Below are 57671 nucleotides of genomic sequence, written 5' to 3'. Positions count from 1 at the left end.
GGCGCCGATAAAGGCAATACGAGTCTTGCTCATGTCGGGTCCTTGTGGGGGAAGAGTGAGTTAAGCATGGAATCAGGCCTGGCCGTAGTCGCGGGCGCCGAACAAGGCGGTACCGATGCGGACCCAGGTCGCGCCTTGGGCGATGGCGGCTTCCAGGTCATGGCTCATGCCCATGGACAGGGTGTCCAGGCCGAGGCCGAGCTGGGCCTGCAGTTCACGCAGCGTGGCGAAAGCGGCCTCTTGCTCGGCGCGGTCCTCGGTAGGTTCCGGGATCGCCATCAACCCGCGCAGGCGAAGGCCGGGCAGGACGTTCACGGCCTGGGCCAGGGCTGGCAGTTCGGCGGGCGAGCAACCGGACTTGCTGGCCTCGCCGCTGACATTCACCTGCAGGCAGATGTTCAGCGGTGGCAGCTCGGCGGGGCGCTGCTCCGAGAGGCGTTGGGCAATCTTCAGGCGATCCACGGAATGTACCCAGTCGAAGTGCTCGGCGATGGCCTTGGTCTTGTTCGACTGAATGGGGCCGATGAAGTGCCAGATCAAGGGCAGGTCGGAAAGCGCCTGTTGTTTTGTCAGGGCTTCCTGAAGGTAGTTCTCACCCATGTGGCACAGGCCAGCGGCATGAGCCTCGCGGATGGCGCTGGCGGGCTTGGTCTTGCTCACCGCCAGCAGCTGCACGCTGGCCGGGTCACGCCCGGCGGCCCGGGCCGCGCTGTCGATGCGGCGGGCAATGACGGAAATATTGTCTGCTAGGGTGGACATGGTTCGTCGCCGACGGCTTTGGGGTCTGCGGCATTCTACCTGCTTGATCGCCGTTGGGGAGTCTCATGGATGTGACCGACCTGCTGGGCCGGGCCGTGGCCGCGGGCGCCAGCGATCTGCACCTGGCCGTGGGCGAGCCGCCGTTGCTGCGCCTGGATGGCGAGCTGCAGCGCCTGGCGGTGCCGGTGCTGACCTGCGCAGCGCTGGAGCAGGGAATGGCCGGCCTGCTCGATGACCGGCAGCGGCAGCAATGGCTAAGCGGTGATGAACTGGACCTGGCGCTGAGCTTGCCCGGCGTGGGGCGGCTGCGCTTGAACCTGTTCCGCCAGCGCAATGGGCTGGGCGCAAGCGTGCGGCTGATCCCGGCGCGGGTTCCCAGCCTCGATGAACTTGAGCTGAACGATGTGTATCAAGTCGTTGCGCAATGCCGGGATGGCCTGGTGCTGGTGGGCGGGCCGACGGGTAGCGGCAAGTCCAGCACTCTGGCGGCGCTGCTCGATCAGATCAATCGCGAACGCGCGTTACAGGTCATCACCCTTGAAGACCCTATCGAATTTATCCACAGCGGCCAGGCTTGCCTGGTCAACCAGCGGGAGATCGGCGTGCACAGCCGTGACTTCGCCCAAGGGCTGCGCAGTGCCCTGCGCCAGGACCCGGATGTGATCATGGTGGGTGAGTTGCGTGATCTGGAGAGTATCCGTCTGGCGTTGCGCGCGGCAGAAACCGGGCACCTGGTGCTGGCAACGGTGCACACCCGCTCGGCGGTGAGCAGCATCGACCGGCTGGTGGAGGTGTTCGCGGCCGACGAGAAGCCGCTGGTGCGCATGATGCTGGCCGAATCACTGCGCCTGGTGGTGGCTCAGGTGCTGGTCAGGCGGGTGGGCGGCGGCAGGGTCGCGGCACGGGAGGTGCTGATGGCGACGCCGGCGGTGCGCAACCTGATTCGCGAGGGGCGCATGGCACAGCTGCAGTCGGTGATGCAGGCGGGTGCGGCGCTGGGAATGCGGACGATGGAAGGGGCGATGCAGGCGCTCAGGCAGAAAGGGCTGGTTGATTAGCACTGCTGCCTGCTGGGGGCAATCGCGGAGCAAGTCCGCGATTGACGGTCTAGCGCTTGGCCAGGGCCAGCGTCTGCTGGTTTTTGGGCAGGACGCGCTTGGCGACCACGTAGTGCTTTTGCCAATAGGGTTTTTCCAGGCTGTCGATACTCACCCGCTTGCCAGTGCGTGGCGCGTGGATGAAGCGATCGTTGCCCAGGTAGATGGCTACGTGATTGACCCGGCGACTCTTGATGTTGAAGAAGATCAGGTCGCCCGGCTTGAGATCGCTCTTGGCCACCTTGACGCCCTGGCCCTGAGCCATCGCGTTGGAGGTGCGCGGCAGGTCGACATCGGCCACATCGTTGAACGCGTACTTGACCAGGCCGCTGCAATCGAAGCCCTTCTTCGGGCTGCTGCCGCCCCAGCGATAGGGCGTACCCAGTACGTTCACGGCGCGGCTGAGCACTTCGCTGCTCTGTTTGGGTGACATGGCCACGGCCTGCATGCCCACAGCGTGTTGCTGCTTGGCGGCGTTGGCCGGGCGAGCGCGCACGGAACTGCTGCGATACTGGATCGGGGTGCGTTTCACCGTGGCATCGGCGTTGGTCGTATAGCCGGTGAATCCGCTGGGAAGTCGTTGCTCACGGTTGGTGGCGTGGGCGGCCAGGGGTAACAAAAGGCAGAGGGTCAGCCATGTCTTGATAAAAGGTGGCATAGATGAAGCTCTTATAAGTGTTGGCGCGCAACTTTATAACAGCTTTTTGATCAGATTCTGATCCGTTGGTCGCTCAAGCACGTACCATATGTCGGGTCAAAACGAAAAAGTCACATTTTTCCTTAGAAAATTTTCGGCTATCCCACGAGGGCTTCGAATGAATGGTTATCAACAGGGTGCCCCCTCGCACGACACCCATAGCAAAGTTCTCGGCTACCTGCTGTGGATCTTCGGCTTCACCGGCTCGCACCGCTTCTACTACGGCAAGCCGATCACCGGAACCCTCTGGTTCTTCACCCTAGGCCTGCTGGGCATCGGCTGGCTGATCGACCTGTTCCTGATCCCGTCGATGGACCGTGAGGCCGACATGCGTTTCGAGTCGGGCGGCGTGGACTACAACTTGGCGTGGATACTCCTGACCTTCCTCGGCATCTTCGGCGTGCATCGGCTGTATCAGGGCAAGTGGATCAGCGCGCTGATCTACCTGTTCACCGGCGGGTTGTTCCTGTTGGGCGTGCTGTATGACTTCTGGACGCTCAATAGCCAGATTTCCCAGGTTAACGCTGAGCGTCGACGGGTATGAAAAAAGGCCTTGTCGCTGAGCGGCAAGGCCTTTTTCGTTACTGACGCCGCTGTTGCAGCAGCAGGTTGCTGAAACCTGCCCCGGCCAGTTGTTTCTGCGCCACGGTCAACTGTTCGCGGTTGCTGAACGGGCCGACCATCACGCGGTACCAGGTCTCTTCCTTCACCGTGCCCGACTCAACCTTGACCGCCTGGCCAAGCAGGATGATCTGCGCACGGACCTTGTCGGCATCGGCCTGCTTGCGGAACGATCCGGCCTGCAGGAAGAACTGGGTCGTGGCCGCTGGCTTGATCACCGGTGGTGCCGGTGGCGGTGTCTGGCCCAGCAGGGCGGCCTGGGCGCGGGCGGTGTCGATCTTCGCCGCTTCCGCAGGGGTGACCGGCGTGCTTGGCACGGGCGGTTGCGCCGGCACCGGCGGGGTTTTCTCCGGCACGGCCTCGGGCGGCACGATCACTTCCGACTCCGGCAGCAGGGTGTAGAAGTCATACTTCGGCTTCACTGGTTGCTGGGGCGTCGGTGTGGTGGTCTTGCTCGCTTCGGCGACCTTCTCCTGCTTATGTTGCTCGGGCTTGGTGCGCTTGATATCAGCGCCACCGGGCTCGAGTTTCATCAGGAAGACGATGAACGCCCCCACGGTCAGGCCGACCGCCAGCCACACCCAGCCGGGGATCGGTTGCTTGGCGGGTGGCTGGTGGCGGCTGGCGCCGCGCTTGGGCGCGGGCTTTTTCTTTGCAGCCAACTTACATGCGCTCCAGGGTTTCCAGGCCAAGCAGCTCCAGGCCCTGTTTGAGGGTGCGACCGGTCAGGGCAGCCAGGCGCAGGCGGCTTTGCTGTTGTTCGGCGGTTTCGGCGGAAAGGATCGGGCAGTTCTCGTAGAAGCTGGAGAACAGGCCGGCGAGGTCGTACAGGTAGGTGCACAGCACGTGAGGCGTGCCTTTTTCAGCGACGTTATTGAGGATCTCGCCGAACTGCGCCAGGCGCGCGGCCAGGTCCTGCTCGTGCGCCGCCTGCAGGACGATGCTGCCCTCGACTTCGTCGAAGCCTTTGCCGAGCTTGCGGAACACGCCGGCCACGCGGGTGTAGGCGTACAGCAGGTACGGCGCAGTGTTGCCCTCGAAGTTCAACATCAGTTCGAAGTTGAAGCTGTAGTCGCTGGTGCGATGTTTGGACAGGTCGGCGTACTTGACTGCGCCGATGCCGACCACTTCACCGATGTGGCGCAGCTCGTCCTCGGCCAGCGACGGGTTCTTCTCCTTGACCAGGGCATAGGCGCGGTCCTTGGCCTCGGTGAGCAGGTCGATCAGCTTGACGGTACCGCCATCGCGGGTCTTGAACGGGCGGCCATCGGCGCCGTTCATGGTGCCGAAGCCCATGTGTTCCATCTTCATCGGGTGGCCGACAAAACCTGCGCGGCGGGCCACTTCGAACACCTGGTTGAAGTGCAGGGCCTGGCGCTGGTCGACGAAGTACAGGGCGCGGTCGGCCTGCAGCTTGTTGCTGCGGTAACGCACGGCGGCCAGGTCGGTGGTGGCGTACAGATAGCCGCCATCGGCCTTCTGCACGATCACCGGCAATGGCTCGCCCTCGGCGTTCTTGAATTCCTCGAGGAACACGCACTGGGCACCCTGGTCCTCGACCAGCAGACCCTTGGCCTTGAGGTCGGCGACCACGTTGGCCAGGTCGTCGTTGTAGGCGCTCTCACCCATCACGTCGGCCATGGTCAGCTTGACGTTGAGCAATTCGTAGGTCTTCTGGCAGTGCGACAGGGAGATGTCCTTGAAGCGCGTCCACAGCGCCAGGCACTCGGGATCACCGGCCTGCAGCTTGACCACCAGCCCGCGGGCGCGGGTGGCGAACTCTTCGGACTCGTCGAAGCGTTTCTTCGCCGCACGGTAGAAGTTCTCCAGATCCGACAGCTCGTCACTGGTGATCGGGTTTTCCTGGAGGTAGGCCATGAGCATGCCGAACTGGGTACCCCAGTCACCCACGTGGTTCTGGCGGATGACGTCGTCACCGAGGAACTCCAGTACCCGTGCAACGCTGTCGCCGATGATGGTCGAACGCAGGTGGCCGACGTGCATCTCCTTCGCCAGGTTCGGTGCCGACATGTCGATCACCACCTTTTCCGCCGGGCCGGCCTTGCGCACGCCCAGATGGCCATCGGCCAGGGCAGCGTCGAGGCGGCCTGCCAGCGCTTCGGTGTTCTGGAAGAAATTGAGGAAGCCGGGGCCGGCGATCTCGACTTTAGTGATATCGGCGCTGGCCGGCAGGGCGGCGATGATCTTCTCGGCCAGGTCGCGGGGCTTCATTCCGGCCGGCTTGGCCAGCATCATGGCGATGTTGCTGGCGAAATCACCGTGGGTCTTGTCCCGGGCGTTTTCCACCTGGATCGCCGGCGTCAGCCCTTCAGGCAGCACACCGTCGGCGACGAGTTGGGTGAGGGCTTGCTGGATCAGCTGGCGAATGGTGTCTTTCATGGGGTTCTCTTTTCGACCGCAAGCGCGGTGGAGCGCTTCGATGCGCAGGTGGAAAAACTGGGCATTATCCGTTGCCGGGGGCGGGTTGCCAACCTTTTGGGGCGAGCCCGCTCCTATGCCAAACCTCAAACAGTCAGTAAAGGTCGACCGGATCGACGTCCAGCGACCAGCGCACTTGCCGCCCCGATGGCATCTGCTCCAACACTAGCAACCAGGCACTGATCAGTCGATGCAGGGGGGCACGGGCATTGGCTTGGAGCAATAGTTGCGCACGGAATCTGCCCGCCCGTCGCTCCATGGGGGCCGGCACCGGGCCGAGCAACTCGATGCCGTGCAGGCCCTGCTCGGCAAGTATGCGCTCGGCAGCGGCGCAGGCTTCGTCAAGGAAGCCTTCCGCCTGGCCCGGCTTGTGCGCGTCGGCGCGCAGCAGTGCCAGGTGGGCGAACGGCGGCAGTCCGGCCGCACGGCGCTCGCTCAAGGCCTGTTCGGCAAAGGCGAAGTAGCCCTGTTCGGTCAACTGCACCAGTAACGGGTGGTCTGCCAGGTGGGTCTGCACGATGACTTTGCCCGGTTCCTCGGCGCGCCCGGCCCTGCCGGCCACCTGGACGATCAGCTGGGCCATGTGTTCGCCGGCGCGAAAGTCGCCGGAGAACAGCCCGCCGTCGGCATCGAGGATCGCGACCAGGGTGACGCGAGGGAAATGATGCCCCTTGGCGAGCATCTGGGTGCCGACCAGGATGCTCGGCTGACCACGCTGGATAGTGGCGAACAGGTTGTGCATGGCGTCCTTGCGCGAGGTGCTGTCGCGGTCCACACGCAGGATCGGGTAATCCGGGAACAGCACCTTCAGACGCTCCTCGGCACGCTCGGTACCGGCGCCCACGGGACGCAGGTCGACGTGGGCGCATTGCGGGCACTGCAGCGGCAGGCGCTCGTCGTAGCCGCAATGGTGGCAGCGCAGCACGGCGGAGCGCTGGTGCACGGTCATGCGCGCATCGCAACGTGGGCATTCGGAGAGCCAGCCGCAGTCGTGGCACAGCAATGTGGGGGCGAAGCCGCGGCGGTTGAGGAACACCAGCACCTGCTGGCCGGCCTCGAGTGTCTGGCGGATGGCCTGCTGCAACGGGCCGCTGATGCCGCTGTCCAGTGGCAGGCTGCGTACGTCCAGGCGCAGGAAGCGGGGCGCCTTGGCGCCGCCGGCGCGCTGGTTCATGCGCAGCAGGCCGTAGCGGCCACTGTGGGCGTTGTGCAGGCTTTCCAGCGACGGTGTGGCCGAGCCCAGCAGGATCGGGATGTTCTCCTGGTGCGCACGCACCACGGCCAGGTCGCGGGCGTGGTAGCGCAGGCCTTCCTGCTGTTTATAGGAGCCGTCGTGCTCTTCGTCGATGATGATCAGGCCTGGGTTCTTCATCGGGGTGAACAGCGCCGAACGGGTGCCGATGATGATGTCCGCATCGCCATCACGTGCCGCCAGCCAGGCGTCCAGGCGCTCGCGATCGCCCACCGCAGAATGCAGCAGGGCGATGCGCGCGTTGAAGCGCTGCTCGAAGCGTTGCAGGGTCTGCGGGCCGAGATTGATCTCGGGGATCAGGATCAGGGCCTGCTTGCCGGCCTCGAGCGTTTCGCGGATCAGCTGCAGGTAGACCTCGGTCTTGCCGCTACCGGTGACGCCGGCCAACAGGTAGGCATGGAAGGCACCGAAGCCCGAGCGCACAGCCTCGAAAGCAGCGCGCTGTTCTTCGTTGAGCGGTAGTTCCGGTTGGGCCAGCCAGTGCTCGTGGCGCGCGGCCGGCAGGTGGCGGCGTACTTCGACTTCCACCATCTCCTTGGCCAGCAGCAGGTCGAGGCTGTCTTTGTTCAGGCCAAGCTTGCTCAACAGGCTGTGGGCCACGCCGTGGGGGTGCTGCGACAGGGTCTTGAGGGCGTCGCGCTGGCGCGGGGCACGGGCGATGCGGGGGTCTTCCAGGCGCGCACCGGGCGCGACATGCCAGAAGCGTTCCTGGCGTGCCTCGGCCGGTTCGCCCTGGCGCAGCAGCGTCGGTAGGGCCCAGTTGAGGGTGTCGCCCAGGCTGTGCTGGTAGTACTGGGCCGTCCACAGGCACAGCTTGAACAATGCCGGCGGCAGGGGTGAGACAGGGTCGAGCAGGGCGCTGGCTGGCTTGAGCTTGTCGGCAGGCACTTCGCTGTGCTCGGCGACTTCTACCAGCACCCCGATCATCTCGCGGCGGCCGAACGGCACGCGGATGCGCATGCCGGGCGTCAATGCCTGGCGCGCCATGCTCGCGGGCGCCCGGTAGTCGAACAGGCGACGCAGGGGCGAGGGCAGGGCAAGGCGCAGAATGACGTCGGACACGCGGAAGGTCTCTGGAGGGCGTTTCACAAATCAGGCGAGCCTAGCAGACGACGGTCGGTGCAAGCGACAACTTGCGCTACGGCCGCTCTCTGGTATTATTCGCCGCCTAATTACGTGCGGTATTCAACAATAGGTGTTGGGTGGCGGCACGCAGCTCGAGGAAGTGACCATGAAAGCAGATATTCATCCGAACTACGAAGTAGTTGCAGTCACCTGCAGCTGCGGCAACAAGTTTGAAACTCGTTCGACCATGGGCAGCGTCCTGGCGATCGACGTTTGCAACCTGTGCCACCCGTTCTACACCGGTAAGCAGAAAGTCCTGGACACCGGCGGCCGCGTACAGAAGTTCGCCGATCGCTTCGGCATGTTCGGTGCCAAGAAGTAATCATGCACATGGCGAAGCCTTCGGGGTTCGCGCTGTTGCAAAAGAAGGCGCCCCTTGTGGGCGCCTTTTTTGTGGTCGCGATCTGGCATTTCCCGGCCCTGGCCTTCTGCCCGATGCCCGACAAGGTGCAAGCGGTGGCGGTACGTCACGTGGTCGATGGCGACACCTTGCGCCTGAGCGATGGGCGCAGCGTGCGGTTGATCGGTATCAATGCCCCCGAAATCGGCCGCAAGGGGCGCTCCAGCGAACCTTATGCCGAGGCTGCCAAAAAGCGCCTGCAGGCGCTGGTGAAGGCCAGCGATGGCCGTGTCGGGCTGGTTCCGGGCGTCGAACCCAAGGACAAGTACGGCCGTATCCTGGCGCATATCTATGGCCGCACTGGCAACAATCTGGAAGCACAACTGCTCAGCGAGGGCCTGGGCTATCAGGTGGCCATTGCACCCAACGTGCAACTGTCGGGCTGCCAGCAGCAGGCCGAGCATCAGGCACGCCACGCCAGGGCAGGGCTGTGGAGACAATCACCGGTCACGCCTGGGCGCGAGGTGCGGCAATCCGGATTCGCAGTGATCGGCGGCAGGATCAACGGGATCGAGCGTAATCGCAGCGGCATCTGGCTGGAGCTTGACGAGAACGTGGTCCTGCAGGTTCCCGCTCGTCTGCAGCGCCACTTCCCCGCCAGCTTCTTCGCTAACCTCAAGGGACGCCAGGTTGAGGCGCGTGGCTGGGTGCTGGATCGTTCCCGCAAGGGCGGGCTCAAGCCTGGGCAGCGACGCTGGCTGTTGCCATTGACCGATCCGAGCATGTTGGCGCTTGTTTTTGGCTAAATAGTTGTAGACATTTTGCTATTGGATTGTACACACTGGCTCCCGTAAGCCCCGTGGGTTATAGCGTAAAGTCGTAGGCCAAAGGCCTTGACACATAGTGACCGGGCAGTCTTGTCGCCCCCCGGCTCTTTGCGTATCCTCGGCGGTCCGTCAGAACAGTAAATAGCGGAATGCCCATCATGTCAGACCTGAAAACCGCCGCTCTCGAATACCACGCTCAGCCTCGTCCGGGGAAACTGAGCGTCGAGCTCTCCAAGCCAACCGCCACCGCCCGTGACCTCGCCCTGGCCTACAGCCCGGGTGTCGCCGAGCCTGTGCGCGAGATCGGCCGTGATCCTGAGCTGGCCTACAAGTACACCGGCAAGGGCAACCTGGTTGCGGTGATCTCCGATGGCACCGCCATCCTCGGTCTGGGTGATCTCGGCCCGCTGGCCTCCAAGCCGGTCATGGAAGGCAAGGGTGTTCTGTTCAAGCGTTTCGCCGGTATCGACGTGTTCGATATCGAAGTCGAGTCGGAGAGCCCGCAAGCCTTCATCGACACCGTTCGCCGCATCTCCATCACCTTCGGCGGCATCAACCTGGAAGACATCAAGGCACCTGAGTGCTTCGAGATCGAGCGCACGCTGATCGAGCAGTGCGACATTCCGGTCTTCCACGATGACCAGCACGGCACCGCGATCGTTACCGCGGCCGGCATGATCAACGCCCTGGAAATCGCCGGCAAGAAGCTCGAAGACGCCAAGATCGTCTGCCTGGGCGCCGGTGCCGCGGCCATCTCCTGCATGAAACTGCTGGTGAGCATGGGTGCCAAGGTCGAGAACATCTTCATGATCGACCGCAGCGGCGTGATCCACGCTGGCCGCGACGACCTGAACCAGTACAAGGCCCAGTTCGCCCACGCCACCGACAAGCGCACCCTGGCTGACGCCCTGGACGGCGCAGACGTGTTCGTCGGCTTGTCCGGCCCGAACCTGCTGAGCGCCGAAGGCCTGAAGTCGATGGCCGCCAACCCGATCGTGTTCGCCTGCTCGAACCCGGACCCGGAAATCGCCCCGGAGCTGGCTCACGCCACCCGCAGCGACGTGATCATGGCCACCGGTCGTTCCGACTATCCGAACCAGGTCAACAACGTACTGGGCTTCCCGTTCATCTTCCGTGGTGCCCTGGACGTTCGCGCCAAGCGCATCAACGAAGAGATGAAGATCGCTGCCGCCATCGCCCTGAAGGACCTGGCCAAGCTGCCGGTGCCGAAGGAAGTCTGCGAAGCCTATGGCGTGCAAGCCCTGGAGTTCGGCCGTGAGTACATCATTCCGAAGCCGCTGGACGCTCGCCTGATCACCGTGGTTTCCGATGCCGTGGCCAAGGCCGCCATCGAGTCGGGTGTGGCTACCCTGCCGTATCCGAAGCACTACCCGCTCAAGAGCGTGGATGACGTGTTCAACGGCTGATCCAGTCTTAGCGTCATGAAAAAGCCCCGGCTCGCAAGAGTCGGGGCTTTTTGTTGGGCGCGGAAAACATCGCGAGACCTGTCCGTTCCCACAAGCACCTGCCTACGTTCGTGCGTGTGGGCGGGCTTGCCCCGCGAAGGGTCGATGGATCAGAACAGATCCATCGGCGCTGCTTCATCTGCCGGCAGCGGGCTGCCCGGAGCTGCGCCGTTGCCCAGTTCGTCCGCCGATGGTGGCGAGTCCTCGGCCTTGAACAGTTCGAAGTAGGCGTTCGGCGTGCTCGGCGTGGCGGCGCGGCCGCTGATCGGGTCGACGCGCAGGCTGAGGATGCCTTCGGGCTCGGCTGGCGGGTGCTCGGGCATGCCCTTGAGCGCTGCGCCCATGAAGCTCATCCAGATCGGCAGGGCCACGGTGCCACCGTATTCGCGGCGCCCCAGGGTTTCCGGCTGGTCGAAGCCGACCCACACGGTAGTGACATAGTCAGCGTTGTAGCCGGAGAACCAGGCGTCCTTGGACTCGTTGGTGGTGCCGGTCTTGCCCGCCAGGTCCGAGCGGCCGAGGGCCAGGGCGCGGCGGCCGGTACCACGCTTGATCACGTCCTGCAGCATGGAGGTGAGAATGTACGAGGTGCGCCCGTCGATGATCTGCTCGGCAACGGCGGGCGTCTGGGGCATTTGGGGGGGCGGGGTGACCTGACCTGCGGCCGACGGCGCTTCGCCCGGCATCGGTGCTACGCTGATGGCTTGCTCGGGCGCCGCCAGACCGGCCTGGTCCTGGTCGCCTTGCGGCACGCGTGGCGGGTTGGCGGTGAACAGGGTTTCGCCGTTGCGGCTCTCGACACGCTCGATCAGGTACGGGCTGATCTTGTAGCCGCCGTTGGCGAAGGTGCTCCAGCCGGTGGCGATCTCCATCGGTGTTAGTGTCGCGGTGCCCAGTGCCAGTGACAGGTTGCGCGGCAGGTCCTGTTTGTTGAAGCCGAACTTGGCGATGTAGTCGATGGTGCGATCAACGCCCATCGCCTGCAACAGGCGGATCGATACGAGGTTGCGCGACTTGTACAGCGCTTCGCGCATGCGGATCGGGCCGAGGAAGGTGTTGGTGTCGTTCTTCGGGCGCCAGACCTTGTCCAGGTACTCGTCGACGAACACGATGGGAGCATCGTTGACCAGGCTGGCGGCGGTGTAGCCGTTGTCCAGGGCTGCGCTATAGACGAAAGGCTTGAAGCTCGAGCCTGGCTGGCGCTTGGCCTGCATGGCGCGGTTGTAGTTGCTCTGCTCGAAGGAGAAACCGCCGACCAGGGCACGGATGGCGCCGTTGTAAGGGTCGAGGGTGACCAGTGCGCTCTGGGCGGCAGGAACCTGGCTGAACTTGAGCTTGCCATCCTCCTGGCGTTGCAGGCGCACCAGGTCGCCGACCTGGGCCACGTCGGCTGCTGATTGCGGCGAGCGCCCCTGCGAGTTGCTGTTGAGGTAAGGGCGGGCCCATTTCATGGTGTCCCAGGCGACGTTTTCCTCCAGGCCGCCACGGGTCATCACCTTCAACCCGGTCTTCTCGACCTGGGTGACGATGGCGGGCTCCAGGCCGCCCAGGGTACGTTGCTTGCTCAGCTCCTGCAGCCAGGCCGCACGCGTCTTGCCAGGGAAGCGCGCCTCGGGGCCGCGGTAGCCGTGGCGTTCGTCGTACTCGCTGAGGCCGTTGAGGACCGCGCTGTTGGCCATCTGCTGCATGTCGCTCGGCACCGTGGTGGTGACCCGGAAGCCTTCGGTATAGGCGTCGCTGCCGTAGCGACCGACCATCTCGGCGCGGGCCATCTCGGCGACGTACGGCGCATTCACTTCCGGGGTCGGTACGTGGTAGCTGGCATTCAGCGGTTCAGCCAGGGCGGCCTGGTAGCTGGCTTCGTCGATCTTGCCGAGTTTGTACATGCGCCCGAGGATCCAGTCGCGGCGCTCCTTGGCGCGTACCGGGTTGGCCAGCGGGTTGAAGCGCGAAGGAGCCTTGGGCAGGCCGGCGATCATGGCCATCTGCGCCAGGCTGACGTCGCGAATCGACTTGCCGTAGTACACCTGTGCCGCGGCGTCGATGCCGTAGGCACGGTTGCCCAGGTAGATCTTGTTGACGTACAGCTCGAGAATTTCGTCCTTGGTCAATTCCCGCTCGATCTGCAGGGCCAGGAGAATCTCGTTGGTCTTGCGCGAGAAGCTGCGCTCGCTGGTGAGGAAGAAGTTCTTCGCCACCTGCATGGTGATGGTGCTGCCGCCGCTCTGGATATGCCCGGACTTGACCAGCTGCGAGGCCGCGCGCATCAGGCTGCTAGGGTCGACGCCATAGTGGTTGAGGAAATTGTCGTCCTCAGCGGACAGAAGCGCCTGGATGAACTGTGGGGGAATTTCCTGGAACTTGATCGGCGAGCGCCGCATCTCGCCGAACTCGGCGATCAGCTTGCCGTCGCTGCTGTAGACCCTCAGGGGGATTTGCAACTGGACGCTTCTGAGCGCGTCGACCGAGGGCAGGCTGGGACTAAGATACAGAAACGCACCGCTCACACCGAGTACGAGCGCGCAGATGACGGCGACGAGAGACCACCAGAAGAACTTCAGCAGGCGTATCAAGGCTTTTGGGTGTCCAGGTTGAGAGTGGATTGCGCACAGGGCCGGCGGGCAGGAAAAACGCTGGCCATTATAAGCATTTTTCGCCCCGCCGGGTGACCGCCCGGGGCGAGCGACGACCGCCTGCGCCGCAAGGGGGCGGGCAGCCAATGACCAGGAAGGAACAGCGATGCTTGGACGCTTTGGCAGGGACGCCGGTTCACTGCTGGGGGTGGAAATCGCCTCCGACGCCATACGAATGCTGCACCTGCGCCGCCAGCGTGGCGGTTGTCGGGTGGTGGGTTGGGCGCAAGAGCGCCTTGGTGGCGCGCCAGGCCGCTCACTGGGGCGCGACGAGGTGGAGTGCCTGGTCGCGGGGCTGCGACAGGCACATGCCAGGTGTCGGACTTCGCAGTCCCGGGTCGCCCTGGCGTTGCCTGCATCGCAGGTCATCTGCAAGGTTTGCCGCCTGCCTGCAGGGTTGCCCGGCCATGGCGTCGAAGCTGTCTTGCTTGCACAGGCCGAGCAGCTGTTTCCCTTTCCTGTGGAAGACCTTGCCCTGGATTTCCAGGTGTATGGCCCGTGCGCGGAGGATGCCGGGCAGGTCGAGGTGTTGGTGGTGGCCTGTAGGCAAAGTCAGCTCGACCCACTGGAGCGCTTGTTCGCGCAAGCCAGCCTGCAGTTGGTAGCTGTGGAGGTGGACAGCTTTGCGTTGCGACGGGCATTGGTGCCCGAGGCGCAGGCAAACGTCACGGCGCTGCTGCAGTTGGAGCCGGATGAGGTAGTCCTGCATCGTTGGCAGGGAGGCCACGTACCGCATCGGCAGCGCTGTGTCGTGCCCTCTGTGGCGCGTTGGGCCGAGGCTGTCGATGGGCTCTGGCAGTCGGGTGCCCAGGGTGCGTTGGAGCAAGTTGTGTTGTTCGGGTCCGCCGTCGATGAGGTTCGGGCGGCAGACCTGTCCGAGCGTCTGGGCGTGAAATGCCATGTCGGCCGCCCCGGCCCTCTGGCCGGCGAATTCGATGAAGCCATCGTGCCCGCTGCCGCCATGGCCTTGGCCTGTGGCTTGGCAATGGGAGGCCTGGCATGAAAGGACGACTGAATCTGATGCCCTGGCGCGAACAGCGCCGGGCAACCGTTGTGCGGCGATTCCAGATCGCCCTGGTCGCCACGTTGGTGGTGGCGCTGTGCGGGGTCATGTTGCTTGATCGAATGGCGCGGTCGCGTCTGGCCAGGCAGGCGCAGGTCGTCGCCACGCAGCAGGCGGCCGTTGAGCGGTTGGACGCTTCGCTGCGGCAGATCGATCAGTTGCGTGAAGCACGGGATGCGTTGTTGGCCCAGCAAGCAGCGGTGTCTGCGCTGGGCGCCGGGCGGACGCAGTTGCCCGGGCTGTTTCTCGCACTGGAGCAGGCAATGCCAGAAGGGGCGCGCTTGACCGAGGTGGGTGTGGAGGACGGACGTCTGCGCCTTGCCGGTTTGGCAGCCTCTGCTTCAGTGGTGGCCAGGCTTATGCGCGGCCTGGAGCAGGCAAAGATGGTGCGGGATCTGGAGCTTGTTCACCTGCGGCGTCATGGCCAGGGCGATGAATTCCTGCTGGCGGCGCGCTTGTTGGCGGGTGAGTCATGAACCGCCCGTGGACCCTGGATTGGCAGGGCCTGGCGGCTAGGTCTTGGTTGTTCCGGTGGATGGTGGCAGTAGGGCTGCTGTTTCTGGTGGCTTTTGCGGGTTATTTCGCCAGTCTGCGTGAGCCGCTCAATAGCCATGCCGAAGCAGTCCAGAGACAGTTGCAGCTACAGGGTGTTCTGGCGGATGGGGCGGGAAAACTTGTCGAACTGGAGCGAGCGCAGCAGGCTCTGGAACAAGCCAGGACTGGGCTGCAAGCGTTGCGCTGGCGACTGGCTGCGGGCGAGGGCATGAGTGAACTGCTCGACCAGTTGGCCTTGTCGGGCCATGAGCATGGCCTTTCGTTCGAACGCATCGAGGTAAACGAAGCGCTGCAGGCAGCAGGGTACCGTCTGCAGCCTCTGGATATCAGCGTGCACGGGCGCTACCCGGCGTTGCGCTTATGGCTTGAGCAGTGGCTACAGCAGTTGCGTTTGCTGAACGTGCCCCATCTCAGGTTGGCCTTGCAGGAAGAGGGCACAGGGGTGGTTGGCGCACGGTTGCTGATACATGCCTATCACCCAGGGGAAGAACTTCCCGTGCCGGCTGCCTTGGCGGATGAGCCTGCCCAGGCTGCTCAGTCGAAGGCCACGTTCGATCCATTTCAGGCCTGGTTGCCCGCCACACACGGTAAAGAGCTGCGGCATATTCCCTTGGCGCGATTGGAAATGGTCGGAAGCCTGTCCCAGTCAGGGCGCCGCCAGGCGTTGTTGCGTTCGGCGGGGCACGTGTATCGGGTCGGGCAAGGCGACCGGCTCGGGTTGGATGAGGGGGTCGTGGTGGCAATCGATGCCGATCGGCTCGAGGTCCGCGAGCAGATCTACCTTGGCGGGCGCTGGCAGGCGCGTCCCAGGTATCTGGTGCTTGTAGAACGTGAGCAAGGAGAGGTCAGGGATGAGGCCGAGACGATGGTTGAGCGGCGTGGTGTTGATGTTGAGCATCCTGGCGGTGCAGGCAGCGGAGCTTCAGGGTGAGCCGATGTCGCTCAACTTCCAGGATGTCGAGCTGCGCTCGGTGCTTAAGGTCATGGCCGAGCACGCCGGCGTCAACCTGGTTGCCAGTGATTCGGTGCAGGGACGGATAACCCTGCGCCTGGAGGACGTGCCCTGGGAGCAGGCGCTCGACCTGGTGCTGCGCAGCAAGGGGCTGGGTAGGCGCCAGGAGGGCAATGTGCTGCTGATCGCCCCCGTTGCGGAACTGGCCGGGCAGGCCCGGGGTATGAGCGAGGAGGTGTTGCTGGAGCCCTTGCGGCGTGAACTGATCCCGGTCTTTCATGCCAAGGCCGCCGAGTTGGCGGAGCTGTTGCTGGCGAGCCTGGCCGATGACGGCATTCTGACGGGGCGCGGCAGCCTCAGTGTGGATGCGCGGACCAACACGCTGGTGGTCACCCAGCCTGGCGAACGGCTTGCCGAGCTGCGCAGGCTGGTGACGCAACTGGATGTGCCGGTGCGCCAGGTCATGATCGAGGCGCGTATCGTCGAGGCCAGCGTCGATTACGAGAAGGTGCTGGGCGTGCGATGGGGTGGCCCGTTGTATGGGGGGGACAGTAGCCTGGGTAGCGACCTGTTCGTCGATCTCGGGGTCGAGCGGGCCAATGCCGGGCTCGGCGTGGGGTTGCTGCGCAGCGACATTCTGCTGGACTTGGAGCTCAGCGCCATGGAGAAGAGCGGCAATGGCGAGATCATCTCCCAGCCCAAGGTGGTCACGGCCGACAAGGAGACTGCGCGCATACTCAAGGGCACAGAAGTGCCGTACCAGGAGACCACGCGCAGTGGTGCCACCTCGATTTCCTTTCGCGAGGCCTCCCTGTCGCTGGAGGTGACGCCGCAGATCACCCCGGATGGCAAGGTAGTGATGGATGTGCGTGTGACCAAGGATGAGCCCGACTTCATCAATGCGCTGAACGATGTGCCGCCGATCCGCAGGAACGAGGTTACGGCGAAGGTCCGGGTGACCGATGGGCAGACCATTGTGATTGGCGGCGTGTACTCGACGTCGCAGAACAAAGTGGTCGACAAGGTGCCATTTTTCGGCGATCTGCCGTATGTTGGGCGGCTGTTTCGACGCGATGTATTACAAGAGAAAAAATCCGAGCTGCTGGTCTTCCTGACTCCGCGTATCATGAGTGACCAGGCGATTGCTGTGAGTCGTTGATTCTGTGCGAAATTTGATACTTGTAGGGCCCATGGGCGCTGGAAAAAGCACCATCGGGCGCCTGTTGGCCAAAGAGCTGCGCCTGCTGTTCAAGGATTCCGACAAGGAAATCGAGCTGCGAACCGGCGCCAACATCCCGTGGATCTTCGACAAGGAAGGCGAGCCGGGCTTTCGCGACCGCGAGCAGGCGATGATCGCCGAACTCTGCGCGCTCGATGGCGTGGTTCTGGCGACCGGTGGCGGCGCGGTGATGCGCGATGCCAACCGTGCCGCGCTGCATGCCGGTGGCCGGGTGATCTACCTGCATGCCTCGGTGGAGCAGCAAGTGGGTCGCACCTCTCGTGACCGCAACCGACCGCTGCTGCGCACTGCCAACCCGGAAGCCACCTTGCGTGCCCTGCTTGAAACACGCGACCCGCTCTATCGCGAGATTGCCGACCTGGTGGTGGAAACCGACGAACGGCCACCGCGCATGGTCGTGCTCGACATTCTCGAACGTCTGCAGAAGTTGCCGCCCCGCTGAGCGGGGTCTATCCTCGGCGACCAACGCCGAGACGGGGTTTAACGTCACCGCGTGGGGCCACAGTGCCACCGCGCCCAAGTACATTGTGGGGATACATGCAGACACTTAAGGTCGACCTGGGCGAGCGTAGCTACCCGATCTACATTGGCGAAGGCCTGCTTGACCAGCCCGAGCTGCTGGCGCCGCACATTGCCGGCCGGCAGGTCGCCATCGTTTCCAACGAGACCGTCGCGCCCCTGTACCTCGAACGCTTGAGCAAGACCCTGGGTGCCTACTCGGTGTTGCCGGTGGTATTGCCCGACGGCGAGGCCCACAAGAACTGGGAAACCCTGCAACTTATCTTCGATGCCCTGCTGACTGCGCGTCATGACCGGCGCACCACCGTGGTCGCCCTCGGTGGCGGGGTGATCGGTGACATGGCCGGCTTTGCCGCGGCCTGCTATCAGCGTGGGGTCGACTTCATCCAGGTGCCGACCACGCTGCTGTCCCAGGTGGACTCCTCGGTGGGCGGCAAGACCGGCATCAACCACCCGCTGGGCAAGAACATGGTCGGTGCCTTCTACCAGCCCAACGCAGTGCTGATCGACACCACCAGCCTGAAAACCTTGCCTGCGCGTGAGTTGTCCGCCGGTCTCGCCGAAGTCATCAAGTACGGCCTGATCTGCGACAAGCCATTCCTCGCCTGGCTCGAGGACAATATGCAGGCGCTGCGTGCCCTGGACTCCGTCGCCCTGACCGAGGCCATCCGTCGCTCCTGCGCGGCCAAGGCCGCCGTGGTTGGCGCTGATGAGCGCGAATCGGGCGTGCGTGCCACGCTCAACCTTGGCCACACCTTTGGCCATGCCATCGAAACACACATGGGTTATGGCGTCTGGCTGCACGGCGAAGCCGTGGCGGCTGGCACGGTCATGGCCCTGGAAATGTCCATGCGCTTGGGCTGGATCGACCAGCCGGCGCGTGATCGCGGAATTCGCCTGCTGCAGGACGCAGGATTGCCGGTGGTGCCACCACAGGAAATGACCCCGGCGCATTTCATGGAGCACATGGCGGTCGACAAGAAAGTGCTCGACGGGCGCCTGCGCCTGGTGCTGCTGCGCCAGCTGGGCGAGGCCGTCGTCACCGACGACTATTCGACAGAGATTCTTCAGGCCACGCTGGCGGCGGATTACCGCGCGATCGTGGCCCAGCTTTGAGGTTGTGACAACGCAATGACCAGTCTGCATGCCGATGAGGCGTTTCTCGATCATTACCAGCTGAGCCACGATCCGTTCGCACCCCGGGTGCCCGGTTTCAAGTTCTTTCCCGCCCAGCGCAAGCCAGTGCTTGGCCAGCTGCACCACCTGGCGCGTTACAGCCAGTTGATGCTGGCGGTCACCGGCCCTGTGGGCAGCGGCAAGACCCTGCTGCGCCAGGCACTGGTGGCCAGCACCAACAAGCAGTCGGTGCAAAGCGTGGTGGTGTCCGCCCGTGGCGCCAGCGACGCGGCCAGCGTGCTCGGCCAGGTGGCGCAGTCGCTGGGCGTGGCGCAGCCGGAAGTGCAGGCGATCCTGTCGCAGGTGGTGCAACTGGCGCTGACCGGCCAGGAAGTCTATCTGCTGGTGGACGATGCGGAACAACTTGACGAGTCGGCACTCCAAGCGTTGCTGGAGTTGGCGGCAGGCGTAGCTGAAGGGCGCCCGCACGTGTTCCTGTTCGGCGAGCCTTCGCTGATCGCCGGGTTGGATGAGCTCAATGCCGATGGCGAGCGATTCCACGTCATTGAACTGGCCCCGTACAGCGAGGAAGAAACCCGCGAGTACCTGGAGCAGCGCCTGGAGGGTGCTGGCCGGGGCATCGAGGTGTTCACCGCCGAGCAGATCGTCGACATCCACGAAAACTCCGACGGTTGGCCTGGGAACATCAACCAGGTCGCCCGCGATACCTTGATCGAAGCCATGATCGCCAGCCGTACCACGGTCAAGCGACCATCCATGGGGTTCAAAATGCCTAAGAAACACGTGCTCGCGTTGTCCGCAGTGGTCGTGGTCGCCGTTGGCGCTGCGGTCCTGATGCCCAAGAAAGGCGACAAGGCCCCAGCCGACGCGCCCCCCGCTGCCCAGGCCCAATTGCCCCTGGGCCAGGGCGGCAACGGCGGCGCGCCCGCCATCGAGTTCTCCGGCTCCTCGCAGCCGATGCCGTTGCCGCTGGTCGGTCAGTCGCAGCCGGTGATGCGCGAACCGCTGGCCCAGGCCGCTGGCATGGGTGAAGGTGAAGACGGCGGGCCGGCCGACAACACTGCGCTGCAGCCAGCCACGCCATCGGCTGCCGTGCCGCCGACCGTGACCACCATCGCGCCGCCGCAAGGTGCCACCGCCAGTCCTGCGCCGGCCCCGGCCCAGTCGGTGACCAGCGCCCCGGTACAGCCGGTTGCGCCTGCGACAAAACCTGTAGCAACCCAACCGGCAAAACCGGTTGCACCTGCCAAGCCAGCCCCGGCCCCGACCCAGGTCGCGAGCGCCAAGCCTGCAGCCAAACCCGTCGAGAAACCGGCTGCCGGCGGCGCCGGCAACAGCAGCTGGTACGCGGGCCAGAAGCCCGGCAATTATGTGGTACAGATCTTCGGCACCAGTTCCGAGGCGTCGGCGCAGTCGTTCGTCAAGGCGCAGGGTGGCGACTATCGCTACTTCAGGAAAAACCTGCAGGGCAAGCCGCTGTACGTGGTGACCTACGGCAACTTCGCCAACCGCGATGCCGCCGCTGCGGCAATCAAGAACTTGCCAGCCAAGGTCCAGGCTGGTAAACCTTGGCCACGTACCGTGGGCAGCGTCCAACAAGAGCTGGCCACGGCCCGCTGATACCTTCCGGGCGGCATCACCCCGCCGCCCAGTTGCTGAGCGACTTTCTAGCTTTCAACTAGCCTGCTGCGCCTGAGCGCGGCAGGCTTTTCTGTCCCAGACTGCCGGCCACAAGCCCTTTCTTGCAGTCATGGCTGAAACGCTTCAGACTCCAGTCAAGCCACTATCACGGCGTACGACTTAAAAACATTCAAAATTGCGACATAAATTTTCAATGGTGAGACATGAAAATTTGTGGGCGTCGCTGTCGCTGTGCAACAATGGTTTTCCATGGCCACCGCAAAAAAGCTGGCGTTTGATCGGCGTGGATGGTAAGTGGTTGTTAAAAAAGAGATTTGCCTCCGGTTGAGAGGTGAACCTGGTGAGAAAGTGTCTATGAAAACAGGTCTGTACCATCCCGAAGAATTCAAGGACAACTGTGGTTTCGGCCTGATCGCCCATATGACGGGCGAGCCGAGTCACCACCTTCTGCAAACCGCCATGCAGGCGCTGACCTGCATGACCCACCGCGGCGGCATCAACGCCGACGGCAATACCGGCGACGGTTGCGGTCTGCTCATGCAGAAGCCCGATCAATTCCTGCGCGCCGTGGCCCAGGAGCACTTCGCCGTCGAGCTGCCCAGGCAGTACGCCGTCGGCATGGTGTTCTTCAACCAGGACCCGGTCAAAGCCGAAGCCGCCCGCGCCAACATGGATCGCGAGATCGTCAACGCCGGCCTCAAGCTGGTGGGTTGGCGCAAGGTGCCGATCGATACCAGCGTCCTTGGCCGCCTGGCCCTGGAGCGCCTGCCGCAGATCGAACAGGTGTTCATCGGCGGCGAAGGCCTGAGCGATCAGGAATTCGCCATCAAGCTGTTCAGTGCCCGTCGCCGTTCGTCCGTGGCCAACGCCCATGACGCCGACCACTACATCTGCAGCTTCTCGCACAAGACCATCATCTACAAAGGCCTGATGATGCCGCGCGATCTCGCGGCGTTTTATCCGGACCTCGGTGACGAGCGCCTGCAGACCGCAATCTGCGTGTTCCACCAGCGCTTCTCCACCAACACCTTGCCGAAGTGGCCGCTGGCGCAGCCTTTCCGCTTCCTCGCCCACAACGGCGAGATCAACACCATCACCGGCAACCGCAACTGGGCCATGGCCCGGCGCACCAAGTTCGCCAACGACCTGATCCCTGACCTCGAAGAGCTCGGCCCGCTGGTCAACCGCGTCGGTTCCGACTCATCCAGCATGGACAACATGCTCGAGCTGATGGTCACTGGTGGCATCGACCTGTTCCGCGGCGTGCGCATGCTGGTACCGCCAGCCTGGCAGAACGTAGAGACCATGGACGCCGACCTGCGCGCCTTCTACGAATACAACTCCATGCACATGGAGCCTTGGGATGGCCCAGCCGGTATCGTCATGACCGAAGGCCGCCACGCGGTGTGCCTGCTCGACCGCAACGGCCTGCGCCCGGCGCGTTGGGTGACCACCACCAACGGCTACATCACCATCGCCTCGGAAATCGGCGTATGGGGTTACCAGCCTGAGGAAGTCCTGGCCAAGGGCCGTGTCGGCCCAGGCCAGATCCTGGCTGTCGATACCGAGACCGGTCAGATCCTCGACACCGACGCCATCGACAACCGCCTGAAGTCGCGCCATCCGTACAAGCGCTGGTTGCGCCAGCACGCCACGCGCATCCAGGCGACGCTGAGCGACGACCAGGGCGTGGCCAGCTACGACGCTGACCAGCTCAAGCAGTACATGAAAATGTTCCAGGTCACCTTCGAGGAGCGTGACCAGGTGCTGCGCCCTCTGGGTGAGCAGGGCCAGGAAGCGGTCGGCTCGATGGGTGACGACACGCCGATGGCCGTGCTGTCCCAGCGTGTGCGTTCGCCGTACGATTTCTTCCGTCAGCAGTTCGCCCAGGTGACCAACCCACCGATCGACCCGCTGCGCGAAGCGATCGTGATGTCCCTGGAAATCTGCCTGGGCGCCGAGCGCAACATCTTCCAGGAGTCCCCCGAGCATGCCTCGCGGGTGATCCTCAGCTCGCCGGTCATCTCGCCCGCCAAGTGGCGTTCGCTGATGAACCTGGAGCGCGAAGGTTTCGACCGCCAGCTGATCGACCTCAACTATGAGCAAAGCCTCGGCCTTGAAGCGGCCATCCGCAATATCGCCGACCAGGCCGAAGAAGCGGTGCGCGGCGGCAAGACCCAGCTGGTGCTCAGCGACCGCTACATTGCCCCGGGCAAACTGCCGGTACACGCCTCGCTGGCCGTCGGTGCGGTGCACCACCGCCTGACCGAACAGGGCTTGCGCTGCGACAGCAATATCCTGGTCGAGACCGCCACTGCCCGCGACCCGCACCACTTCGCTGTGCTGCTGGGCTTCGGTGCCTCGGCCGTCTACCCGTACCTGGCCTACGAAGTGCTGGCCGACCTGATCCGTACCGGCGAAGTGCTGGGTGATCTGGACGAGGTATTCAAGTACTACCGCAAGGGCATCTCCAAGGGCCTGCTGAAGATCCTGTCGAAGATGGGTATCTCCACCATCACCTCGTACCGTGGCGCGCAGCTGTTCGAAGCCATCGGCCTGTCCGAGGAAGTGGTTGGCCTGAGCTTCAAGGGCGTGTCGAGCCGCATCAAGGGTGCGCGTTTCGAAGACCTGGAGAGCGACCAGAAGCTGCTCGCCGCCGAAGCTTGGAGCGCGCGCAAGCCGATCCAGCAGGGTGGGCTGCTCAAGTTCGTCCATGGTGGCGAATACCATGCCTACAACCCGGACGTGGTCAACACCCTGCAGGCCGCCGTGCAACAGGGCGACTACGCCAAGTTCAAGGAATACACCACGTTGGTCGACCAGCGTCCGGTGTCGATGATCCGCGACCTGCTGAAAGTGAAAGTGGCCGACCAGGCCCTGCCATTGGATGAAATCGAGCCGCTGGACGCGATCCTCAAGCGCTTCGACTCCGCCGGCATCTCGCTGGGTGCGCTGTCGCCAGAGGCGCACGAAGCCTTGGCTGAGGCGATGAACCGCCTGGGCGCGCGTTCCAACTCCGGCGAGGGTGGTGAAGACCCGGCCCGCTACGGCACCATCAAAAGCTCGAAGATCAAGCAGGTGGCCACCGGCCGCTTTGGTGTGACCCCGGAATACCTGGTCAATGCCGAAGTGCTGCAGATCAAGGTCGCCCAGGGCGCCAAACCCGGCGAGGGCGGCCAGCTGCCAGGTGGCAAGGTCAACGGCCTGATCGCCAGGCTGCGCTACGCGGTACCGGGCGTGACCCTGATTTCGCCACCGCCGCACCACGACATCTACTCGATCGAAGACTTGGCCCAGCTGATCTACGACCTCAAGCAGGTCAACCCTAAGGCGCTGGTCTCGGTCAAGCTGGTTGCCGAAGCCGGTGTGGGCACCATCGCCGCCGGCGTGGCCAAGGCCTATGCCGACCTGATCACCATTTCCGGCTACGACGGCGGCACCGGCGCTTCGCCGCTGACCTCGATCAAGTACGCCGGCGCCCCGTGGGAACTGGGCCTGGCTGAAACCCACCAGACCCTGCGCGGCAACGACCTGCGCGGCAAGGTGCGGGTGCAGACAGACGGCGGCCTGAAAACCGGCCTCGACGTGATCAAGGCTGCGATCCTCGGCGCCGAGAGCTTCGGCTTCGGCACCGCGCCGATGATCGCCCTGGGCTGCAAGTACCTGCGCATCTGCCACCTGAACAACTGCGCCACCGGCGTGGCCACCCAGAACGACAAACTGCGCAAGGACCACTACATCGGCACTGTCGACATGGTGATCAACTTCTTCACCTTCGTCGCCGAAGAGACCCGTGAGTGGCTGGCCAAGCTGGGCGTGCGCAGCCTGGGCGAGCTGATCGGCCGTACCGACCTGCTCGATGTGCTGCCGGGCGACACCGAGCGCCAGGGCCACCTCGACCTGTCGCCGCTGCTGGGCAGCTCGCACATTCCGGCCGACAAGCCGCAGTTCTGCCAAGTGGACAAGAACCCGCCGTTCGACCAGGGCGAACTGGCCGAGAAGATGGTCGCCATGGCCCTGCCGGCGATCCGCGACATGGCTGGTGGCGAATTCGCCATGGAAATCTGCAACTGCGACCGTTCCATCGGTGCGCGCATCTCTGGCGAAATCGCCAGGCTGCACGGCAACCAGGGCATGGCCGCGGCGCCGATCACCTTCCGCTTCAAGGGCACCGCGGGCCAGAGCTTCGGCGTGTGGAACGCTGGCGGTTTGAACCTGCACCTGGAAGGCGACGCCAACGACTACGTCGGCAAGGGCATGACCGGGGGCAAAGTGACCATCGTCCCACCGGCCGGCAGCCCGTTCGAAACCCAGCACAGCGCCATCGTCGGCAACACCTGCCTGTATGGCGCCACCGGCGGCAAGCTGTTCGCTGCAGGCACCGCGGGCGAGCGCTTCGCTGTACGTAACTCCGGCGCCCACGCTGTGGTCGAGGGCACCGGCGATCACTGCTGTGAATACATGACCGGCGGCTTTGTCTGCGTCCTGGGCAAAACCGGTTACAACTTCGGTTCTGGCATGACTGGCGGCTTCGCCTACGTGCTCGACATGGACAACAGCTTCTTCGACAAACTCAACCACGAGCTGGTGGAAATCCAGCGTATCAGTGGTGAGGCGATGGAAGCCTACCGCAGCCACCTGGCGCGGGTCCTGGGCGAGTATGTGGAGGAGACCGGCAGCGAGTGGGGGCGTGAGCTCTCGGAGAACCTGGACGACTACGTGCGGCGCTTCTGGCTGGTCAAGCCGAAGGCGGCCAACCTCAAGCACCTGTTGTCCAGCACCCGTGCCAACCCGCAGTAAGAACAGCTGCAAGTGGCAAGCCTCAAGCTGCAAGTAAATGCGCTTCGAGGTTTGCCCGGCTTAAGTGATCGTCTTGCGGCTTGCAGCTTGTAGCTTGCAGCTGCTGTTAAGAGGTTTTGAAAAATGGCTGAACGTCTGAGCAACGACTTCCAGTTCATCGAAGTGGGGCGCAAAGACCCCAAGAAGAAGCTGCTGCGCCAGCGCAAGAAGGAGTTCGTCGAGATCTACGAACCCTTCAAGCCGCAGCAGTCCGTGGAGCAGGCGCACCGCTGCCTGGGCTGCGGCAACCCGTATTGCGAGTGGAAGTGCCCGGTGCACAACTTCATTCCCAACTGGTTGAAGCTGGTTTCCGAGGGCAACATCCTGGCGGCAGCCGAGCTGTCGCACCAGACCAATACCCTGCCGGAAGTCTGCGGTCGCGTGTGCCCGCAGGACCGTCTGTGCGAAGGGGCCTGCACCCTGAACGACGGCTTCGGCGCGGTCACCATCGGTTCGGTGGAGAAGTACATCACCGACACCGCGTTCGCCATGGGCTGGCGCCCGGATATGTCCAAGGTCAAGCCGACCGGCAAGCGTGTCGCCATCATCGGCGCCGGTCCGGCCGGCCTGGGCTGTGCCGACGTGCTTGTGCGTGCCGGCGTAACCCCGGTGGTGTTCGACCGCAACCCCGAGATTGGTGGCCTGCTGACTTTCGGCATCCCCGAGTTCAAGCTGGAAAAGACCGTGCTGAGCAATCGCCGCGAAGTCTTCACCGGCATGGGCATCGAGTTCCGCCTGAACACCGAGGTGGGCCGCGACATTACCATGGAGCAACTGCTCGCCGAGTACGATGCAGTGTTCATGGGCATGGGCACCTACACCTACATGAAGGGCGGCTTCCCCGGCGAGGACTTGCCGGGCGTGCACGACGCGCTTGACTTCCTGATCGCCAACGTCAACCGCAACCTCGGTTTCGAGAAGTCGCCGGAAGACTTCGTCGACATGCAGGGCAAGAAGGTCGTGGTGCTTGGCGGTGGCGACACCGCGATGGACTGCAACCGTACCTCTATCCGCCAGGGCGCCAAGTCGGTGACCTGTGCCTATCGCCGTGACGAGGCCAACATGCCGGGTTCGCGCAAAGAGGTGAAGAACGCCAAGGAAGAGGGCGTGAAGTTCCTCTACAACCGCCAGCCCATCGCCATCGTCGGCGAGGACAAGGTCGAGGGCGTGAAGGTGGTCGAGACCCGTCTCGGCGAGCCGGATGTCCGTGGTCGCCGCAGCCCCGAGCCAATCCCGGGCTCCGAGGAGATCCTGCCGGCCGACGCCGTGGTGATCGCCTTCGGCTTCCGCCCGAGCCCGGCACCGTGGTTCGAGCAGTTCGGTATCCAGATGGACAGCCAGGGCCGCGTGGTGGCCCCGGAGAAGGGCAAGTTCAAGCACCAGACCAGCAACCCGAAAGTGTTTGCCGGTGGCGACATGGTGCGGGGGTCGGACCTGGTGGTGACGGCGATCTTCGAAGGGCGTACGGCGGCTGAAGGCATTCTGGATTACCTCGAAGTCTGATCCATCGCATCGCGGGGCAAGTCGGATCGCCGCTCCGACTTGCCCCGCGATGCTGTTTGTATACAAAAATGCTTGATCCATGGCACCTGATAGACAAAACGCATGGCCATGGCCGTGCCTTTTGCGTCCGCGTCTGAGAAAATGCCCGCACTTTTTTTCCGGATGCCGACATGACTGCCCTGAAGAACGATCGTTTCCTGCGTGCACTGCTCAAGCAACCCGTAGACGTCACCCCGGTATGGATGATGCGCCAGGCCGGCCGCTACCTCCCGGAGTATCGCGCCAGCCGCGCCAAGGCCGGCGACTTCATGAGCCTGTGCATGAACCCGCAGTTCGCCTGCGAGGTCACCTTGCAGCCGCTGGACCGCTACCCGCTGGACGCGGCGATCCTGTTCTCGGACATCCTCACCATCCCCGACGCCATGGGCCAGGGCCTGTACTTCGAGACCGGCGAAGGCCCGCGCTTCAAGAAGGTCATCAGCACCCTGGCCGACATCGAAGCGTTGCCTATCCCCGACCCGCAGAAGGACCTGGGCTACGTGATGGACGCAGTCAGCACCATCCGTCGCGAGCTCAACGGCCGCGTGCCGCTGATCGGTTTCTCCGGGAGCCCGTGGACCCTTGCCACCTACATGGTCGAAGGCGGCTCGTCGAAGGACTTCCGCAAGACCAAGGCCATGGCCTATGACAACCCCGAGGCCCTGCACCTGCTGCTGGACAAGCTGGCGCAGTCGGTCACCAGTTACCTCAATGGCCAGATCCTGGCCGGTGCCCAGGCCGTGCAAATTTTCGATACCTGGGGCGGCAACCTGTCGGCGGCGGCCTATCAGGAGTTCTCCCTGGCCTATATGCGCAAGATCGTCAGCGGTCTGATCCGCGAGCACGAAGGGCGCAAGATTCCAGTGATCCTGTTTACCAAGAACGGCGGCCTGTGGCTGGAAAGCATTGCCGATGCCGGTGCCGACGCCCTGGGCCTGGACTGGACCTGCGAGATCGGCGACGCGCGCCGCCGCGTAGGCGACAAGGTGGCGCTGCAGGGCAACATGGACCCGACCGTGCTGTATGCCAAGCCCGAGGCCATCCGCAAGGAGGTGGCGCGCATCCTGGCCAGCTACGGCAAGGGCAGCGGCCATGTGTTCAACCTGGGCCACGGCATCACCCCGGAGGTTGACCCGGAGCACGCCGGCGTGTTCATCAACGCCGTGCACGAACTGTCGGCGCAGTACCACCAGTAATAGATATGCAACGCGAAAAGCCCTGCCAAGTGCCGGGCTTTTTGTTGTATTAAGTTTCAATTCAGCGATCGTCGGTAATCTGGGGCCATCAAAACGCAAACAGGACCCGATCACCATGAAAGCCCGTTACCTGCCCCTGATCCTCGCCCCGCTGTTCAACACCGCCGCCCTGGCCGCCGGCTACACCGGCCCTGGCGCCCAGGCAGTGACCACGGTCGCCGCCGCCAACGATGCCGCCGACGATACCCCGGTGGTGCTGCAGGGCTTTGTGACCAAGAAGATCAACAACGACGACAAGTACGAATTCAAAGACAACACGGGCACCATCACCGTCGAGATCGACGATGAGGACTTGCCGCCGACCCCTTTCAACGACAAGACCAAGGTCAAGCTGACCGGCGAGGTGGAGAAGCACCTGATGAGTCGCGAAGTGGATGTGGATATTGTCGAGATCATCAACTGATCGGCAAGTATGGGGCTGCCTAGCAGCCCTTTCGCGGCACAAGTCCGGCCCCCGTTTCGCGAGAGCAGGATCACCCGCGCTGATGCCACTGGCTTCAACGCATTTCGGCGCGCAACGCCTCGATTCGCTGGTCTTTCTCCCTCCACAGCTGGTTCACCCAGGCCTGCACCGTCTGGCGGAAGACCGGGTCGTTCTCGTAGTCGCCTTCGCTCAGCGCGGGGGCCAGCTCGCGTACGCGTATGTCGATGATTACCCGGCTGATGCTACCGTTGAGCAGGTCCCAGAACCCTGGTGCCTTGTCGCCCGGGTAGACGATGGTCACGTCGAGCAGCGCATCCAGCTGCTCGCCCAGCGCTGCCAGCACGAAGGCCACGCCGCCGGCCTTGGGTTTGAGCAGGTGGCGGTAGGGCGACTGCTGCTGTTGGCGCTTGGCCTCGGTGAAGCGGGTGCCTTCGAGGTAGTTGACCACGGTTACCGGCTGGCGCTTGAACAGCTCGCAGGCGGCCTTGGTGATCTCCAGATCCTTGCCCTTGAGTTCGGGGTGCTTGTCGAGGAAGGCCTTGCTGTAGCGCTTCATGAACGGGTAGTCCAGGCCCCACCAGGCCAGGCCCAGCAGCGGTACCCAGATCAGCTCCTTCTTGAGGAAGAACTTGAAGAACGGCACGCGACGGTTGAGGCTCTCTATCAGTGCCGGGATATCGACCCAGGTCTGGTGGTTGCTCACGCACAGGTACGAGGTGTCCTGGCGCAGGGTGTCGACGCCGCGGATATCCCATTGGGTGGGGATGCACAGGGTGAAGATGGCCTTGTCGATCTCCGACCAGGTCTCGGCGATCCACATCACTGCAGCCGATGCGTAGTCGCGGCCACGGCCTGGCAGCACGAGCTTGAGCAGGGCGAAGACCAGCAACGGGCCGATCAGCACCAGGGTGTTGAGCAGCAGCAGGGTGAGTGTAAGGATGCCGGTCAGCAGGCGACGCATAAGGGGACTCTTGTTGTGTGAGGTGAACGGTCGGCAATGATAAGCAGGCTCTGGCCCTTAGCCAAACGTCGTACGTCCATTAACTGGGACAAATGTTTCACATTATGTTGTTTAACCTGTGGCGACGAACCTATCCTGCCCGCACAGTCTAAGCACTGACCCCTCTCAAGGAAGCCTGCCCTGTGAAACCCTTGCTTGCCCTGCTGTCCCTTCTGGCGCTGCCGGTGATGGCCGCCGAACCGACGCTCTATGGCCGTTACGAGAACATCAAGCTGCCGGAGATCGGCCAGACCCTCAAAGCCAAGATGGATACCGGTGCCTGGACCGCTTCGCTGTCGGCCAAGGACATCGAGATGTTCACCCGTGATGGCAACGAGTGGGTGCGCTTCCGCCTGGCGACCGAGGGTGCCAGCGACAAGCTCTACGAACATGAAGTGTCGCGTATCAGCAAGATCAAGAACCGCGCCGAGGAAGATGACGAGGAGGAGTCGCCAGCGCTCTCGCATCGCCCGGTGATCGACCTGGAAATGTGCCTGGGCGATGTGAAACGCACCGTGGAGGTCAACCTGGTTGACCGCAGCAATTTCCGTTATCCGCTGTTGATCGGCTCCAAGGCCCTGCGCAAGTTCAAGGCAGCAGTGGATCCGCGCGAGAAGTTCACGGCAGGCAATCCGGGCTGCTGATGCAGAAGCTGCAAGCATCGAGCGACAAGCTGCAAGAAACGGCGGATCGGTGTAAGTTGCCGCGATCCGCTTTCACTTGAAGCTTGCAGCTCGAGGCTTGCCGCTCAGATGCCCCACATCCTCATCGTCGAAGACGAATCCGCCATCGCCGACACCCTCATCTACGCCCTGCAGGCCGACGGCCACAGCACCGAGTGGGTGACCCTCGGCAGCGCTGCCGTCGAGCAACAGCGTCTGCGCCCGGCCGACCTGGTGATCCTAGACATCGGCCTGCCTGACATCAGCGGTTTCGAAACCTGCCGCCAGTTGCGCCGTTTCAGCGAGGTGCCGGTAATGTTTCTCAGCGCCCGCGACGCCGAGATCGATCGCGTGCTGGGCCTGGAGATCGGCGCCGACGACTACGTGGTCAAGCCGTTCAGCCCCCGCGAGGTGGCGGCGCGGGTGCGGGCGATCCTCAAGCGCATGACGCCGAGGGTTGAAGCGGCCAGCGACAGCACACCGTTCCAGCTCGATACCCTGGCGATGCGTATCAGCTACCGGGGCCAGGCGCTGGCGCTCACCCGCCACGAGTTCCGCCTGTTGCAAAGCCTGCTCGAGCAACCGCGCCGGGTGTTCAGCCGCGAGCAATTGCTCGATGGCCTGGGCGTGGCTTCGGACGTAGGCTATGAGCGCACCATCGACAGCCATATCAAGAGCCTGCGCGCCAAGCTGCGCCAGGTCGCGCCTGACGCCGAGGCAATCCAGACGCACCGCGGCCTGGGCTACAGCTACAGCCCGGAGCACGCCTGATGCGCCTGGGGATTCGCATCTTCCTGGTGTACTTCCTGTTCGTCGGCCTGGCGGGCTACTTCCTGCTCAACACGGTGCGCGAGCAGATCCGCCCGGTGGTGCGTCAGTCATCGGAAGAAACCCTGGTGGACACCGCCAACCTGCTGGCCGAGATCCTTCATGACGATGTGAAGAACGGCACCCTGACCCAGAGCCGCCTGTCGCAGGTGCTGGCTTCCTATGGCGAGCGGCGCCCGAGCGCGCAGATCTGGGGATTGGCGAAAAACCAGGTCAGCCACCGGATCTACGTGACCGATGCCAAGGGCGTCGTCCTGCTCGACTCCAGCGGCCAGGCCGTGGGCAAGGATTATTCGCGCTGGAACGACGTCTACCTGACCCTGCGTGGCCAGTACGGCGCACGTTCGACCCGCAGCGACCCGGATGATGAAAGCACCTCGGTGATGCATGTGGCGGCGCCGATCCTCGACGGCGGCCAGATCATCGGCGTGGTCACCGTGGCCAAGCCCAACAGCTCGCTGCAGCCGTACATCGACCGCTCCGAGCGGCGCCTGCTGATCCTCGGCCTCGGGCTGATCGTGCTTGGCCTGTTGGTGGGGGCGGCGCTGTCGTGGTGGTTGACCCGCTCGCTGCGCCGACTCACCCACTATGCCCAGGCGGTCAGCGAGGGACAGCGTGCCGCGTTGCCGCACTACAAGGGCGGCGAGCTGCTGCAGCTGGCCACGGCGGTGGAGCGCATGCGCACCCAGCTCGAAGGCAAGGCTTATGTCGAACGCTACGTGCACACACTCACCCATGAGCTCAAGAGCCCGCTGGCGGCGATCCGTGGCGCCTCGGAGCTGCTCCAGGGCGACATGCCGCAAGAGCAGCGGGCGCGTTTTGCCGGCAACATCGAGCGCGAGAGCGACCGCTTGCAGCAGATGATCGAGCGGCTGCTCAACCTGGCCCGGGTCGAACAGATGCAGGCCCTGGAGGACGAGCAGCAGGTGGCGGTGGCGGCGCTGATCGATGAGCTGTTGCTGGCCCATGGCACGAGGATAGACGGTGCCGGGTTGCAGGTGCGCCAGCGCATTCCGGCGGGCCTCAGGCTGCTGTGCGATCCATTCCTGATGCGCCAGGCACTGGCCAACCTGCTGGACAATGCGCTGGACTTCACTCCGCAGCAAGGCGCGCTGGCCTTCGAGCTGGAGCGCGATGGCGAGCGTGTGGCATTGAGCCTGTTCAACCAGGGGCAGGCGATCCCCGAATATGCCCTGGACCGGGTCAGCGAGCGGTTCTATTCGCTGCCAAGGCCCGGGACCGGGCGCAAGAGCACCGGGCTGGGGTTGAACTTCGTGGCCGAGGTGATGCAGTTGCATGGCGGGGCGCTGGCGGTGGACAACGTCGAGGGTGGCGTGCGAGTGAGGTTGTGGCTGCCGGCGCGGCGCGTCAGTTGAGTTACCGGGGGCCGCTTTGCGGCCCTTTCGCCGGCGAGCCGGCTCCCACAGGAATTTGCGCATGGCATGCGCGCGGGTAGCCCGAATCTCCACACAATCTCCACATTCCCTCCCCAAGGGCTCCACGCAGCGGGCAGACACTGCCCGCATCGCAAACGGAGCCCAACCCCATGAACAAGACCCTAGGTTTCAAGCTCGGCCTGATCGCCGTGCTGATCCTGCTGCTGCTGATTCCCCTGCTGATGATCGGCGGTCTGATCGACGAACGTCAGCAACTGCGCAATAACGTGCTGGGCGAGATCGCCGCGAGCTCCAGCTTTGACCAGCTGGTCAGCGGCCCGGTCGTGGTGGTGCCCTATCGCAAGTACGAGCGCCGCTGGATCGACAAGGACGGCAAGAGTGTCCAGGAAACCAGCACGGTCCATGGCCAGCTGTACTTCTTGCCGGAAACCTTCGAAATGGATGTGGGCGTTGATACCGAGCTGCGTGCCCGTGGCATCTATCAGGCGCGCTTGTTCCATGCCAAGAGCAGGATCAGCGGCCGCTTCAAGCTGCCCGAGCGCTGGGGGATCGAGAAGGACTACGACGACTATCGCTTCGACAAGCCGCGGCTGATGGTCGGCATCAGTGATATCCGCGGCATCGAGAACAGCCTTGAACTGAAGTTGGACGACCAGCGCCTGCCGTTCCAGCCCGGCAACGGTGTCGACTGGTTACCGGGCGGCGTGCATGTGGACCTGCCGCAGTTCAGCGAACCGCAGGCCCGGGAGTTCACCTATGCCTTCGATTTGGACTTGCTGGGCACCGGGCAACTGGCCGTGCTGCCGGTCGGGCGCAGCAGTACCGTGGACATGCGCGCCAACTGGCCGCACCCAAGCTTCATCGGCAACTTCCTGCCCAGCCGCCGCGCCATCGACGAGAAAGGCTTCAGCGCCCACTGGCAGACCACGTTCTTCGCCACCAACCTGGAAGAGGCGGTGCGCCTGTGCGCCACGGCGCAGAAGTGCGCTGACTTCACCGACCGGGCGTTCGGCGTGAGCTTCGTCGACCCGGTGGACCAGTACCTCAAGAGCGAGCGGGCGATCAAGTACGCGCTGCTGTTCATAGCCCTGACCTTCGCCGGCTTCTTCTTGTTCGAGGTGTTGAAGAACCTCAGCGTGCACCCGGTGCAGTACATCCTGGTGGGCGTGGCCCTGGCGTTCTTCTACCTGCTGCTGCTGTCGTTGTCGGAGCACCTGGGGTTCGGCCTGGCCTATGGGCTGTCGGCGTCGGGCTGTGTGCTGCTGATCGGCTTCTATCTGGTGCACGTGCTGCGCAGCCTTGGGCGGGGGGTGGGCTTTGCGGCGGGGTTGGCGGCGTTGTACGGCATGCTCTACGGGCTGCTCAGCGCCGAGGACTACGCATTGCTGATGGGCTCGTTGCTGTGCTTCGGCCTGCTGGGTGTGTTCATGGTGCTGACCCGCCGGCTGGATTGGTCGCGGGTGGGGAGGGCGGTATGAGGGAGGACCGTGAGATCGGGCGCTGGTTGGCGATGAGGATCGGGCAGTTGTTTCCTGCACTACCGAGGTGAGGCCATCGCGGGGCAAGTCGGGCCGCCGCATCGCCGCTCCCACGCCGATCCAGATTTTGGCGTGGGAGCGGCGATGCGGCGGCCCGACTTGTCCCGCGATAGGACCCGGTCAGGCTGCCGGCGCGGTGGCCAGCATCGACGCCCGCTGGCTGACCTCGGCATACCACGCCGCCAGCCCTGGCTGCTGCTCACGCCAGCCGAACTCAGGCTGGCGCAGGTCCAGGTACCCCAGCGCACAGGCTACGCCAATCGCGGCCAAATCAAACCCCGAGGCCAGCTCCGCCAGGTGTTCCTGCTCCAGGTTGGCCAGGCTGCGACGGATCTTCTCGCCCTGGGCCTCGACCCAACCCGTCCACTGCTTGTCCGCCGGGCGCAGGAAGGTTTCATAGCGGGTAGCCACCGCAGCATCCATGATCGCATCGGCCTGGGAGACCAGGGTCAGCCGCCGCCAGCGCGCCGAACCCTCGCGGGGGATCAACGGCAGGCCTACATGCTGGCTGTCGAGGTACTCGCAGATAACCCGGCTGTCGTGCAGCACGCTGCCATCGTCCAGGCGCAGGGCTGGTATCTTGCCGATCGGGTTGTCCCGGTTGAGTTGCTCGTCGCCGTTCAGCGGACTGATGTTCACGCCCTGCACGGTGACGCGCTCCAGCTGGCCGGTCTCGTGCAAGACGATCATCACCTTGCGTACGAAGGGCGACAACGGCGAATGGAACAGGATCATGGCTCAGTTGCCCTGCAGGCTGGGCGGCAGGCACACACCGGTGCCACCGATGCCGCAGTAGCCGTCCGGGTTCTTGGCCAGGTACTGCTGGTGATAGGCTTCGGCAAAGTACACGGTCGGCGCCTGGGCAATCTCGGTGGTGATCTCGCCGAAGCCTGCCTTGCTCAGCTCGGCCTGGTAGGCGGCCTGGCTGGCCTGGGCTTCCTCGAGCTGCTGCGGCGAGGTGCAGTAGATCGCCGAGCGGTACTGGGTGCCGACATCGTTGCCCTGGCGCATGCCTTGGGTCGGGTTGTGCAGCTCCCAGAACATCGCCAGCAGTTCGCGGTAGCTGACTTTGTTCTTGTCGAACACCACCAGCACCACTTCGGTGTGGCCGGTCAGGCCCGAGCAGACTTCTTCATAGGTCGGGTTGGGGGTGAAACCGCCGGCATAGCCGACCACGGTGCTGACCACGCCTTCGCGCTGCCAGAAGCGCCGTTCGGCGCCCCAGAAGCAACCCAGGCCGAAGATGGCGAAGTCGATGTCGCCTTCGAAGAACGGGCCGAGCAGCGGGGTGCCTTCGAACACGTAGTGGAACTCGGGCAGGGTCATCGGGGTTTCACGGCCAGGCAGGGCCTGTTCCGCGGTGGGCAGGACGTTTTTGTTCACCAGGATTTCCGAACGCAGGGCCATGGCCGTTCCTCTGTGTCTTTTCAGTTGGATAGGTGTTGGACCCATCGCGGGGCAAGTCGCATCGGCGCACCGCCGCCCCCACGCAGGCTATACACAGTCTGCGTGGGAGCGGCGGTGCGCCGATGCGACTTGCCCCGCGATGGGGACCGAATGGCTTCTATAGTGCCCGAGCTTTACGCTGCTGTCAGTCCACCGGCCCACGCGGATAGCGGCGCAGCTTCTCGCTCAGCTCGCGCCCCGGGATAGGGCGGTCGAACAGGTAACCCTGGCCGACGTCGCAGCGGTGCCGGCGCAGGAATGCCAACTGCTCGGGCGTCTCGATGCCCTCGGCGACCACCTTGAGCTTGAGGTTGTGGGCCATGGCTACCACCGCCGAGGTGATCTCCATGTCGTCCTGATTGTCGGGGATCTCGTTGATGAAGCTGCGGTCGATCTTGATGATGTCGATCGGGAACTTCTTCAGGTAGCTCAGCGACGAGTAACCGGTGCCGAAGTCGTCCATGGCCAGGGTCAGGCCCAGGGCCTTGAGCTCGTCGAGCTGGCGGTGGGTGTCTTCGGTGGCTTCGAGCAGCAGGCCTTCGGTCAGCTCGAGTTCCAGCAGGTGCGGCGGCAGGGCTTCTTCCTTGAGGATGCCGGCGATCGAGCCAACCAGCTCCGGGTCGGAGAACTGCTTGGGCGACAGGTTGATGGCCACGTGCAGGTTGCCAAGACCTGCTTCGCGCAGCTGCTGGCTCATGCGGCAGGCCTGGCGCACCACCCACTTGCCGATGGGGATGATCAGGCCGGTTTCCTCGGCCACGCTGATGAACTGGTCGGGGCGGATCATGCCGCGCTCGGGGTGGTTCCAGCGCAGCAGCGCCTCAAGGCCCAGCAGGCGACCGCTGCGCAGGCAGAGCTTGGGCTGGTAGAACACTTCCAGTTCGTTCTGGGTCAGGGCGCGGCGCAGGTTGTTCTCGACGAACAGCTTGTAGCTGGCCTCGGCGTTGAGCACCTCGGTGAACACCTGGACCTGGTGCTTGCCGTTGGCCTTGGCCTTGTGCAGGGCCAGGCCTGCGTTCTTCATCAGTGTGGCCGGGTCGCTGCCGTGCAGCGGCGCGCAGGCCAGCCCCACGGAGGCGGTGACGTTGATCAGCTGGTTGTCGACGAACATCGGCTTGTCGAGGGTGCGCAGCAGCTGGTGGGCCACGCCCTGGCCGTCATCGAGGCTGGTATCGTCGAGCAGCACGGCGAACTCGTTGCTGGCGAAGCGCGCCAGGCTGCCGCCGTTGGCCAGGCTGTTGCGCAGGCGCCGGGCCAGGCTGATCAGCAACTTGTCGCCGGTCTGGTGGCCGAGGCTGTCGTTGATCCGCTTGAAGTTGTCGATGTCCACCAGCAGCAGGCAGATCGGGCTGTTGCTGTCGCGGGCGAAGCGCTCGTCGAGGTTGCGGATGAACGCAGGGCGGTTGCCCAGGTTGGTCAGGTTGTCGGTGTAGGCCAGGCGCTCGATGCGCTGCTGGGCCAGCTTGCTCTGGGTGACGTCTTCGTAGATGCCAATGTAGTGGGTCAGCTCGCGGTTGTCGCCGTACACCTTGGAGATCGACAGTTGTCCCCAGTAGGGCTCGAGGTTCTTGCGCCGGCTCTTGAACTCGCCCTGCCAGCTGTTGCCCATGGCCAGGCTCGACGGCGAGTCGAACAGCAGCTCGCTGAGGTTTTCCAGGGCCGGCAGTTCGGCCAGGTGGTGGCCTTGGACTTCCTCGGTGCTGTACTGGGTGATCGCCGTGAAGCTGGGGTTGACGTACTCCACCACGCCGTCGCGGTTGACCAGCAGGAAGGCGCTGGCGCTTTGCTCCACGGCCCGCTGGAACAGGTGCAGGGCGCTGGCGGCGGTGCGTCGGTTGTGGTTGTTGATGACCTGGGCGAACTGGTCGGCCAGCTCGCCAGCAAAGGCGATCTCGTCCGACTGCCAGGCACGCGGCTGGCCGGTCTGCTCCAGGCACAGCACGCCGACCACCTGGCCATCGATGCGGATGCTGGCATCGAGCATGGCGTTGTCGTCGGTGCTGTACAGCGACTCGGCCATTTCGCGGGTACGTGGGTCGTGGCTGGCGTTGTGGGCGTCGATGGCGCGGCTGGCGTGCAGGGCCTCGAGGTAGTCGGGGAAGCGGCTGGCGTCGATCGCTTCGGGCATGCGGTGCTGCTGTTCGCGGCGATACCAGGCGCTGATTGGCTCCAGGCGCTGGTCGTTCAGGTACCAGATGCTGGCGCAGTCGACCCGGTAGATCTCGCAGGCGCTGCGGGTGATCAGCTCGGCGGCTTCGAGCAGCGAGTTGCCCACGCTGTAGCGCTGTCGCGCCAGGCGCAGGATCAGGTCTTGCTGGGCGCGTACCCGGTCCAGGTGCTCGAGCTGCTCCTGCTGGGCGCGCTGGTTCAGCTGCAGGGCCAGCTGCAGGCGGTTGTTGCGCGATTCCAGGTCGTTGGCGTCGAGGTCGGGGGCGTCCTGCTGGTGGTCATCGAAGGCCGTCAGGTAGCCACGCAACAATTGGCGGTTGTGCTGCTTGTAGCTTTCGCCGACCTCCAGCAGGCGCAGTGGCGCAGGGCTGGCGTGCAGGGTGTAGCACACCCGGTAATAGCCGCGCTGGGCCAGTTGCAACTGGATCTCGTCGTGCAGCTTGTAGCGCGCCTCCGGCTCCATGAGGCTGGCATAGGGCGAGCCGATCAGGGCGCAGAGCTCGGCGGCGGGCAGGCCGAACTGGCGGTCGCAGGCCGGATCGAGGTAAAGCATCGCCCAACTGGCTTCGTTCAGCCGTTCGAAACGCAGCATGCCGAGCCGCGAGGGCACGGGGAGCTGCGTCACGACCTCGGCCGCCACACGGCTGGCGGCATCGGGTTGGCTTTTCATCGAAGACTCGCTTGAACTGGGGCGCGGCCTGAGGCACGGCGTATCGGGCAAGGTTGCATCATGTCCCGTGGGCTGGCAAGCGGCCATGCGGGATGCTGTGAACAGGTTGTCGGCTGGTGGGGGGGAATCTGAAGGTCAGGAGCTTGCAGCTTGCAGCTGATAAAAAAAGCCCCGCCAATTGGCGGGGTTGAGGTACGAGCGTGGCAGCTCGAAAACGGTGCTGCCCCTCGAGTGAGGGGCAGCGTGCAGCTATTACAGCAGCATGGTGCGGATATCGCCCAGCACGTCGCCCAGGCGCTTGGTGAAGCGCGCGGCGGCGGCGCCGTTGATCACACGGTGATCGTAGGACAGCGACAGCGGCAGCATCAGCTTGGGCTGGAAGGCCTTGCCATCCCAGACTGGCTGCATGGTCGCCTTGGACACACCGAGGATAGCCACTTCCGGCGCGTTGACGATCGGCGTGAAGCCGGTGCCGCCAATGTGACCGAGGCTGGAGATGGTGAAGCAGGCGCCTTGCATGTCGTCGGCCGAGAGCTTCTTGGTGCGGGCCTTCTCGGCCAGCGCGGCGGCTTCGGCAGCCAGTTGCAGCAGGCTCTTCTGGTCGACGTTCTTGATCACAGGGACCAGCAGGCCGTCCGGGGTGTCCACGGCGAAGCCGATGTGCACGTACTTCTTGCGGATGATCGCCTTGCCGCTTGGTGCCAGCGAGCTGTTGAAGTCCGGCAGTTCCTTGAGCAGGAAGGCGCAGGCCTTGAGCAGCAGCGGCAGCACGGTCAGCTTGACGCCAGCCTTCTCGGCCACGGCCTTCTGCGCAACGCGGAAGGCTTCCAGCTCGGTGATGTCGGCGGAGTCGAACTGGGTCACGTGCGGCACGTTCAGCCAGCTGCGGTGCAGGTTGGCGGCACCGACCTGCATCAGGCGGGTCAGGGCGACTTCTTCGACTTCACCGAATTTGCTGAAGTCGACGGCCGGGATCGGCGGGATGCCGGCACCACCGGTGGCGCCGGCAGCCGGGGCTTCCTTGGCCTTCTGCATCATCGCCTTGACGTAGACCTGCACGTCTTCCTTGAGGATACGGCCGTGCGGGCCAGTGGCCGCGACCGAGCCCAGGTCGACGCCGAATTCACGGGCCAGCTGGCGAACGGCAGGGCCGGCATGGACCTTGGCGTTGCTGCCGGCGGCAGGCGCGGTGGCGACCGGTGCAGGGGCGGCAGCCGGAGCAGCAGCGGCAGGTGCCGCGGCCGAAGCGGCTTCAGCCTTGGCCGGTGCTGCAGCGGCCGGCGCCGGAGCGGCGGCAGGAGCAGCGCCAGCGGCTTTGATCTTGAAGATCAGGTCGCCGGTGCCAACTTCGTCTTCCAGCTTGCACAGCACGGCTTCGATCACGCCAGCGGCAGGCGACGGGATCTCCATGGAGGCCTTGTCGGACTCCAGGGTGATCAGCGACTGGTCGGCTTCGACGGTGTCGCCGACCTTGACCAGCACTTCGATGATCTTGGCCTTGCCCGACGAGCCGATATCCGGCACGTGGATGTCCTGTACGCTGGCGGCAGCCGGGGCTGCGGCCGGAGCAGCAGGCGCGGCTTCAGCGGCAGGCGCTGGAGCTGCTGCCGGGGCCGCGGCCGGAGCCTCAGGCGCCGCAGCAGCGGCACCCTCGACTTCCAGGACCAGCAGCTCGTCGCCTTCTTTCAGGCGGTCGCCCAGCTTGACCTTCAGTTCCTTGACCACGCCGGCCTTAGGCGCCGGGATCTCCATGGAGGCCTTGTCGGACTCCAGGGTCAGCAGGCTCTGGTCGGCCTCGATACGGTCACCGACCTTGACGAACAGCTCGATGATTTCACCTTCACCGCTGCCGATGTCAGGTACGCGAATGAGTTCGCTCACTTAAAAATACTCCTCAGCAGTCCAGTGGGTTGCGCTTGTCCGGGTCGATGCCGAACTTGACGATGGCGTCAGCCACAACCTTGGGTTCGATCTCGCCACGGTCAGCCAGGGCTTCCAGGGCAGCCAGCACCACGAAGTGGCGGTCGACTTCGAAGAAGTGACGCAGCTTCTTGCGGCTGTCGCTGCGACCGTAACCGTCGGTACCCAGGACCTTGAACTCTTTGCTCGGCACCCACTGGCGAATCTGCTCGGCGAACAGCTTCATGTAGTCGGTGGAGGCGATGACCGGGCCCTTGCGACCGGCCAGGCACTCTTCGACGTAGGTCTGCTGAGGCTTCTGGCCAGGCTTGAGGCGGTTGGCGCGTTCCACGGCCAGGCCGTCGCGACGCAGTTCGTTGAAGCTGGTGACGCTCCACACGTCGGCACCGACGTTGAACTCTTCACGCAGGATCTTCGCCGCTTCGCGGACTTCGCGCAGGATGGTGCCGGAGCCCATCAACTGCACGTGGTGCGCGGCTTCGCGGGTGTCTTCTTCGAGCAGGTACATGCCCTTGATGATGCCTTCCTCGACACCGGCCGGCATGGCTGGCTGCTGGTAGGATTCGTTCATCACGGTGATGTAGTAGAAGATGTCCTGTTGCTCTTCGGTCATCTTCTTCATGCCGTCCTGGATGATCACCGCCAGCTCGTAGCCGTAGGTCGGATCGTAGGTGCGGCAGTTCGGGATGGTGCCCGCCATCATGTGGCTGTGACCGTCTTCGTGCTGCAGGCCTTCACCGTTGAGGGTGGTACGGCCGGCGGTACCGCCGATCAGGAAGCCACGAGTGCGGCTGTCGCCAGCGGCCCAGGCCAGGTCGCCGATACGCTGGAAGCCGAACATCGAGTAGAAGATGTAGAACGGCAGCATCGGCTGGTTGTGGCAGCTGTACGAGGTACCGGCAGCGATGAACGACGACATGGCGCCGGCTTCGTTGATGCCTTCCTCGAGGATCTGGCCCTTCTTGTCTTCGCGGTAGAACATCACCTGGTCTTTGTCGACTGGCTCGTAGAGCTGGCCGACCGACGAGTAGATGCCCAGCTGGCGGAACATGCCTTCCATACCGAAGGTACGGGCTTCGTCCGGGATGATCGGGACGATGCGCTGGCCGATGTCCTTGTCCTTGACCAGCTGCGCCAGGATGCGCACGAAGGCCATGGTGGTGGAGATTTCGCGGTCGCCCGAGCCGTCGAGGATCGCTTTCAGCGTTTCCAGTGGCGGGGTCGGCACGCTGAAGCTCTTGGCGCGGCGCTGCGGCACGAAACCGCCCAGGGCAGCACGGCGTTCGGCCAGGTACTTGGCTTCGGCGGAACCTTCTTCGGGCTTGAAGAATGGCAGGTTCTCGAGGTCGGCATCCTTGACCGGGATGTCGAAGCGGTCACGGAAGTGACGCAGGCTGTCGACGTCGACCTTCTTGGTGTTGTGCGCGGTGTTCTTGGCTTCGCCGGCACCGGTACCGTAACCCTTGATGGTCTTGGCCAGGATGACGGTTGGCTGCTCTTTGTGGTTCACGGCCTGGTGGTAGGCCGCGTAGACCTTGTACGGGTCGTGGCCGCCACGGTTGAGCTTCCAGATCTCCTCGTCGGACAGGTCTTCGACCATGGCCTTGAGCTCTGGGGTGTTGAAGAAGTTCTCACGGACGTACGCGCCGTCCTTGGCCTTGTAGTTCTGGTACTCGCCGTCGATGACTTCGTCCATGCGGCGTTGCAGGGCACCGTTGGTGTCCTTGGCCAGCAGTGGGTCCCAGAAGCGGCCCCAGACGACTTTGTTGACGTTCCAGCCACCGCCACGGAACACGCCTTCGAGTTCCTGGATGATCTTGCCGTTGCCGCGAACCGGGCCGTCGAGGCGCTGCAGGTTGCAGTTGATGACGAAGATCAGGTTGTCCAGCTTCTCGCGGCCGGCCAGGGCGATTGCGCCCAGGGATTCCGGCTCGTCGCACTCGCCGTCGCCCATGAAGCACCAGACCTTCTGCTTGCCGGCCGGGATGAAGCCACGGGCTTCCAGGTACTTCATGAAGCGCGCCTGGTAGATGGCCTGGATCGGGCCCAGACCCATCGAAACGGTCGGGAACTGCCAGAAGTCAGGCATCAGCCATGGGTGCGGGTACGAAGACAGGCCGTTGCCGTCCACTTCCTGGCGGAAGTTGTTCATCTGCTCTTCGTTGATGCGGCCTTCCATGAAGGCGCGGGCGTAGACGCCTGGGGATGCGTGGCCCTGGAAGAAGATCAGGTCGCCGCCGTGTTCGTCGGTCGGGGCCTGGAAGAAGTAGTTGAAGCCGATGTCATACAGGGTGGCGCTGGAGGCGAAGCTGGAGATGTGTCCGCCCAGGTCCGAGTCTTTCAGGTTGGTGCGCATGACCATGGCCAGGGCGTTCCAACGCACCATCGAGCGAATGCGGCGTTCCATGAACAGGTCGCCGGGCATGCGTGCTTCGTGGGTGACAGGGATGGTGTTGCGGTACGGCGTGGTGATGGCATATGGCAGCTGGGAGCCACTGCGGGTGGCCAGCTCGCCCATACGGGTCATCAGGTAATGAGCGCGGTCTTCGCCTTCTTTGTCGAGGACCGACTCCAGGGCATCCAGCCATTCCTGGGTTTCGATTGGATCGAGGTCTTGCATGGCTTGCTCCAGGGCGGAAAGGCCACCAGAATCGATGGCCTGAGTTTGCGACTGGCCTTATGGGCAGACGTCGTGAATTCTTGGATTACCGGACAGTCATCCGGCGCGGTGTAGTTTTACTACAAATGCTTTCGCATTTCATGCTTTTGCACGTTGGGCGTAGTAGTAAAACTACACAAATGCGACGTTTGGTCGCATCCCGGGTTGTGAGGAAAAACGTTCATGTTGGTTGGCGGTGTGTCGCAAGCAGGTGAATCTTGATGGGTTTTGCCAATTTTTCGTCTTTATCAGCTATTTCCAACTTTTGTACGACAGTCCAACCGTGGTCCAACCCCCGTTTGACCTCTCCAACCGCTCTCTTTCACGCCGATCAAGGATAGACCATGCGCCTGCCTTTGCCGCTCGATCTGCCTGCCGCTCTCCAACCACTGGTCGCTCGCAACCAGCAATTTCTCCGCGATGCCTTGGCCGGTCATGCTGATCTGCACCTGGACAGCCTGGGCGCCGAGCATCGGCGCCAGTTCGACCAGGTCGCTGCGGCCAGTGACTTCGTCCTGGAGCAGGCCCAGCGCGATCCGGCGGTGCTGTTCGAGCTGCTGGCCAGTGGCGCGATGGACCAGGCATACACCCCGGGCCAACTTCGCGCTCACATCCATGTCGTCGCCCAGGCCGCGCAAAGCGAGGACGAACTGGCGCGCAACCTGCGCCGTGAGCGCAACCGCCAGCAGTTGCGCATCATCTGGCGCGACCTGACCCGCCAGGCAGCGTTGGCCGAGACGTGCCGCGATCTGTCCGACCTGGCCGATGCCAGCATCGACGAAGCCTATCAATGGCTCTACCCGCGCCATTGCCAGCAGTTCGGCACCCCCATCGGCAACCGCAGCGGCCAGCCCCAGCACCTGGTGGTGCTGGGCATGGGCAAGTTGGGCGCGGTGGAGTTGAACCTGTCGTCGGACATCGACCTGATCTTCGCCTTCCCCGAGGGCGGTGAAACCGAAGGCGTGAAGCGCTCGCTGGACAACCAGGAGTTCTTCACCCGCCTCGGCCAGCGCCTGATCAAGGCGCTCGACCCGGTCACCGTCGATGGCTTCGTGTTCCGTGTCGACATGCGCCTGCGCCCGTACGGTTCGGCCGGCGCGCTGGTGCTCAGCTTCAATGCCCTGGAGCAGTACTACCAGGATCAGGGGCGCGACTGGGAACGCTACGCCATGATCAAGGCGCGGGTGGTGGCCGGCGACCAGGCGGCCGGCGCGCAGCTGCAGGAAATGCTGCGGCCTTTCGTCTATAGGCGCTACCTGGACTTCTCCGCGATCGAAGCGCTGCGCACCATGAAGCAGCTGATCCAGCAGGAGGTTCGGCGCAAGGGCATGGCCGACAATATCAAGCTGGGGGCCGGCGGCATCCGCGAAGTCGAGTTCATCGCCCAGGCATTCCAGCTGATCCATGGCGGGCGCGACCTGAGCCTGCAGCAGCGGCCGCTGCTGAAGGTGCTGACCACCCTGGAGGGCCAGGGCTACCTGCCGCCGGCGGTGGTCGCCGAGCTGCGCGACGGCTATGAGTTCCTGCGTTACACCGAGCACGCGATCCAGGCCATCGCCGACCGCCAGACCCAGATGCTGCCGGATGACCCGACCGACCGCGCGCGCATCGCCTATATGCTGGGCTTTGCCGATTGGGATGGCTTCCATGCCCAACTGATGCACTGGCGTGGGCGGATCGACTGGCATTTCCGTCAGGTGATCGCCGATCCGGATGAGGATGAAGCCGAGGGCGAACTCGTAGTCGGTGGCGAATGGTCGCCCCTGTGGGAGCAGGCCCAGGATGAAGAAGCCGCCGGGCGCCAGTTGCAGGAGGCCGGTTTCCACCAGCCTGCCGAGGCGCTGCGCCGGCTCAATGCCTTGCGGGTCAGCCCGACGCTGCGTTCGATGCAGCGCATCGGTCGTGAACGCCTGGATGCCTTCATCCCGCGCCTGCTGGCCCAGGCGGTCGAGCATGACAACCCTGACCTGGTGCTGGAGCGGGTGCTGCCCCTGGTCGAGGCGGTGGCGCGCCGCTCGGCCTACCTGGTGCTGCTCACCGAAAATCCCGGCGCGCTGCGCCGTCTGCTGACCTTGTGCGCGGCCAGTCCATGGATTGCCGAGCAGATTGCCCGTTACCCGCTGCTGCTTGACGAGCTGCTCAATGAAGGCCGGCTGTTCAGCCCGCCGCTGGCCCCGGAGCTGGCCGCCGAGCTGCGTGAGCGGCTCACCCGCATCCCCGAGGATGACCTTGAGCAGCAGATGGAGGCGCTGCGCCACTTCAAGCTGGCCCACAGCCTGCGCGTGGCCGCCTCGGAGATCAGCGGCAACCTGCCCCTGATGAAGGTCAGCGACTACCTGACCTGGCTGGCCGAGGCCATTCTCGACCAGGTGCTGGCCCTGGCCTGGCGCCAGACCGTGGCGCGCCATGGCCAGCCCAAGCGCAGCGACGGCAGCCTATGCGACCCTGGCTTCATCATCGTCGGCTACGGCAAGGTCGGCGGCCTCGAGCTGGGCCACGGCTCGGACCTGGACCTGGTGTTCATCCACGATGGCGACCCGAACGCCGAGACCGACGGCGCCAAGCCCATCGACAGCGCGCAGTTCTACACCCGCCTGGGCCAGCGCATCATCCACCTGCTGACCACCCAGACCAACTCCGGCCAGCTCTACGACGTGGACATGCGCTTGCGCCCGTCCGGCGCCTCGGGGTTGCTGGTGAGCTCGTTGGGCGCCTTCGAGCGCTACCAGCAGAACGAGGCCTGGACCTGGGAACACCAGGCCCTGGTACGGGCCCGGGTGCTGGTCGGCTGCCCGCAGGTGGCGACGGCCTTCGAGGGCGTTCGGGCCAAGGTGCTCGGCCAGCCCCGCGACCTGGACAAGCTGCGCGTCGAAGTGAGCGAGATGCGCGCCAAGATGCGTGACAACCTGGGCACCAAGGCCACCGGCGCAGGCACTGCGGGCAATGCCTTCGATGCCGGCCAGCCCTTCGATATCAAGCAGGATGCCGGCGGTATCGTGGATATCGAATTTATGGTGCAATACGCCGCTTTGGCCTGGTCCCACGACCATCCGGCCATACTGCGCTGGACCGACAACATCCGTATCCTCGAAGAGCTCGAACAGGCCGGGTTGATGCCCGCCGCCGACGCCGTGCTGCTGCGCGAACTGTACAAGGCGTTCCGCTCGGCCTCGCACCGCCAGGCCTTGCAGAAGCAGGCCGGGATGATCGACGCGGCGCAGTTCGCCGAGGAGCGCCGTGAGGTAAGGCGGATCTGGGGGCAGCTTGGGTTGACCTGAGCTTGCCGGGGCCGCGCTGCGGCGAAAAGGGCGCAATGCGCCCTCGGTGGTACACTGTCCGCCACATAGCCTGAATATAAAGAGGGGAGGCCAGGTTGTAGCGCAGCCTGCAGCCTCCCCGAATGTTTCTGGATAAAGCATGAGAATACTGATCATTGGCCCCAGCTGGGTCGGCGACATGGTGATGGCGCAGACCCTGTTCCAGAGCCTCAAACAGCAGCACCCCGACTGCGTGATCGACGTGCTGGCACCCGAGTGGAGCCGGCCGATCCTCGAACGCATGCCCGAGGTGCGCCAGGCCTTGAGCTTCCCGCTCGGCCACGGCGCGCTGGAGCTGGCCACGCGGCGGCGCATCGGCAAGTCGCTGGCCGGCCAGTACGACCAGGCGATCCTGCTGCCCAATTCGCTCAAGTCGGCGCTGGTGCCGTATTTCGCCGGCATCCCCAAGCGCACCGGCTGGCGCGGCGAGATGCGCTACCTGCTACTCAACGATGTGCGCAAGCTGGACAAGGCGCGTTACCCGCTGATGATCGAGCGCTTCATGGCCCTGGCCTACGCACCGGGTACCGAGCTGCCTAAGCCGTATCCGCGCCCGGCCCTGCAAATCGAGGCCGCCAGCCGCGAGGCCGCCCTGGCCAAGTTTGGCCTGGAGCTGGACCGCCCGGTGCTCGCCCTGTGCCCCGGCGCCGAGTTCGGCGAGGCCAAGCGCTGGCCCGCCGAGCATTACGCCGAGGTGGCCGAGGCGATGATCCGCCAGGGCTGGCAGGTGTGGTTGTTCGGTTCGAAGAACGACCACCCGGTCGGTGAGCAGATCCGCGACCGACTGATCCCGGGCCTGCGCGAAGAATCCTGCAACCTGGCCGGCGAGACCTCGCTGGCCGAGGCCATCGACCTGATGTCCTGCGCCAGCGCGGTGGTGTCCAATGACTCCGGCCTGATGCACGTGGCCGCCGCCCTCAACCGTCCGCTCGTGGCGGTGTATGGCTCGACCTCGCCGGGCTTCACCCCGCCGCTGGCCGACCAGGTGGAAGTGGTGCGCACCGGTATCGAATGCAGCCCCTGCTTCGACCGCACCTGCCGCTTCGGCCACTACAACTGCCTGCGGCTGCTGGAGCCGGCTAAAGTGATCGCCGCCTTGCACAGCTTGGGTGGCTCCGACCTGATCGCAACCGTGGCCGAGGTCGACTGAGTGCGGGTCCTGATCATCAAGACGTCGTCGCTGGGCGACGTCATCCATACGTTGCCAGCGCTTACCGACGCCGCCCACGCCATCCCCGGCATCCGTTTCGACTGGGTGGTGGAGGAAGGTTTCGCCGAGATCCCCAGCTGGCACCCGGCGGTCGACCAGGTGATCCCGGTGGCGATCCGCCGCTGGCGCAAGAATATCTGGCAGACGCTCAAGAGCGGCGAATGGAAGGCCTTCAAGCAGCGCCTGCGCGAGCACAAGTACGACTTGGTGATCGATGCCCAGGGCTTGGTCAAGTCGGCCTGGCTGACCCGTTACGTGAAAGCGCCGGTAGCCGGTCTGGACCGTTACTCGGCCCGTGAGGGCTGGGCCAGCCGCTTCTACGACCGGCGGCTGTCGGTCGCTGTCGGCCAGCATGCCGTTGAACGCGTGCGGCAACTGTTCGCCCTGGCCCTGGCCTACGACCTGCCGGAAGGGCTGGGCAACTACGGCCTTGACCTCAACCGCTTGCAACTGCCGCCCGCCGCGCCTTACGTGGTGTTCCTGCATGGCACCACCTGGGCCACTAAACATTGGCCTGAGGCCTACTGGCGCGAGCTGGCCGAGCGCATGGGCCGGCGCAAGCTGCAGGTAATGCTGCCATGGGGCAACCCTGCGGAAAAAGCCCGCGCCGAGCGTATCGCCCAGGGCTTGAACAATTGCCAGGTGCTGCCCAAATTGAACCTGGCTGGCGTAGCCCGTGTGCTGGCCGCCGCCAAGGCCTGCGTGGCGGTGGACACCGGCCTGGGCCACCTGGCCGCCGCCCTGGATGTGCCGACCATCTCCCTGTTCGGCCCCACCAACCCTGGTCTGACCGGTGCCTACGGACGCGCCCAGATCCACCAGGCGAGCGACTTCCCCTGCGCCCCGTGCCTGCAGAAGAAGTGCACCTACAAACCGAGCGCCGAGGACCTGCGCCGGTTCGATCTCAAACGCGAGTGGCCGCTGTGCTTCACTCGCCTGAATCCCGAGCATGTGGCGGGCCGCTTGAGCGCGCTGCTGCTGGCTGAGGATGTTCGTTGATGCAACTGGCTTTTGTGCTCTACAAGTATTTCCCCTTTGGCGGGCTGCAGCGTGACTTCATGCGCATCGCCCTCGAATGCCAGAAGCGTGGCCACCAGATCCGTGTGTACACGCTGATCTGGGAAGGTGACATTCCGCCGGGCTTCGAGGTGCTGGTGGCGCCGGTCAAGGCGCTGTTCAACCATCGCCGCAACGAGAAGCTCAGTGCGTGGATGGCGGCGGACCTGGCCAAGCGTCCGGTCGATCGCCTGATCGGCTTCAACAAGATGCCTGGCCTGGATGTCTACTACGCCGCCGACGGCTGCTTCGAGGACAAGGCCCAGACCCTGCGCGGCGGCCTCTACCGCCGCTGGGGCCGCTATCGCCACTTCGCCGAATACGAGCGGGCGGTGTTCGCCAAGGACGCACGTACCGAGATCCTGATGATCTCCGAGGTGCAGCAGCCGCTGTTCATCAAGCACTACGGCACTCCCGAGGCGCGTTTCCACCTGCTGCCGCCGGGCATTTCCCAGGACCGCCGGCGCCCGGCCGACGCCGAGGCCATCCGCGCCGCCTTCCGCCAGGAGTTTGGCATGGCCGACGACGAGCTGCTGCTGGTACAGATTGGCTCGGGCTTCAAGACCAAGGGCGTTGACCGCAGCCTCAAGGCCCTCGCGGCGCTGCCATCGAGCCTGCGCAAACGCACGAAACTGATGGTCATCGGCCAGGACGACCCCAAGCTGTTCCAGGTGCAGAGTACTGCGCTCGGCCTGGGTGATCAGGTGCAGTTCCTCAAGGGGCGCAGCGATATCCCACGCTTCCTGCTCGGCGCCGATCTGCTGATCCACCCTGCCTACAACGAAAACACCGGTACCGTATTGCTCGAGGCGCTGGTTGCCGGCCTGCCGGTGCTGGTGTCGCAGGTGTGCGGCTACGCCCACTACATCGCCGAGGCCGACAGCGGCCTGGTGCTGGACGAGCCGTTCGAGCAGGACCAGCTCAACGCTTATCTGCAACGCATGCTCGAAGACGCCGCGGCCCGTGCAGCCTGGTCGAGCAACGGTGTGGCGTTCGCCGCCACCGCCGACCTGTACAGCATGCCGCAACATGCCGCCGACGTGATCCTTGGGCAGGAAACCGCATGAAGCTGATACTGGCCGAACCGTTCAAGCGCCTGTGGGCCGGGCGTGACCCCTTCGACGCCGTCGAAGCCCTGCAGGGCGAGGTGTACCGCGAGCTGGAAGGCCGTCGCACCCTGCGTACCGAGGTCGATGGCGCGGGCTTCTTCGTCAAGATCCACCGTGGCATCGGCTGGGGTGAGATCTTCAAGAACCTGTTCAGCGCCAAGCTGCCGGTGCTCGGTGCTGGCCAGGAATGGCGTGCGATCCAGCGCCTGCATGAAGTCGGCGTGCCGACCATGACCGCGGTGGCCTACGGCGAGCGGGGTGGCAACCCGGCCACCCAGCACTCGTTCATCGTCACCGAGGAGCTGGCGCCGACCGTCAGCCTGGAAGACTTCAGCATCGATTGGGTGAAGCAGCCGCCAGCGCCCCGCCTGAAGCGCGCGCTGATCGCCGAGGTGGCGAAGATGACCGGCGGCATGCACCGCGCCGGGGTCAACCACCGCGACTGCTACATCTGCCACTTCCTGCTGCACACCGATCGCCCGGTGACGGCGGACGACTTCCGGCTGTCGGTGATCGACCTGCACCGTGCCCAGACTCGGGCGACGGTCAGCCGCCGCTGGCGCGACAAGGACCTGGCGGCCCTGTATTTCTCGGCCCTGGACATCGGTCTGACCCGTCGCGACAAGCTGCGCTTTTTGCGCGGCTACTTCCAGCGCCCGTTGCGCCAGGTGCTCAAGGACGAGGCTGCACTGCTCGCCTGGCTGGAGCGCAAGGCGCAGAAGCTCTACGACCGCAAGCAACGTTACGGGGACGCACTCTGATGGCGAGCTGGAACCTGGCGCCTGAGTATGCGCACCTGGCGGCCGATTTCGGCAGTATCGACGCGGTGTTCGCCATCAAGGGCGAGCGTCTGACCCGCGACCCGTTGAGCGAGGTCATCCGCATCGAACGGGACGGGGTCAACTACTACGTCAAACGCTACACCGGAGCCGGCAAGCACATGCGCCGCTACCTGGGGCGCCCGCGAGTCAAGGCTGAGTGGCAGAACCTCAAGCAGTTCGCCAAGTGGGGCATCCCCACCGCCGACGTGGTCGCCTGGGGCCTCGAGCGCCAGGGCCTGGCGTTTGGCCGTGGGGCGATGATCACTCGCGAACTGCCACGCACCGAGGACCTCTCGGCGTTGGCCGAGCGCAATGACCCGCGCCTGCGTGACGCGGCCTGGGTCGATCATGTCAGCCGTCAGCTGGCGCGGCACACCCGGGTAATGCACGATCACCATTTCGCCCACAACGATCTCAAATGGCGCAACCTGCTGGTCGATGACCAGGGCACGCTGTTCTTCATCGATTGCCCGACGGGCGACTTCTGGCGTGGTTTCATGCTGCGCCACCGGTTGATCAAGGACCTGGCCTGCCTGGACAAGGTCGCCAAGTATCACCTGTCGGCGACCCAGCGCTTGCGCTTCTACCTGCAGTACCGCGGGCATGCGCGCCTGCATGCGCGCGACAAGAAGCGCATCCGTCAGGTGCTGAGCTTTTTCGAGGGAAGGGAATGACCGACTACCTGGCCAGTGCCGACCAGGCACTGCTGCAACGGCACGGACTGGGCGACTTCGAGGCGCTCTGGGCCCTGCAACTTGACGCCGTGGACGAACCCAACACCGGCCGCGGCGGCTGGAGCAGCGTGTTCCGCCTCGAGCTCGAGGGCAAGGGGTACTACCTCAAGCGCCAGAGCGACTACCTGACTCGCAGCCTGCACCGGCCGTTTGGCGAGCCGACCTTCGCCCGTGAGTTTCGCAATATCAGCCGTTACCAGAAGCTCGATATCCCGGCCTTGCAGGCGGTTTTCTATGGGGAGCGCAAACAGGCCGGCCAACACCGGGCGATCCTCATGACCCGGGCGCTGGACGAATGGACCGACCTTGAGCATTTGCTCGGCCATTGGCCGCAGACATCCGCGCCGCAACGCCAGGGCATCCTCCAGGCCTGTGGCCAGCTGGCGCGCACACTGCACGGCGCCGGGCAGATGCACGGTTGCTTCTACCCCAAGCACATTTTCCTGCGTGAGCGCCGCGAGGGCTGGCAGGCACAGTTGATCGACCTGGAGAAGACCCGTCCGCTGCTGTTCGGCATGCGTGACCGGGTCAAGGACCTCGAACCGCTGCTGCGCCGCGCCCGGGCCTGGGACGAGGCGGACGTGCGCATGCTGCTGGCGGCCTACCTGCAGCAGCCGGCCGACAGCGCTCTGGTTTCCACCTGGCTGCAACGCCTGACCCAACGCCGCCGTCACAAAGAGGCCCGCTGATGCGCCTGTCCGAATTGAAGGAGGCCGGGCGCAACCCAAGCCTGCCCCTGATCATCACCCTCGCCGACGCAGCAGGCAGCGCCGACCTGCAACTGCTCAGCCTGCTGCGCGTGCTGCCGGGCCAGCGCTATGTCGGCGCCGGCATCTGGCGAGGCACCAAGGTCCTGGCCAAGTTGCTGGTCGGCGGCAATTCCGCCCGCCACTTCCAGCGCGAACGCGATGGCGCCCGACTGATGGCCGATCAGGGCCTGACCACGCCACGGCTGCTGGTCGATGGCCTCAAGGAAGGCGAAGGTGGCTGGCTATTGTTCGAATACCTCGATCACGCCGAAAGCCTGGGTGACGCCTGGGCCAAGGTGGAATCATTGCCGATGCTCGCCGACGAGCAGCACCTGGTGCTTGGCGAGGCGTTGACCGCCATCGCGCACCTGCATGCCAAGGGTTTGTGGCAGGAAGACCTGCACTTGGACAACCTGCTGCGCCAGGACGGTCAGCTGTACCTGATCGACGGCGCCGGCATCAAGGCCGAAACGCCCGGCCAGCAGCTGTCGCGCCAGCGTGTGCTGGAAAACCTCGGGGTGTTCTTCGCCCAGTTGCCCAAGCGCCTGGAGCCCTTTATCGAGGAGGCGCTGGTGCATTACATCCTGGCCAACGCCGAGCATGCGCTGCCGCTGGAGGCGTTGCAGAAGCAGGTGGACAAGGTGCGCAACTGGCGCCTGAAGGACTACCTGGACAAGGCCGGGCGTGAATGCACGCTGTTCAGCGTTGCGCGCAACCTGTCGGGCCTGCGCGCCATCCGCCGCGGCGAGGTCGAGGCGCTGCTGCCGGTGCTCGAGCAGGCCGATGCGTTGATTGACCAAGGCCACCTGTACAAGACCGGTGGCGCGGCCAGCGTGGCGCGTATCGAGGTGGGTGGCCGCACGCTGGTGCTCAAGCGCTACAACATCAAGAACACCGCGCACTGGTTCAAGCGCTTCTGGCGCCCGAGCCGGGCCTGGCATTCGTGGATCGAAGGGCATCGCCTTGAGTTTCTCGACATTGCCACGCCACGGCCATTGGCGGTGCTGGAGCAGCGGGTGATGGGGCTGCGCAGCACGGCCTACCTGGTGACCGAGTACGCCGACGGGCCGGACCTGATCGAATGCTTCGCGCCCTATGTGGAAAGCGGCGAGGCGCCCGACGAGCAGGTCGAGGCCCTGGTGCGGGTGATGCAGCAGCTGATCCGCGAGCGCATCAGCCATGGCGACTTCAAAGGCCATAACCTGTTCTGGCAGGCCGGCCAGTGGTCGCTGATTGACCTCGACGCCATGTGTCAGCACGCCACCCAGCTCAGCTTCGCCCCGGCGTTTGCCCGTGACCGGGCGCGGTTGCTGCGCAACTGGCCGAGCGGCAGCGCCTTGCATCAGCGACTGGACCGGCTTTTGCCAAAACGGGTCGAGTAAGGCAGCGGGTTCGGGCTTTCATTGGGCGGGCGGTGGTTGGTCTGGCAGGGTCAGCCAGTCACTGCTGCGCCCTGCCTGGCGAACGCGTATCAGCCACTGGCCGTTTTCGTGACGCATCACCGCCCACGGCACCACCCCGGCGTTGTTGGCGACAGTAATCTGCAAGTGGTAGTGATCCGGCAGCAGGTGACGACGCACCGGCAACTGTCCGTTCTCGAGCGCCAGGTACAGCTGATCGTCAGCCTCAAAGAGCCCTTGTTCGATGTTCAGTGGCAGGCCGGCCACAGGCACCTGCAGGTAGCAGTCTTGCAATAACTGCTTCAGGTCGGGCAGCCCGTCGTACCAGAGTACCGGTGAGTCTATGACCCACTGCCCGTCGGACTTGCGCTTGAGCGGTTGCTGCAGGTAAACGTCCGGCTGGTCAGGGTCGATGGCCCGCCAGCGGTAGCCGTCGAAGCTGACCTGGTAATAACGGTTGTCGTTGTCCTTGACGAAGTACAGTGAGTGCCCGCCAAACGCCGAGCTTTGCTCGTATACACCTTCACCGTAGATACCGTCTATGCGATAGCGCAGGCTGCTGCCTGGTTGTACCTGGAGGCGTGCGGGCAGTGGCAATGGCGGTTGTTTGGGGATCCCGCGCAGGGATCGGCGTAGCACTCTGGAACCCAGAAAGCTGGTACCCGCATCGTTGAGGTGGCTAAGCGCTTGATAGGCATGCCGCATCACCCCTGCGACATCCTCTTGCTTGAAGGCCTCGACGCCGTCCCAGATATCAATTGCCATGCGGCCGATCGACAGCACCAGCAGCGCACGGTTTGGCAGCAGCAGGCTGATGAAGTCCAGTAAGCGCCAGCTGAGCGCCATGACCGATGCCACGTTCACTTCCCTGGTCGTCATGCTGTCGGCATCGGCCTGAGCGATCAGCGCCCGGGCTTCGGCCATGTAGTAGACGAAGAAAAGGTCGTCCTTGATCTCGGGTGTCGTCAAATGTGTGCTCATGCGCCCCTTGTCCAGCAGCCGCTGCACCGTGGCGGCAGGCAGCAATGGCAGGCGCTGGGCTACGTATGCTCTCAACGTGGGCTGTTGGCGCAATGTGCGAAGCAGTTCGCGGGTTGTTCGAAAGCGGCGCCAGGACCTGCGGTCCGGGGCATCCGGGGTGTACAGCACGCATGCCGGAGACTTGTTGGGAGGGCTGTTGAGCAGAAGCACGCCCTGCAGGGTATGGCCCATGATGTTTAGCTGCCGAACAGTGACCGGGTAGCCTGTGACTGGCGCACGCAAGGCATTGTGTGGTTGGTCCAACACTGCGCGCACCCAGTTGTAGCCGTGTTCGAAAGGGTCTTCGCCAAAGTGTCCGGCGTAGCGCGCCTTGACTGCTTCAGCGTGCATGCGTGCACGGTTGACCTTGCTGTGCGCGGTCAGGCGCCATTTGCCCGCTCTGGAACTGATAAGTTGGGTGTGCAGGTACTTTGCGTAGCTGTCACCTACGTTCAGTTCCCGGACCATGTGCTTGACATACTGCGGCGTGAGCCCGGCGGGAATGGCTTTTCCGTGGGCATGGCTCACCCGAGCAGTAAGCCAGTAGTCGGTATCGAACCACGGCAAGTTCTTGAGGGCGATCTCTTCGAGCGTGTTGATTTCCTCGACCATTTCCACCATCTCGTGGCCCACGCGTCGCATGCCGACATAGGTGACATAGGATGAGATGGCGAAGGGATGCATGATGGCGCCGGTGCGGCGGGCACGCACGACCCTGATCTTGATATCGCGAGGATCTGTGTCGTACCCCAGGTTATGGCTAAGGCGCTCGCGAAGGCGTGCGTTGGCCCAGGCCAGCAGGCTATTGCGCTGCTTGAAGTCGTTAAGGCTCAGCACTCCCGGGGCAGCAGCCTGCTCGGCGATTGCCACCAGCTCTTGCATGGTCTGCATCATATGGCTCAGGCCTTGCGCAGATGTGTTGCGCAGCCAGTTTGGCAGGTTCTTCTCAAGTAATCTGGAGTAACGTGTCAGCAGGATGGGTTTGGCGCCGACTTCGTGCCAGAGTTGCATGGCTTTATGTATTCGGGGGTGCTGGTCGGGTGAGCCGTTGCTCCACAAGACGGCGTCACTCAAGCGTTGGCGCTGGGCTTCTATCGCACTGTCGATCTGGGCCTCCAGCAGGCTATCGGTGTACCAGTCATAGCGCAGGCGCTGTGACCGACGAACGCGGTCCGCCTGTGGGTCAGGATACAGATGCAGCAGAGGCTTGCTCTGGAGTGGGTCCTCCAGGCGTTCGCAAAGTTCCTGGTGCAGTGCGGCAAGGGAGTCGAAGGCCTCTATGCCTTGTGAGAGGCTGCATAGCAAGGCCATGCCTGCGGCATCCTGAGGCGTGAGCATAGGGCCCTCGGCGGTGCCGGCGACGATGATCAGTGTGCCTGGCAGGTAGCTACGCCAGTTGGGTCGTATGCCGTCGAGCAGCACGCGATAGACCTGTGGCCTGCTGTCCAGGGGCAGCTGCCTGCGCTGGGAGGGAAGTGGCTGTTCCAGGCACGCCCGCAGCTGCTCGGCTGACCCGTTGGCCAAGGTCTGGTCGCCCAGGCGCAATTCAACCTCGGCAAGCATCAGCGCCTTGCGCAGTGCCAGCAGCTTTTGTCTTGGGGTTTCGCCTTGCTCATCGGCCGTTGTCCAGAAGCTGGCCAGTTCGCCGTGCAGCCAGGTGCGTGTATCGGGGTTGATGGGGTGCTGAGGGTCAAGGGTCGGGAGGCCGCCGAGCAGGTCGCTGATATGTCGGTCGATCTGTTCCAGTTGTTCGAGGGGGCGCATGGGGCGGGTCCTTGGTTGAGGAAAATCCCCATGCTTGGCAATGCCTGCGGTTGCGGGGTGGTAGCGGGCTAGCGCACCCGACGCCAGAGCAGCCCGCGCAAGCTCAACAGGGCCGGCAGACCCAGGCCGGCCCATGCCAGAATGTCCCAGCCACCGTCGCCGAGCAGTGCGGCGAAGAGGCCCAGAAGCCCAAATATGGCAATCAACGCTGGCCAGACGAAGATGCGTACAGTGGCTTGCGACCTGTGGCTCATGCGCGCGACTCCCTGGTTTTGCGCTGCTTGCCCCACCACAGGTAGAGGCCGCTGCCGAGCACGATGATTGTCAGCACGTCCAGCAAAGCCCAGAGGATCTGCATCGGTCTCCCGCCGTAATCGCCGAAATGCAAAGGCTGCGACAGGCCCATCGCATCCATGTACCAGGGACGATCGCCTACGGCCGTCACTGCAAGGGTGCGAGCATCGATCAGTACCGGCGTGAACAGGTGCGAACTCAGGTGTGTGGCACCGTTCATGAACACCGCGTAATGGTGCTCGCTGGAGAAGCGCGTGCCGGGGAAGGCGATGAAGTCCGGGCGCATGCCGGGCGCGGCCTGTTCGGCGATCTTCAGCAGCTGCGTGGCCGGGGCGCGTTCGGTGAGCGGCGGGGCATCGCGGTAGGGCGCGACCATGGCCGCCAGGCTGTCGTTGCGCCAGGCGGCGATCACCAGGTCGGACAGGGCGCTGATCACCCCGGTGACGCCGACCACCAGGGCCCAGGTGAGGGTGACCACGCCGATCAGGTTGTGCAGGTCGAGCCAGCGCAGGCGCCGGGATTTGTCGTGGCGCACCGTGGCGAACTTCAGGCGGCGCATGAACGGCGCGTACAGCACCGTGCCGGAGAAGATCGCGACGACGAACAGCAGGCCCATGAAGGCCAGCCACAACTTGCCGGGCAACCCGGCGAACATGTCCACGTGCAGGCGCAGCATCAGCATCATGAAACCGCCGTTGGCCGCCGGCATGGCCACGGCCTCGCCTGTGCGGGCATCGAGCATGAAGGTGTGCGATTGGTCGGGGTGGGTGCCGGCGGTGGCGGCCATGATTGCCACCACGCCGTTGGGTTCGTCCTCTTCGTAGCCGAAGTACTGCATGACTTCGCCAGGACGGTGTTGTTCGGCCTTGAGCACCAGTTGCTGCAGGTCCAGGTGCGGGGTGCCGGCGGGCATCTCGCGCAGTTCGGGGGCATCGCCCAGCAGGTGTTCCAGCTCGTGGTGGAAGATCAGCGGCAGGCCGGTGAGGGCCAGCAGCAGCAGGAACAGCGTGCACACCAGGCTGCTCCAGGTGTGGATCGCTGACCAGCGGCGGATGGTTTGGCTTTTCATCACGGCTCCTTGCGCATCGCGGGGCAAGTCGCATCGGCGCACCGCCGCTCCCACCGCCTGTGGGAGCGGCGGTGCGCCGATGCGACTTGCCCCGCGATGGCTCCGGTCACTCAGAACTTGTAGGTGGCGCTGGCGACGACACTGCGCTGGTCGCCGTAGTAGCAGTAGTAGCCGTCGCAGGTCGAGAGGTAGTCCTTGTTCAGCAGGTTGCTGGCGTTGACTGCCACCGAGGCGCCCTTGAGGCTGCTGTCCAGGCGGCCGAGGTCGTAGTGCACCGCGGCGTCGAACACAGTGTAGGCCTTGCTCTTGCCGAGCCAGGTGTTGGCTTCGTCACCGTAGCGGTTGCCGGTGTAGCGTGCGCCAAGGCCAATGCCGAAGCCGTCAAGCACACCGGTATGCCAGGTGTAGTCGGCCC

At 64.4% G+C, this 57671-nt stretch carries 45 protein-coding genes (2 of these 45 cut by a window edge); 28 read left to right on the top strand and 17 right to left on the bottom strand.

Annotated elements, in window-relative coordinates:
- Positions 1-33 carry the start of a pyrroline-5-carboxylate reductase gene (gene proC, locus KHO27_RS20430; protein ID WP_110697355.1) on the bottom strand. It extends 786 nt beyond the left edge of the window, so only the first 33 of its 819 coding nucleotides appear in the window; it begins with the start codon at positions 31-33; its stop codon lies off the left edge, out of view.
- 39 nt (positions 34-72) lie between these two features.
- Positions 73-759, bottom strand: a complete 687-nt coding sequence (locus KHO27_RS20425; protein WP_110697357.1) for a YggS family pyridoxal phosphate-dependent enzyme — start codon at positions 757-759, stop codon at positions 73-75.
- 65 nt (positions 760-824) lie between these two features.
- On the opposite strand from KHO27_RS20425, the gene KHO27_RS20420 reads away from it, so the two are divergent.
- On the top strand, positions 825-1817 hold the full coding sequence (locus tag KHO27_RS20420; protein WP_110697359.1) for a type IV pilus twitching motility protein PilT: 993 nt from the start codon (positions 825-827) through the stop codon (positions 1815-1817).
- Positions 1818-1866: 49 nt separating this feature from the next.
- Here KHO27_RS20420 and KHO27_RS20415 read toward each other — a convergent pair whose 3' ends face one another.
- Entirely contained in the window at positions 1867-2514 is a 648-nt protein-coding gene (locus tag KHO27_RS20415; RefSeq protein ID WP_110697361.1) for a C40 family peptidase, read from the bottom strand.
- Between the two features lie 157 nt (positions 2515-2671).
- On the opposite strand from KHO27_RS20415, the gene KHO27_RS20410 reads away from it, so the two are divergent.
- Positions 2672-3097 (top strand): NINE protein, encoded by a 426-nt coding sequence (locus KHO27_RS20410; protein ID WP_102681780.1) that lies wholly within the window; start codon positions 2672-2674, stop codon positions 3095-3097.
- Positions 3098-3134: 37 nt separating this feature from the next.
- Here the strand turns inward: KHO27_RS20410 and KHO27_RS20405 are convergent, their stop codons facing one another.
- The 3 genes from KHO27_RS20405 to KHO27_RS20395 all read right to left on the bottom strand — a co-directional run bounded on the left by KHO27_RS20405 (position 3135) and on the right by KHO27_RS20395 (position 7927).
- Positions 3135-3836 (bottom strand): SPOR domain-containing protein, encoded by a 702-nt coding sequence (locus KHO27_RS20405; RefSeq protein ID WP_102681779.1) that lies wholly within the window; start codon positions 3834-3836, stop codon positions 3135-3137.
- A gap of 1 nt (position 3837) precedes the next feature.
- Positions 3838-5574, bottom strand: coding sequence for an arginine--tRNA ligase (gene argS / locus KHO27_RS20400; protein WP_110697363.1), 1737 nt, complete (start codon positions 5572-5574; stop codon positions 3838-3840).
- 133 nt (positions 5575-5707) lie between these two features.
- Complete coding sequence (locus KHO27_RS20395) at positions 5708-7927, bottom strand: primosomal protein N' (RefSeq protein ID WP_111532006.1); 2220 nt, start codon at positions 7925-7927, stop codon at positions 5708-5710.
- Positions 7928-8096: 169 nt separating this feature from the next.
- On the opposite strand from KHO27_RS20395, the gene rpmE reads away from it, so the two are divergent.
- The 3 genes from rpmE to KHO27_RS20380 all read left to right on the top strand — a co-directional run bounded on the left by rpmE (position 8097) and on the right by KHO27_RS20380 (position 10584).
- Entirely contained in the window at positions 8097-8312 is a 216-nt protein-coding gene (gene rpmE / locus KHO27_RS20390; protein ID WP_031315083.1) for a 50S ribosomal protein L31, read from the top strand.
- A 2-nt stretch (positions 8313-8314) separates the two neighbouring features.
- On the top strand, positions 8315-9136 hold the full coding sequence (locus tag KHO27_RS20385) for a thermonuclease family protein (protein WP_214500695.1): 822 nt from the start codon (positions 8315-8317) through the stop codon (positions 9134-9136).
- A gap of 179 nt (positions 9137-9315) precedes the next feature.
- On the top strand, positions 9316-10584 hold the full coding sequence (locus KHO27_RS20380; protein WP_046853841.1) for a malic enzyme-like NAD(P)-binding protein: 1269 nt from the start codon (positions 9316-9318) through the stop codon (positions 10582-10584).
- A gap of 149 nt (positions 10585-10733) precedes the next feature.
- Here KHO27_RS20380 and KHO27_RS20375 read toward each other — a convergent pair whose 3' ends face one another.
- A complete protein-coding gene (locus KHO27_RS20375; RefSeq protein WP_371926787.1) occupies positions 10734-13193 on the bottom strand; it encodes a penicillin-binding protein 1A in 2460 nt (819 codons plus the stop codon).
- A gap of 169 nt (positions 13194-13362) precedes the next feature.
- On the opposite strand from KHO27_RS20375, the gene pilM reads away from it, so the two are divergent.
- The 11 genes from pilM to KHO27_RS20320 all read left to right on the top strand — a co-directional run bounded on the left by pilM (position 13363) and on the right by KHO27_RS20320 (position 28403).
- A complete protein-coding gene (pilM, locus tag KHO27_RS20370; protein ID WP_214500694.1) occupies positions 13363-14259 on the top strand; it encodes a type IV pilus biogenesis protein PilM in 897 nt (298 codons plus the stop codon).
- Complete coding sequence (locus tag KHO27_RS20365; protein WP_146230396.1) at positions 14256-14795, top strand: PilN domain-containing protein; 540 nt, start codon at positions 14256-14258, stop codon at positions 14793-14795. The genes pilM and KHO27_RS20365 overlap by 4 nt, the downstream gene beginning before the upstream one ends.
- Positions 14792-15805, top strand: coding sequence for a pilus assembly protein PilP (locus tag KHO27_RS20360; protein ID WP_110697375.1), 1014 nt, complete (start codon positions 14792-14794; stop codon positions 15803-15805). Before KHO27_RS20365 ends, KHO27_RS20360 begins: the two co-directional genes overlap by 4 nt.
- On the top strand, positions 15762-16985 hold the full coding sequence (locus tag KHO27_RS20355; protein ID WP_214502011.1) for a type IV pilus secretin PilQ: 1224 nt from the start codon (positions 15762-15764) through the stop codon (positions 16983-16985). The genes KHO27_RS20360 and KHO27_RS20355 overlap by 44 nt, the downstream gene beginning before the upstream one ends.
- 4 nt (positions 16986-16989) lie before the next feature.
- A complete protein-coding gene (aroK, locus tag KHO27_RS20350) occupies positions 16990-17508 on the top strand; it encodes a shikimate kinase AroK (protein ID WP_038706967.1) in 519 nt (172 codons plus the stop codon).
- Between the two features lie 95 nt (positions 17509-17603).
- On the top strand, positions 17604-18701 hold the full coding sequence (gene aroB, locus KHO27_RS20345) for a 3-dehydroquinate synthase (RefSeq protein WP_023631794.1): 1098 nt from the start codon (positions 17604-17606) through the stop codon (positions 18699-18701).
- Between the two features lie 15 nt (positions 18702-18716).
- On the top strand, positions 18717-20342 hold the full coding sequence (locus KHO27_RS20340; protein ID WP_214500693.1) for an AAA family ATPase: 1626 nt from the start codon (positions 18717-18719) through the stop codon (positions 20340-20342).
- Positions 20343-20717: 375 nt separating this feature from the next.
- A complete protein-coding gene (gene gltB, locus KHO27_RS20335; protein ID WP_214500692.1) occupies positions 20718-25163 on the top strand; it encodes a glutamate synthase large subunit in 4446 nt (1481 codons plus the stop codon).
- 123 nt (positions 25164-25286) lie between these two features.
- A complete protein-coding gene (locus KHO27_RS20330; RefSeq protein ID WP_214500691.1) occupies positions 25287-26705 on the top strand; it encodes a glutamate synthase small subunit GltD family protein in 1419 nt (472 codons plus the stop codon).
- A 170-nt stretch (positions 26706-26875) separates the two neighbouring features.
- Complete coding sequence (gene hemE, locus KHO27_RS20325) at positions 26876-27940, top strand: uroporphyrinogen decarboxylase (RefSeq protein WP_110697381.1); 1065 nt, start codon at positions 26876-26878, stop codon at positions 27938-27940.
- 115 nt (positions 27941-28055) lie between these two features.
- Positions 28056-28403: a YgiW/YdeI family stress tolerance OB fold protein gene (locus KHO27_RS20320; protein WP_214500690.1), complete on the top strand. Its 348-nt coding sequence runs from the start codon at positions 28056-28058 to the stop codon at positions 28401-28403.
- A gap of 94 nt (positions 28404-28497) precedes the next feature.
- Here the strand turns inward: KHO27_RS20320 and yihG are convergent, their stop codons facing one another.
- Positions 28498-29385, bottom strand: a complete 888-nt coding sequence (gene yihG, locus KHO27_RS20315; RefSeq protein ID WP_110697383.1) for a 1-acylglycerol-3-phosphate O-acyltransferase, YihG family — start codon at positions 29383-29385, stop codon at positions 28498-28500.
- Between the two features lie 182 nt (positions 29386-29567).
- Between yihG and rloA2 the strand changes: the two genes are divergently transcribed.
- The 4 genes from rloA2 to creD all read left to right on the top strand — a co-directional run bounded on the left by rloA2 (position 29568) and on the right by creD (position 33789).
- Positions 29568-30068, top strand: coding sequence for a retropepsin-like aspartic peptidase RloA2 (gene rloA2 / locus KHO27_RS20310; RefSeq protein ID WP_094011550.1), 501 nt, complete (start codon positions 29568-29570; stop codon positions 30066-30068).
- A gap of 108 nt (positions 30069-30176) precedes the next feature.
- The gene (creB, locus tag KHO27_RS20305) at positions 30177-30857 is read left to right on the top strand and encodes a two-component system response regulator CreB (RefSeq protein ID WP_110697385.1); all 681 of its coding nucleotides are present in this window, start codon (positions 30177-30179) and stop codon (positions 30855-30857) included.
- Positions 30857-32290, top strand: a complete 1434-nt coding sequence (creC, locus tag KHO27_RS20300; protein WP_110697387.1) for a two-component system sensor histidine kinase CreC — start codon at positions 30857-30859, stop codon at positions 32288-32290. The genes creB and creC overlap by 1 nt, the downstream gene beginning before the upstream one ends.
- A 170-nt stretch (positions 32291-32460) precedes the next feature.
- Positions 32461-33789, top strand: coding sequence for a cell envelope integrity protein CreD (creD, locus tag KHO27_RS20295; protein WP_139667974.1), 1329 nt, complete (start codon positions 32461-32463; stop codon positions 33787-33789).
- 180 nt (positions 33790-33969) lie between these two features.
- On the opposite strand, the gene KHO27_RS20290 is transcribed toward creD, so the two are convergent.
- The 5 genes from KHO27_RS20290 to aceE form a co-directional block, all read right to left on the bottom strand.
- Positions 33970-34584 carry a glutathione S-transferase gene (locus KHO27_RS20290; protein ID WP_214500689.1) on the bottom strand — a complete coding sequence of 205 codons (615 nt, stop codon included), beginning with the start codon at positions 34582-34584 and terminating at the stop codon, positions 33970-33972.
- 3 nt (positions 34585-34587) lie between these two features.
- Positions 34588-35256 carry a peptide-methionine (S)-S-oxide reductase MsrA gene (gene msrA / locus KHO27_RS20285; protein WP_214500688.1) on the bottom strand — a complete coding sequence of 223 codons (669 nt, stop codon included), beginning with the start codon at positions 35254-35256 and terminating at the stop codon, positions 34588-34590.
- Positions 35257-35440: 184 nt separating this feature from the next.
- Positions 35441-38134, bottom strand: coding sequence for a putative bifunctional diguanylate cyclase/phosphodiesterase (locus KHO27_RS20280; protein WP_110697395.1), 2694 nt, complete (start codon positions 38132-38134; stop codon positions 35441-35443).
- 252 nt (positions 38135-38386) lie between these two features.
- Complete coding sequence (gene aceF, locus KHO27_RS20275; protein ID WP_110697397.1) at positions 38387-40015, bottom strand: dihydrolipoyllysine-residue acetyltransferase; 1629 nt, start codon at positions 40013-40015, stop codon at positions 38387-38389.
- Between the two features lie 13 nt (positions 40016-40028).
- Positions 40029-42674, bottom strand: coding sequence for a pyruvate dehydrogenase (acetyl-transferring), homodimeric type (aceE, locus tag KHO27_RS20270; protein ID WP_110697399.1), 2646 nt, complete (start codon positions 42672-42674; stop codon positions 40029-40031).
- A gap of 383 nt (positions 42675-43057) precedes the next feature.
- Here aceE and glnE point away from each other — a divergent pair, with 383 nt between their 5' ends.
- From glnE to KHO27_RS20230, 8 genes are all read left to right on the top strand, one after another.
- A complete protein-coding gene (gene glnE / locus KHO27_RS20265; protein ID WP_110697401.1) occupies positions 43058-45991 on the top strand; it encodes a bifunctional [glutamate--ammonia ligase]-adenylyl-L-tyrosine phosphorylase/[glutamate--ammonia-ligase] adenylyltransferase in 2934 nt (977 codons plus the stop codon).
- Positions 45992-46130: 139 nt separating this feature from the next.
- Entirely contained in the window at positions 46131-47180 is a 1050-nt protein-coding gene (gene waaF / locus KHO27_RS20260; RefSeq protein WP_046857431.1) for a lipopolysaccharide heptosyltransferase II, read from the top strand.
- The gene (waaC, locus tag KHO27_RS20255; protein WP_102681879.1) at positions 47181-48239 is read left to right on the top strand and encodes a lipopolysaccharide heptosyltransferase I; all 1059 of its coding nucleotides are present in this window, start codon (positions 47181-47183) and stop codon (positions 48237-48239) included.
- Positions 48239-49363: a glycosyltransferase family 4 protein gene (locus KHO27_RS20250; RefSeq protein ID WP_214500687.1), complete on the top strand. Its 1125-nt coding sequence runs from the start codon at positions 48239-48241 to the stop codon at positions 49361-49363. Before waaC ends, KHO27_RS20250 begins: the two co-directional genes overlap by 1 nt.
- Positions 49360-50166, top strand: coding sequence for a lipopolysaccharide core heptose(I) kinase RfaP (gene rfaP / locus KHO27_RS20245; RefSeq protein ID WP_046857428.1), 807 nt, complete (start codon positions 49360-49362; stop codon positions 50164-50166). The genes KHO27_RS20250 and rfaP overlap by 4 nt, the downstream gene beginning before the upstream one ends.
- A complete protein-coding gene (locus tag KHO27_RS20240) occupies positions 50166-50900 on the top strand; it encodes a lipopolysaccharide kinase InaA family protein (protein WP_102681882.1) in 735 nt (244 codons plus the stop codon). Before rfaP ends, KHO27_RS20240 begins: the two co-directional genes overlap by 1 nt.
- The gene (locus tag KHO27_RS20235) at positions 50897-51649 is read left to right on the top strand and encodes a lipopolysaccharide kinase InaA family protein (RefSeq protein WP_110697405.1); all 753 of its coding nucleotides are present in this window, start codon (positions 50897-50899) and stop codon (positions 51647-51649) included. The genes KHO27_RS20240 and KHO27_RS20235 overlap by 4 nt, the downstream gene beginning before the upstream one ends.
- Complete coding sequence (locus KHO27_RS20230; RefSeq protein WP_110697407.1) at positions 51649-53091, top strand: lipopolysaccharide kinase InaA family protein; 1443 nt, start codon at positions 51649-51651, stop codon at positions 53089-53091. The genes KHO27_RS20235 and KHO27_RS20230 overlap by 1 nt, the downstream gene beginning before the upstream one ends.
- A gap of 18 nt (positions 53092-53109) precedes the next feature.
- Here the strand turns inward: KHO27_RS20230 and KHO27_RS20225 are convergent, their stop codons facing one another.
- The 4 genes from KHO27_RS20225 to KHO27_RS20210 all read right to left on the bottom strand — a co-directional run.
- A complete protein-coding gene (locus KHO27_RS20225) occupies positions 53110-55893 on the bottom strand; it encodes a dermonecrotic toxin domain-containing protein (protein WP_214500686.1) in 2784 nt (927 codons plus the stop codon).
- 68 nt (positions 55894-55961) lie between these two features.
- Complete coding sequence (locus tag KHO27_RS20220) at positions 55962-56147, bottom strand: hypothetical protein (protein ID WP_111532011.1); 186 nt, start codon at positions 56145-56147, stop codon at positions 55962-55964.
- Positions 56144-57256, bottom strand: a complete 1113-nt coding sequence (locus KHO27_RS20215) for a PepSY-associated TM helix domain-containing protein (protein ID WP_214500685.1) — start codon at positions 57254-57256, stop codon at positions 56144-56146. Before KHO27_RS20215 ends, KHO27_RS20220 begins: the two co-directional genes overlap by 4 nt.
- A gap of 110 nt (positions 57257-57366) precedes the next feature.
- Positions 57367-57671 carry the 3' end of a TonB-dependent siderophore receptor gene (locus KHO27_RS20210; protein ID WP_111532012.1) on the bottom strand. 2128 nt of this gene lie beyond the right edge of the window, so 305 of the gene's 2433 nt are visible here — the last part of the coding sequence; the start codon falls outside the window, past its right edge; its stop codon occupies positions 57367-57369.

Origin of the sequence: Pseudomonas sp. RC3H12, assembly GCF_018596375.1 — a bacterium.
Taxonomy (GTDB): domain Bacteria; phylum Pseudomonadota; class Gammaproteobacteria; order Pseudomonadales; family Pseudomonadaceae; genus Aquipseudomonas.
The sequence above is the reverse complement of the archived record's forward strand: the minus strand, read 5'-3'. Positions and strand labels throughout refer to the sequence as shown.

Bases quoted from the DNA above. Each gene is read 5' to 3' on its own strand.
- KHO27_RS20425 (WP_110697357.1), bottom strand. From the start codon at position 759: ATGTCCACCCTAGCAGACAATATTTCCGTCATTGCCCGCCGCATCGAC.
- KHO27_RS20420 (WP_110697359.1), top strand. From the start codon at position 825: ATGGATGTGACCGACCTGCTGGGCCGGGCCGTGGCCGCGGGCGCCAGC.
- KHO27_RS20415 (WP_110697361.1), bottom strand. From the start codon at position 2,514: ATGCCACCTTTTATCAAGACATGGCTGACCCTCTGCCTTTTGTTACCC.
- KHO27_RS20410 (WP_102681780.1), top strand. From the start codon at position 2,672: ATGAATGGTTATCAACAGGGTGCCCCCTCGCACGACACCCATAGCAAA.
- argS (WP_110697363.1), bottom strand. From the start codon at position 5,574: ATGAAAGACACCATTCGCCAGCTGATCCAGCAAGCCCTCACCCAACTC.
- rpmE (WP_031315083.1), top strand. From the start codon at position 8,097: ATGAAAGCAGATATTCATCCGAACTACGAAGTAGTTGCAGTCACCTGC.
- KHO27_RS20385 (WP_214500695.1), top strand. From the start codon at position 8,315: ATGCACATGGCGAAGCCTTCGGGGTTCGCGCTGTTGCAAAAGAAGGCG.
- KHO27_RS20380 (WP_046853841.1), top strand. From the start codon at position 9,316: ATGTCAGACCTGAAAACCGCCGCTCTCGAATACCACGCTCAGCCTCGT.
- pilM (WP_214500694.1), top strand. From the start codon at position 13,363: ATGCTTGGACGCTTTGGCAGGGACGCCGGTTCACTGCTGGGGGTGGAA.
- KHO27_RS20365 (WP_146230396.1), top strand. From the start codon at position 14,256: ATGAAAGGACGACTGAATCTGATGCCCTGGCGCGAACAGCGCCGGGCA.
- KHO27_RS20360 (WP_110697375.1), top strand. From the start codon at position 14,792: ATGAACCGCCCGTGGACCCTGGATTGGCAGGGCCTGGCGGCTAGGTCT.
- KHO27_RS20355 (WP_214502011.1), top strand. From the start codon at position 15,762: ATGTTGAGCATCCTGGCGGTGCAGGCAGCGGAGCTTCAGGGTGAGCCG.
- aroB (WP_023631794.1), top strand. From the start codon at position 17,604: ATGCAGACACTTAAGGTCGACCTGGGCGAGCGTAGCTACCCGATCTAC.
- KHO27_RS20340 (WP_214500693.1), top strand. From the start codon at position 18,717: ATGACCAGTCTGCATGCCGATGAGGCGTTTCTCGATCATTACCAGCTG.
- gltB (WP_214500692.1), top strand. From the start codon at position 20,718: ATGAAAACAGGTCTGTACCATCCCGAAGAATTCAAGGACAACTGTGGT.
- KHO27_RS20330 (WP_214500691.1), top strand. From the start codon at position 25,287: ATGGCTGAACGTCTGAGCAACGACTTCCAGTTCATCGAAGTGGGGCGC.
- hemE (WP_110697381.1), top strand. From the start codon at position 26,876: ATGACTGCCCTGAAGAACGATCGTTTCCTGCGTGCACTGCTCAAGCAA.
- KHO27_RS20320 (WP_214500690.1), top strand. From the start codon at position 28,056: ATGAAAGCCCGTTACCTGCCCCTGATCCTCGCCCCGCTGTTCAACACC.
- yihG (WP_110697383.1), bottom strand. From the start codon at position 29,385: ATGCGTCGCCTGCTGACCGGCATCCTTACACTCACCCTGCTGCTGCTC.
- creB (WP_110697385.1), top strand. From the start codon at position 30,177: ATGCCCCACATCCTCATCGTCGAAGACGAATCCGCCATCGCCGACACC.
- creC (WP_110697387.1), top strand. From the start codon at position 30,857: ATGCGCCTGGGGATTCGCATCTTCCTGGTGTACTTCCTGTTCGTCGGC.
- creD (WP_139667974.1), top strand. From the start codon at position 32,461: ATGAACAAGACCCTAGGTTTCAAGCTCGGCCTGATCGCCGTGCTGATC.
- KHO27_RS20290 (WP_214500689.1), bottom strand. From the start codon at position 34,584: ATGATCCTGTTCCATTCGCCGTTGTCGCCCTTCGTACGCAAGGTGATG.
- msrA (WP_214500688.1), bottom strand. From the start codon at position 35,256: ATGGCCCTGCGTTCGGAAATCCTGGTGAACAAAAACGTCCTGCCCACC.
- KHO27_RS20280 (WP_110697395.1), bottom strand. From the start codon at position 38,134: ATGAAAAGCCAACCCGATGCCGCCAGCCGTGTGGCGGCCGAGGTCGTG.
- aceE (WP_110697399.1), bottom strand. From the start codon at position 42,674: ATGCAAGACCTCGATCCAATCGAAACCCAGGAATGGCTGGATGCCCTG.
- glnE (WP_110697401.1), top strand. From the start codon at position 43,058: ATGCGCCTGCCTTTGCCGCTCGATCTGCCTGCCGCTCTCCAACCACTG.
- waaF (WP_046857431.1), top strand. From the start codon at position 46,131: ATGAGAATACTGATCATTGGCCCCAGCTGGGTCGGCGACATGGTGATG.
- KHO27_RS20250 (WP_214500687.1), top strand. From the start codon at position 48,239: ATGCAACTGGCTTTTGTGCTCTACAAGTATTTCCCCTTTGGCGGGCTG.
- rfaP (WP_046857428.1), top strand. From the start codon at position 49,360: ATGAAGCTGATACTGGCCGAACCGTTCAAGCGCCTGTGGGCCGGGCGT.
- KHO27_RS20240 (WP_102681882.1), top strand. From the start codon at position 50,166: ATGGCGAGCTGGAACCTGGCGCCTGAGTATGCGCACCTGGCGGCCGAT.
- KHO27_RS20235 (WP_110697405.1), top strand. From the start codon at position 50,897: ATGACCGACTACCTGGCCAGTGCCGACCAGGCACTGCTGCAACGGCAC.
- KHO27_RS20230 (WP_110697407.1), top strand. From the start codon at position 51,649: ATGCGCCTGTCCGAATTGAAGGAGGCCGGGCGCAACCCAAGCCTGCCC.
- KHO27_RS20225 (WP_214500686.1), bottom strand. From the start codon at position 55,893: ATGCGCCCCCTCGAACAACTGGAACAGATCGACCGACATATCAGCGAC.
- KHO27_RS20220 (WP_111532011.1), bottom strand. From the start codon at position 56,147: ATGAGCCACAGGTCGCAAGCCACTGTACGCATCTTCGTCTGGCCAGCG.
- KHO27_RS20215 (WP_214500685.1), bottom strand. From the start codon at position 57,256: ATGAAAAGCCAAACCATCCGCCGCTGGTCAGCGATCCACACCTGGAGC.